The 57671-nt window shown below is 72.4% G+C and carries 41 protein-coding genes (2 of these 41 only partly in view); 35 read left to right on the top strand and 6 right to left on the bottom strand.

Annotation, left to right across the window (positions count from 1 at the left end; genetic code table 11):
• The 3 genes from ACIQPQ_RS25685 to ACIQPQ_RS25675 form a co-directional block, all read left to right on the top strand.
• Nucleotides 1-1149, top strand: the 3' portion of a protein-coding gene (locus ACIQPQ_RS25685) for an ATP-binding protein (protein WP_401307743.1). It extends 873 nt beyond the left edge of the window; 1149 of the gene's 2022 nt are visible here — the last part of the coding sequence; its start codon lies beyond the left edge, outside the window; it ends in the stop codon at nucleotides 1147-1149.
• 132 nt (nucleotides 1150-1281) lie between these two features.
• Entirely contained in the window at nucleotides 1282-2844 is a 1563-nt protein-coding gene (gene miaB, locus ACIQPQ_RS25680) for a tRNA (N6-isopentenyl adenosine(37)-C2)-methylthiotransferase MiaB (protein WP_401307740.1), read from the top strand.
• Between the two features lie 894 nt (nucleotides 2845-3738).
• On the top strand, nucleotides 3739-4455 hold the full coding sequence (locus tag ACIQPQ_RS25675; RefSeq protein ID WP_401307737.1) for a class III extradiol dioxygenase subunit B-like domain-containing protein: 717 nt from the start codon (nucleotides 3739-3741) through the stop codon (nucleotides 4453-4455).
• A 63-nt stretch (nucleotides 4456-4518) separates the two neighbouring features.
• Here the strand turns inward: ACIQPQ_RS25675 and ACIQPQ_RS25670 are convergent, their stop codons facing one another.
• Complete coding sequence (locus ACIQPQ_RS25670; RefSeq protein ID WP_401307734.1) at nucleotides 4519-4788, bottom strand: antitoxin; 270 nt, start codon at nucleotides 4786-4788, stop codon at nucleotides 4519-4521.
• A gap of 325 nt (nucleotides 4789-5113) precedes the next feature.
• Here ACIQPQ_RS25670 and miaA point away from each other — a divergent pair, with 325 nt between their 5' ends.
• From miaA to hflX, 6 genes are all read left to right on the top strand, one after another.
• Nucleotides 5114-6052: a tRNA (adenosine(37)-N6)-dimethylallyltransferase MiaA gene (gene miaA / locus ACIQPQ_RS25665; RefSeq protein ID WP_383771704.1), complete on the top strand. Its 939-nt coding sequence runs from the start codon at nucleotides 5114-5116 to the stop codon at nucleotides 6050-6052.
• A gap of 219 nt (nucleotides 6053-6271) precedes the next feature.
• Nucleotides 6272-6823 (top strand): hypothetical protein, encoded by a 552-nt coding sequence (locus tag ACIQPQ_RS25660; RefSeq protein ID WP_401307936.1) that lies wholly within the window; start codon nucleotides 6272-6274, stop codon nucleotides 6821-6823.
• An 88-nt stretch (nucleotides 6824-6911) separates the two neighbouring features.
• Nucleotides 6912-7781, top strand: coding sequence for a diaminopimelate epimerase (dapF, locus tag ACIQPQ_RS25655; protein ID WP_401307731.1), 870 nt, complete (start codon nucleotides 6912-6914; stop codon nucleotides 7779-7781).
• A 299-nt stretch (nucleotides 7782-8080) separates the two neighbouring features.
• Entirely contained in the window at nucleotides 8081-10240 is a 2160-nt protein-coding gene (locus tag ACIQPQ_RS25650; protein ID WP_401307728.1) for a RelA/SpoT family protein, read from the top strand.
• A gap of 183 nt (nucleotides 10241-10423) precedes the next feature.
• Nucleotides 10424-11986 carry a M1 family metallopeptidase gene (locus tag ACIQPQ_RS25645; RefSeq protein ID WP_401307725.1) on the top strand — a complete coding sequence of 521 codons (1563 nt, stop codon included), beginning with the start codon at nucleotides 10424-10426 and terminating at the stop codon, nucleotides 11984-11986.
• 144 nt (nucleotides 11987-12130) lie between these two features.
• Nucleotides 12131-13633, top strand: a complete 1503-nt coding sequence (gene hflX, locus ACIQPQ_RS25640; RefSeq protein WP_401307722.1) for a GTPase HflX — start codon at nucleotides 12131-12133, stop codon at nucleotides 13631-13633.
• A 188-nt stretch (nucleotides 13634-13821) separates the two neighbouring features.
• Here the strand turns inward: hflX and ACIQPQ_RS25635 are convergent, their stop codons facing one another.
• Nucleotides 13822-15045: a trypsin-like serine peptidase gene (locus ACIQPQ_RS25635; protein WP_401307719.1), complete on the bottom strand. Its 1224-nt coding sequence runs from the start codon at nucleotides 15043-15045 to the stop codon at nucleotides 13822-13824.
• 731 nt (nucleotides 15046-15776) lie between these two features.
• Here ACIQPQ_RS25635 and ACIQPQ_RS25630 point away from each other — a divergent pair.
• The 4 genes from ACIQPQ_RS25630 (at nucleotide 15777) to ACIQPQ_RS25615 (ending at nucleotide 22631) form a co-directional block, all read left to right on the top strand.
• Nucleotides 15777-17444: an aminotransferase class III-fold pyridoxal phosphate-dependent enzyme gene (locus ACIQPQ_RS25630; protein WP_401307933.1), complete on the top strand. Its 1668-nt coding sequence runs from the start codon at nucleotides 15777-15779 to the stop codon at nucleotides 17442-17444.
• 304 nt (nucleotides 17445-17748) lie between these two features.
• Nucleotides 17749-19713, top strand: a complete 1965-nt coding sequence (locus tag ACIQPQ_RS25625) for an IucA/IucC family protein (protein WP_401307930.1) — start codon at nucleotides 17749-17751, stop codon at nucleotides 19711-19713.
• Nucleotides 19619-20383, top strand: coding sequence for a GNAT family N-acetyltransferase (locus ACIQPQ_RS25620; RefSeq protein ID WP_401307927.1), 765 nt, complete (start codon nucleotides 19619-19621; stop codon nucleotides 20381-20383). Before ACIQPQ_RS25625 ends, ACIQPQ_RS25620 begins: the two co-directional genes overlap by 95 nt.
• 262 nt (nucleotides 20384-20645) lie before the next feature.
• Complete coding sequence (locus ACIQPQ_RS25615) at nucleotides 20646-22631, top strand: ATP-dependent DNA helicase (RefSeq protein WP_401307716.1); 1986 nt, start codon at nucleotides 20646-20648, stop codon at nucleotides 22629-22631.
• 152 nt (nucleotides 22632-22783) lie between these two features.
• On the opposite strand, the gene lexA is transcribed toward ACIQPQ_RS25615, so the two are convergent.
• Nucleotides 22784-23563, bottom strand: a complete 780-nt coding sequence (gene lexA, locus ACIQPQ_RS25610) for a transcriptional repressor LexA (RefSeq protein ID WP_383771720.1) — start codon at nucleotides 23561-23563, stop codon at nucleotides 22784-22786.
• Between the two features lie 609 nt (nucleotides 23564-24172).
• On the opposite strand from lexA, the gene nrdR reads away from it, so the two are divergent.
• Both nrdR and ACIQPQ_RS25600 read left to right on the top strand, forming a co-directional pair.
• On the top strand, nucleotides 24173-24796 hold the full coding sequence (nrdR, locus tag ACIQPQ_RS25605; RefSeq protein WP_401307712.1) for a transcriptional regulator NrdR: 624 nt from the start codon (nucleotides 24173-24175) through the stop codon (nucleotides 24794-24796).
• 162 nt (nucleotides 24797-24958) lie between these two features.
• Nucleotides 24959-27853, top strand: a complete 2895-nt coding sequence (locus tag ACIQPQ_RS25600; protein ID WP_401307709.1) for a vitamin B12-dependent ribonucleotide reductase — start codon at nucleotides 24959-24961, stop codon at nucleotides 27851-27853.
• A 180-nt stretch (nucleotides 27854-28033) separates the two neighbouring features.
• Here ACIQPQ_RS25600 and ACIQPQ_RS25595 read toward each other — a convergent pair whose 3' ends face one another.
• Entirely contained in the window at nucleotides 28034-28567 is a 534-nt protein-coding gene (locus tag ACIQPQ_RS25595; protein WP_383771726.1) for a TerD family protein, read from the bottom strand.
• A 154-nt stretch (nucleotides 28568-28721) separates the two neighbouring features.
• Here ACIQPQ_RS25595 and ACIQPQ_RS25590 point away from each other — a divergent pair, with 154 nt between their 5' ends.
• The 8 genes from ACIQPQ_RS25590 to ACIQPQ_RS25555 all read left to right on the top strand — a co-directional run bounded on the left by ACIQPQ_RS25590 (nucleotide 28722) and on the right by ACIQPQ_RS25555 (nucleotide 36640).
• A complete protein-coding gene (locus ACIQPQ_RS25590) occupies nucleotides 28722-29327 on the top strand; it encodes a YdbC family protein (RefSeq protein WP_401307705.1) in 606 nt (201 codons plus the stop codon).
• 119 nt (nucleotides 29328-29446) lie between these two features.
• Complete coding sequence (locus tag ACIQPQ_RS25585) at nucleotides 29447-30106, top strand: histidine phosphatase family protein (protein WP_383771730.1); 660 nt, start codon at nucleotides 29447-29449, stop codon at nucleotides 30104-30106.
• 14 nt (nucleotides 30107-30120) lie between these two features.
• The gene (locus ACIQPQ_RS25580; protein ID WP_401307701.1) at nucleotides 30121-31035 is read left to right on the top strand and encodes an ADP-ribosylglycohydrolase family protein; all 915 of its coding nucleotides are present in this window, start codon (nucleotides 30121-30123) and stop codon (nucleotides 31033-31035) included.
• Nucleotides 31036-31681: 646 nt separating this feature from the next.
• A complete protein-coding gene (locus tag ACIQPQ_RS25575; protein WP_401307698.1) occupies nucleotides 31682-33118 on the top strand; it encodes an FAD-binding oxidoreductase in 1437 nt (478 codons plus the stop codon).
• A gap of 129 nt (nucleotides 33119-33247) precedes the next feature.
• Nucleotides 33248-34159: an anti-sigma factor family protein gene (locus ACIQPQ_RS25570; RefSeq protein ID WP_401307695.1), complete on the top strand. Its 912-nt coding sequence runs from the start codon at nucleotides 33248-33250 to the stop codon at nucleotides 34157-34159.
• A gap of 258 nt (nucleotides 34160-34417) precedes the next feature.
• Nucleotides 34418-35014, top strand: coding sequence for a sigma-70 family RNA polymerase sigma factor (locus tag ACIQPQ_RS25565; RefSeq protein ID WP_401307692.1), 597 nt, complete (start codon nucleotides 34418-34420; stop codon nucleotides 35012-35014).
• Between the two features lie 106 nt (nucleotides 35015-35120).
• Nucleotides 35121-35822 carry a ribonuclease HII gene (locus ACIQPQ_RS25560; protein ID WP_401307689.1) on the top strand — a complete coding sequence of 234 codons (702 nt, stop codon included), beginning with the start codon at nucleotides 35121-35123 and terminating at the stop codon, nucleotides 35820-35822.
• Between the two features lie 182 nt (nucleotides 35823-36004).
• Nucleotides 36005-36640, top strand: coding sequence for a hypothetical protein (locus tag ACIQPQ_RS25555; RefSeq protein WP_401307686.1), 636 nt, complete (start codon nucleotides 36005-36007; stop codon nucleotides 36638-36640).
• A 297-nt stretch (nucleotides 36641-36937) separates the two neighbouring features.
• On the opposite strand, the gene ACIQPQ_RS25550 is transcribed toward ACIQPQ_RS25555, so the two are convergent.
• Complete coding sequence (locus tag ACIQPQ_RS25550) at nucleotides 36938-37564, bottom strand: hypothetical protein (RefSeq protein ID WP_401307683.1); 627 nt, start codon at nucleotides 37562-37564, stop codon at nucleotides 36938-36940.
• Between the two features lie 718 nt (nucleotides 37565-38282).
• Here ACIQPQ_RS25550 and ACIQPQ_RS25545 point away from each other — a divergent pair.
• The 8 genes from ACIQPQ_RS25545 (at nucleotide 38283) to ACIQPQ_RS25510 (ending at nucleotide 52454) form a co-directional block, all read left to right on the top strand.
• Nucleotides 38283-40442, top strand: a complete 2160-nt coding sequence (locus tag ACIQPQ_RS25545) for a RecQ family ATP-dependent DNA helicase (protein WP_401307680.1) — start codon at nucleotides 38283-38285, stop codon at nucleotides 40440-40442.
• A 276-nt stretch (nucleotides 40443-40718) separates the two neighbouring features.
• Nucleotides 40719-42452 carry a DUF4192 domain-containing protein gene (locus ACIQPQ_RS25540; protein WP_401307677.1) on the top strand — a complete coding sequence of 578 codons (1734 nt, stop codon included), beginning with the start codon at nucleotides 40719-40721 and terminating at the stop codon, nucleotides 42450-42452.
• A gap of 419 nt (nucleotides 42453-42871) precedes the next feature.
• On the top strand, nucleotides 42872-44878 hold the full coding sequence (locus tag ACIQPQ_RS25535) for a glycogen debranching N-terminal domain-containing protein (RefSeq protein ID WP_401307674.1): 2007 nt from the start codon (nucleotides 42872-42874) through the stop codon (nucleotides 44876-44878).
• A 161-nt stretch (nucleotides 44879-45039) separates the two neighbouring features.
• Nucleotides 45040-45798 (top strand): NUDIX domain-containing protein, encoded by a 759-nt coding sequence (locus ACIQPQ_RS25530; protein ID WP_383771758.1) that lies wholly within the window; start codon nucleotides 45040-45042, stop codon nucleotides 45796-45798.
• A 279-nt stretch (nucleotides 45799-46077) separates the two neighbouring features.
• Nucleotides 46078-48171 (top strand): ATP-binding cassette domain-containing protein, encoded by a 2094-nt coding sequence (locus tag ACIQPQ_RS25525; RefSeq protein WP_401307670.1) that lies wholly within the window; start codon nucleotides 46078-46080, stop codon nucleotides 48169-48171.
• 162 nt (nucleotides 48172-48333) lie between these two features.
• Nucleotides 48334-49221: a FadR/GntR family transcriptional regulator gene (locus ACIQPQ_RS25520; RefSeq protein ID WP_383771762.1), complete on the top strand. Its 888-nt coding sequence runs from the start codon at nucleotides 48334-48336 to the stop codon at nucleotides 49219-49221.
• 625 nt (nucleotides 49222-49846) lie between these two features.
• Nucleotides 49847-51394, top strand: a complete 1548-nt coding sequence (locus tag ACIQPQ_RS25515) for an RNA polymerase sigma factor (RefSeq protein WP_401307667.1) — start codon at nucleotides 49847-49849, stop codon at nucleotides 51392-51394.
• Between the two features lie 166 nt (nucleotides 51395-51560).
• Nucleotides 51561-52454 (top strand): S1 family peptidase, encoded by an 894-nt coding sequence (locus ACIQPQ_RS25510; protein ID WP_401307664.1) that lies wholly within the window; start codon nucleotides 51561-51563, stop codon nucleotides 52452-52454.
• A 145-nt stretch (nucleotides 52455-52599) separates the two neighbouring features.
• Here ACIQPQ_RS25510 and ACIQPQ_RS25505 read toward each other — a convergent pair whose 3' ends face one another.
• Nucleotides 52600-52830 carry a hypothetical protein gene (locus ACIQPQ_RS25505; RefSeq protein WP_053848812.1) on the bottom strand — a complete coding sequence of 77 codons (231 nt, stop codon included), beginning with the start codon at nucleotides 52828-52830 and terminating at the stop codon, nucleotides 52600-52602.
• Nucleotides 52831-53272: 442 nt separating this feature from the next.
• On the opposite strand from ACIQPQ_RS25505, the gene ACIQPQ_RS25500 reads away from it, so the two are divergent.
• The 4 genes from ACIQPQ_RS25500 to ACIQPQ_RS25485 all read left to right on the top strand — a co-directional run.
• The gene (locus tag ACIQPQ_RS25500; protein ID WP_401307661.1) at nucleotides 53273-55396 is read left to right on the top strand and encodes a type IIA DNA topoisomerase subunit B; all 2124 of its coding nucleotides are present in this window, start codon (nucleotides 53273-53275) and stop codon (nucleotides 55394-55396) included.
• Nucleotides 55397-55654: 258 nt separating this feature from the next.
• The gene (locus ACIQPQ_RS25495) at nucleotides 55655-56188 is read left to right on the top strand and encodes a DUF1453 domain-containing protein (RefSeq protein ID WP_401307925.1); all 534 of its coding nucleotides are present in this window, start codon (nucleotides 55655-55657) and stop codon (nucleotides 56186-56188) included.
• The gene (locus tag ACIQPQ_RS25490; protein ID WP_401307658.1) at nucleotides 56185-57336 is read left to right on the top strand and encodes a sensor histidine kinase; all 1152 of its coding nucleotides are present in this window, start codon (nucleotides 56185-56187) and stop codon (nucleotides 57334-57336) included. Before ACIQPQ_RS25495 ends, ACIQPQ_RS25490 begins: the two co-directional genes overlap by 4 nt.
• On the top strand, nucleotides 57333-57671 hold the start of the coding sequence (locus ACIQPQ_RS25485; protein WP_383771773.1) for a response regulator. The gene runs 345 nt beyond the window's last position; only the first 339 of its 684 coding nucleotides appear in the window; it begins with the start codon at nucleotides 57333-57335; its stop codon lies beyond the right edge, outside the window. Before ACIQPQ_RS25490 ends, ACIQPQ_RS25485 begins: the two co-directional genes overlap by 4 nt.

The raw sequence follows: 57671 nt of genomic DNA, 5'->3' as shown, positions 1-57671 counted from the left end.
GCCCTCGCCGGACTGGTCGCCAAATCCGTCCTCACCCACGGCTCCGACGGCTACCGGATGCTCGACACCGTCCGCGAGTACGGCGCCATGTGGCTCGCCGAGATCGGTGAGGCCGCCGACCTGGCCGACCGGCACGCAGCGCACTTCCTCGACCTCGCCCGCGAGGCGGACGGCGCCTGGTTCGGCCCCCACCAGGCCGCCTGGTACCGCAGGATCGACGATGCCCACCCCGACCTGTGCGCCGCCCTCGACCACTTCCTCGCCACCCGCCCCGAGGCGGCCGTCGAGATGAGCGGCCTGATCGGCTTCTTCTGGAACTGCTGCGGACACCTCCGCGAGGCCACCGAGTACACCGAGGCCGCCCTCACCCTGTGCGGGGAACGCGGACCCACCCGCACGCGGGCCGAGTGGTCCCTCGGAATGGCCCGCGTACTGCGCGGTGAGCACGAGGCCGCGAGCGCGCTGGCCGCCTCCTGCCAGCAGGAGGCGCTGAGCCAGGCGGACACGGAAGGCATCCTGCGCGCCACCTACCTCAAGGGTGTGATCCACCTCCTGTACGGCCGCCCGATGACCGCCCGCTGGCTGGTCGACGGCGAACTCCGCCTGGCGGGCGACGAAGCCCGGCTCACCGCGGGCCGGGTCATGTGCCGCCTGGTCCGCGTCTTCGCCCTCACCGCCGAGGGCCGCCTCGACCGGGCCCGCCACGAGGCCGAGGAACTCCACGCCGACTGCGCGGCCCGCGGCGAGTGGTGGACCCGCTCCTACGCCGCCTACCAGCTGGCGCTGATCGCCCTCTTCGAGGACCGCACCCGCGACGCCGCCGAACACGCGGTGCGCAGTCTGCGCGGCAAGCACCGCCTCGGCGACAGCTACGGCATCGCCCTCGGCCTCGACCTGCTCGCCTCCGTCCTCGCCGCCCAGGGCGTGGGCGAGCGCGCCGTCACCGCGTACGGCGCGGGCGAGACCTACTGGGGCGCCGTCGGCCACCCCCTGCGCGGCACCCCCGAACTGGCCCACGTCCGCGAACAGTTCCAGCGGTCCGCCCGCGGCCTCCTCGGCGACGACCGCTACGACGAGGTCCTGCACCGCTCCACCCGCGAACACCCCGAGTCCCTCCTCCGCGACCTGATCGCCCGCGTGGGCTCCTGACCGTCCGCATCGGCTCCTGACCCGTCCTCGTGGGTCCTGACCGTCCTCGTGCGGGCCGGGCGCGGGCACCCCGTCGTGGCCCCTTCCGGAAGCCCCCGGCGGGGCGCTCCCGCGACCGCCTACCCTTGACCCATGACCAGCAGCAGCGACCGGAGCCCGGCAGTGGACGTTCACCCGTCGGGGACAGACGCCTCGTCGACGCCCGACATTTCGTCGAAGACCTACGAGGTCCGCACCTACGGGTGCCAGATGAACGTCCACGACTCCGAGCGATTGTCCGGCCTGCTGGAGGGCGCCGGATACGTCCGCGCCCCCGAGGGCTCCGACGGCGACGCCGACGTCGTCGTCTTCAACACCTGCGCGGTCCGCGAGAACGCCGACAACCGCCTCTACGGCAACCTCGGCCGCCTCGCCCCGATGAAGACGAAACGCCCCGGCATGCAGATCGCGGTCGGCGGCTGCCTCGCCCAGAAGGACCGCGACACCATCGTGAAGCGGGCGCCCTGGGTGGACGTCGTCTTCGGCACCCACAACATCGGCAAGCTCCCGGTCCTCCTCGAACGCGCCCGCGTGCAGGAGGAGGCCCAGGTCGAGATCGCCGAATCGCTGGAGGCGTTCCCCTCCACGCTGCCCACCCGCCGCGAGAGCGCCTACGCGGCCTGGGTGTCGATCTCCGTCGGCTGCAACAACACCTGCACCTTCTGCATCGTCCCCGCCCTGCGCGGCAAGGAGAAGGACCGCCGCACCGGCGACATCCTCGCCGAGATCGAGGCCCTGGTCGGCGAGGGCGTCTCCGAGATCACCCTGCTCGGCCAGAACGTCAACGCCTACGGCTCCGACATCGGCGACCGCGAGGCCTTCGGCAAGCTGCTGCGGGCCTGCGGCACCATCGAGGGCCTGGAACGGGTCCGCTTCACCTCCCCGCACCCGCGCGACTTCACCGACGACGTCATCGCCGCCATGGCCGAGACGCCGAACGTGATGCCGCAGCTCCACATGCCGCTCCAGTCCGGCTCGGACACCGTCCTGAAGGCGATGCGCCGCTCCTACCGGCAGGAGCGCTACCTCGGCATCATCGAGAAGGTCCGCGCCGCCATCCCGCACGCCGCGATCACCACCGACATCATCGTGGGCTTCCCCGGCGAGACCGAGGAGGACTTCGAGCAGACCCTGCACGTCGTCCGCGAGGCCCGCTTCGCCCAGGCCTTCACCTTCCAGTACTCCAAGCGGCCCGGCACCCCCGCCGCCACCATGGACGGCCAGATCCCCAAGGAGACCGTCCAGGCCCGGTACGAGCGTCTCGTCGCGCTCCAGGAGGACATCTCCTGGTCGGAGAACAAGGCACAGGTCGGCCGCACCCTGGACCTGATGGTCGCCGAGGGCGAGGGCCGCAAGGACGGCACCACACAGCGCCTCTCCGGCCGCGCCCCCGACAACCGCCTCGTCCACTTCACCAAGCCGGACGAGGAGGTCCGCCCCGGCGACGTGGTCACCGTCGAGGTCACCTACGCCGCCCCGCACCACCTCCTCGCCGAGGGCCCCGTCCGCGCCGTCCGCCGCACCCGCGCGGGCGACGCCTGGCAGAAGCGCACCGCCCAGCCCCCCAAGCCCACCGGAGTCCTCCTCGGCCTCCCCCAGATCGGCGCCCCCGCCCCCCTCCCCCCGTCCGAAACCCCGTCCTGCGCCATCAACTGACCCGCGACGAGCGGGAGGGGCGGGACGGCCTGGATGGGCGGGACTGGCGCGAGGGGCGGACGGGCGGGTCGGACGCAACGGGCGGGATGGTCGGCACGGGCGCAGCGGACGCCAACCAACGGGCCGGACGGGACGGGCGCGGCAGACGGGACGGGCGGTTCGGAGGAGACGGGCGGGTCGGAGGGGACGGGCGGGTCGGACGGAACGGGCGCGACGGATCTGACGGCCGAGGCTGACCGCCCCACGCCCCCGCACGACACCCGCCCGCGCCGCCCCGGCAACCACCTCCGGCCGCCCTGTCGTCGTCCGGCGCCCTGGGGACGGCACACCCCCGGCCGCCCTGTCGACCTCAACCGTCCCCGGGCTGCCGCCCCCGGGCCACGAATCCCAGCCAACGGTTACCAGTGCACGCTCAGCGGCCTGCCCGGCCTGCCCGGCCTGCCCGGCCTGCCCGGCCTGCCCGGCCTGCCCGGCCTGCCCGGCCTGCCCGGCCTGCCCGGCCTGCGGCCTGCCCGGCCTGCGCGCAAGCGCCGCTCCTTGATCACGATCACCCGAACCGGGCACAGCGGCTCGCCCCGGCCCGCTCTCAGAGCCCGTCTCGTCCGACAGCCACCCCGAGCAACTCGCCCCCCGCATCGGAGCCCGCCGCGGCCCGCTCCCAAGCGTCGGTCCCCGCCGACGGCCACCCCGACCCGCGTCGGGCCCCGCCTCGGCCCGTTCCCTGGGGCCGGTCCCGACCGACGGCCACCCCGACTCCGCACCCGGACCCGTATCAGGGCTCGTCCCGGCCCGCTCCGAAGCGCCGGTCCCCGCCGACGGACCCCCCGACCCGCGTGACCTCTCGCCCCGCCCCGCCCCCGACACCACCACCCACCGGGGACTACCCTGCCGATCATGCTTGTCGCCGCCGCTGTGTGCCCCTGCCCGCCGCTGCTGGTCCCCGAGGTCGCCGCGGGGGCCGCGGCCGAGCTGGACGCGGCCCGTGCCGCCTGCTCGGACGCCCTGTCGGTCCTTGCCGCCGCTCGGCCGGACCGGCTGATGGTCATCGGGCCCGCCGACGAGTCCGGCCGGGGCGCGCACCCCGAGGGCACCCCGGGCTCCTTCCGGGGCTACGGCGTCGACCGCGACGTACGGCTCGGCCGTGGCGGTGGCGAACCGGGTGCGGGGCGCGAACTGCCGTCCTCGCTCGCCGTGGGGGCCTGGCTGCTGGAGCGGGTGGGCTGGTCCGCCGCGCCCGTGGATGGGCTGGGGGTAGGCGAACCCCTCGCGCCGGAGCGCTGCGCCGAGGTCGGCCGCGAGATCGGCGCGCTCCCCGGCCGGACGGCACTGCTCGTATTGGGCGACGGCAGTGCCTGCCGCACCGTCAAGGCACCCGGATACCTCGACGAACGGGCCGCCCCCTTCGACGCCGAGGCCACCCGAGCGCTCGGCACAGCCGACGTCGCCGCCCTCCAGCGCCTGGACCCCGCCCTGGCCCGTGAGCTGAAGGCCGCCGGACGAGCACCGTGGCAGGTCCTCGCAGGAGCCGCCGAGGACGTAGGCCTCACCGGCTCCCTGCTGTACGAGGACGCGCCCTACGGCGTCGGCTACACCGTCGCCACCTGGTCCTAGGACAGCCCCAGCCGGTCCGGGGTACGTCGGCGAGGCAGCCGCCCGGCCCCGCCCGCCGGTTTGTCAGGAAGCCGGCGGGGGAGTCTTCGGCGGCGTGAAGGTGTCCCCTCCCGCGCCCGGCTCGTCCTTGTGTGCCAGCTTGTCCACGGCGCCCTTGGCCTTGCCGGTGCCCGACTGGATCTTGTCGCTGTACTTGCCCTTGGTCCGCTCGTCGACGGCATGGGCGGCCTTGTCGATGCCTTGCTGGATCTTGCCCCCGTGCTGCTGGGCGAGGTCGGAGACCTTGTCCTTGGCGGGCGAGAGCTTGGCCTTCAGGTTGTTCAAGAGACCCATGGGTCACCTTCCGTGGCAGCTGAATCGTGCGTATGTCGTCCGTGGTGTGCGCGGTCCGTCAAGCGTCGTCCCCGGGCGCCGACCCGGCTGCCCGTCCCGGACAACCGTGCAAAACGCCCATAATCTGTTCATACCGTACTCGTGCGCCGGTGATCCCGCCCCGCCCGGCGCATCCGTCCCGCCCGCGGCACCTCACCGGCCGCCGAGCCGTCCGGACGCGGAGCGAAAACCCGCCGTCACCCCGCACAACGGGCGGCCCCCACCGAAAGATCCCCGATCCCGTCACTCGTACGAGGGACACCCCGGTGTTTGGGACACTGGTGCCGTGAGCAGCGCACCCTCCGCCCCCCGCGTCATCGCCGTCGTCGGACCGACCGCGGCCGGAAAGTCCGATCTCGGCGTCTTCCTGGCCCAGCGCCTCGGCGGCGAGGTCGTCAACGCCGACTCCATGCAGCTCTACCGGGGCATGGACATCGGCACCGCCAAGCTCACCCCCGAAGAACGCGGCGGCGTCCCCCACCACCTCCTCGACGTCTGGGACGTCACCGTCACCGCCTCCGTCGCCGAGTACCAGCGGCTGGCCCGCGCCCACATCGACGCCCTGCTCGCCGAGGGACGCTGGCCCGTCCTCGTCGGCGGCTCCGGGCTCTACGTCCGCGGCGCCGTGGACAACCTGGAGTTCCCCGGCACCGACCCGGAGATCCGTGCCCGCCTGGAGGAGGAGCTGGCCCTGCGCGGCCCCGGCGCCCTGCACGCCCGGCTGGCCGCCGCCGACCCGGAGGCGGCGCAGGCGATCCTGCCCGGCAACGGACGCCGTATCGTCCGCGCCCTCGAAGTGATCGAGATCACCGGCAAGCCGTTCACGGCCAACCTCCCCGGCCACGACTCCGTGTACGACACCGTCCAGATCGGCGTCGACGTCGCCCGCCCCGAACTGGACGAGCGCATCGCCCGCCGCGTCGACCGGATGTGGGACGCGGGACTCGTGGACGAAGTGCGCGCGCTGGAGGCGCAAGGCCTGCGCGAGGGGCGCACGGCCTCGCGTGCGCTCGGCTACCAGCAGCTCCTCGCCGCCCTGGCGGGGGAGTGCACCGACGACGAGGCGCGCGCGGAGACCGTCCGTGCCACCAAGCGCTTCGCGCGCCGTCAGGACTCGTGGTTCAGGCGCGATCCACGGGTGCACTGGTTGAGTGGGGCCGCCGCCGATCTCCGGGAACTTCCGGAACGCGCGCTGGCCTTGGTCGAACGACCGGTCACAGCCTGATCACGTCATGGCATCGGGACGCTCAGGCCGCCATCCGGGCCTTCGGCACCATGCCATCATCGAGCTTCGATCGACCAAGTGGAGTCCGAGTTGGGAGGGCGCGTGGCGATGGAGGCCGGCCCTCGCGACACCGCACAAGGCACCGAGCACCTCACCACCGGGCGGGGTGAAGCGGAGCCGCACGACGGCCGTCCCGCGGGCGACGGACCGGACGACACGATGAGCGCTCCGGGCGCCGTGGACGTGATGGACGACGTGCGCCACGACCCCGCCGACGAGGCCGACCCCGTACCCGCCGACGGGATCGGCGCCCCGGACGACGGCATCGACGTCGAGGACGCGGACGACGCCGTGGAAGCCGACGACGCCGACGACTCCCTGGGCGGTGTGACCGCCGACGGCCCCGAGCCCGAGGAGATGTTCGCGAGCGGCCCCGAGGTCGAGGTCGAACTGCGCCCCCAGCGCCGCCTGCGGATCTGGCAGCTCGCCCCGATCGTCGCGCTCGCCGCGACCGGCTCCCTGATGTTCGCGTTCCCGCTCGCCTTCGACTTCGGTGACAGCGGGGCCGTGATCGCCATGCTCGGCCTGCTCATCTGCTCCTGCGCGGCCGGCTGGGGCATGATGGCCGCCCGCCGCGTCGGCACCACCTGGCCCGGCCTCCCCGCGCGCGGCTCGGGCCGCCGCCCCGACTGGCGGGTCGTCCTCGCCTACGTCGTCCTCGTCGCCGCCGTGGTCAGCCTGGCCGTCTGGCGCGTCGCCCGCCTCCGCTGAGCCCCGTACGGGGCCGCCGACCGCGCGCGTGGCGGCGCCCGTCCACAGGGCGGCGGGCGGTGTCACGGTCACCCCGTACGATCGAGGAATGAGCACGCGGACCGCCTTCCTCAAGGGCCACGGCACCGAGAACGACTTCGTGATCGTCCCGGACCCGGACAACACCGTCGACCTGCCCCCGGCCGTCGTCGCCGCCCTGTGCGACCGCCGCGCGGGCATCGGCGGCGACGGGCTCCTCCACGTCGTCCGGTCCGCCGCGCACCCCGAGGCGCGCGCGATGGCCCCCGAGGCCGAATGGTTCATGGACTACCGCAACGGCGACGGTTCGATCGCCGAGATGTGCGGCAACGGCGTCCGCGTCTTCGCCCGCTACCTCCAGCACGCGGGCCTGGTCGCGGAGGGCGACCTCGCCGTCGCCACCCGCGGCGGCGTCAAGCGGGTCCACCTCGCCAAGGACGGGGACGTCACGGTCGGCATGGGCCGCGCGCGGCTGCCCGAGGGTGACGTCACCGTGCGCGTGGGGGAGCGCGAGTGGCCCGCCCGCAACGTCAACATGGGGAACCCGCACGCGGTCGCCTTCGTCGACGACCTCGCCCACGCGGGCACCCTGGCCAGCGCCCCCGCCCACGCCCCGGCGGCGGCCTACCCCGACGGGGTCAACGTCGAGTTCGTCGTCGACCGCGGCCCCCGGCACGTCGCCCTGCGCGTGCACGAACGCGGCTCCGGCGAGACCCGCTCCTGCGGCACCGGCGCCTGCGCCGTCGCCGTGGCCGCCGCCCGCCGCGACGGCACCGATCCGGCCGTCGTCGGCACCCCGGTGACGTACACCGTCGACGTCCCCGGCGGACGCCTCGTCATCACCGAACACCCCGACGGCGAGATCGAGATGACCGGCCCCGCGGTCATCGTCGCCGAAGGCGAGATCGACCCGGCATGGCTGGAAAACGCCCAGGGGTGAACGATTCTTCGGCTTGGCTTCGCAGGCCCGACGGCCTGTCGGCAAGCCGGTCCGTCACCCGTCCGGGGGTCAAGGGTTCGAAATCACAACCGACCCCGGACCAGGCGGCTCGAAATCGTAAACCTCGTACGCATCGCTCGAATGGGTGATCCGTTTCACGCTGGACGAGAGGCGGTCGGTCGGGCGTGATGGGCTCGGTAGCATCAAGCACCGGCCCGGACGGGGGATCGTTGCCAGCCCCCTGCGCCGTGTCCGCCCTGGGGCACCCCGTCCGCCGGTCGACGCAGCCGGAGGTGCCCATGAGTGCGGAGGCCACGAACCCCGCGACCGCAGGCCCGGTACTGCCTGCCGCAGTGCCTGCCGCGCCCCGCAGGCGCGGCCGCCCCCGGATCGACCTGCGCCGCCTGGGCCGGGCCGCGCTGCTCGGCCCCACCGCGCGCGGCCGCGTCCCGGACGCCATCGGCCACGTCGTCGAGGTGCACCGCGCCCACCATCCCGACGCCGACCTCGAACCCCTGCACCGCGCCTACGTCCTCGCCGAGTCCTCCCACCGCGGCCAGATGCGCAAGAGCGGCGAGCCGTACATCACGCATCCGCTCGCCGTCACCCTCATCCTGGCCGAACTCGGCGCCGAGACCACCACGTTGACCGCCTCACTGCTCCACGACACCGTCGAGGACACCGACGTGACGCTGGATCAGGTGGGCGCCGAGTTCGGCGCCGAGGTCCGCTATCTCGTCGACGGCGTCACCAAGTTGGAGAAGGTCGACTACGGCGCCGCCGCCGAACCCGAGACCTTCCGCAAGATGCTCGTCTCCACCGGCAACGACGTCCGCGTCATGTCGATCAAACTCGCCGACCGGCTGCACAACATGCGCACCCTCGGCGTGATGCGCCCCGAGAAGCAGGCCCGCATCGCCAAGGTGACCCGCGACGTCCTCATCCCGCTCGCCGAACGCCTCGGCGTCCAGGCGCTGAAGACCGAACTGGAGGACCTGGTCTTCGCGATCCTGCACCCCGAGGAGTACGACCACACGCGCGAGCTGATCGTAGGCAACGCCTCCCGCGCCGACGACCCGCTCGCCGAGTTCGCCGACGCCATGCGCGCGGTGCTGCGCGACGCCGACATCCAGGCCGAAGTCCACATCCGGCCACGGCACTTCGTCTCCCTGCACCGCGTCGCCCGCAAACGCGGCCGCCTGCGCGGCTCCGACTTCGGCCGCCTCCTCGTCCTCGTCAACGACGACGCCGACTGTTACGCGGTCCTCGGCGAACTCCACACCTGTATGACGCCCGTCGTCTCGGAGTTCAAGGACTTCATCGCCGTACCGAAGTTCAACCTCTACCAGTCGCTCCACACGGCCGTCGCGCGCGACGACGGCCAGGTCGCCGAAGTCCTCATCCGCACCCACCAGATGCACAAGGTCGCCGAGGCCGGGGTCATCGCCCTCGGCAACCCCTACGCGCAGCCCGCCGAGGAGCAGACCGCCGCCGACGGGGAGCGCGTCGACCCCACCCGGCCCGGCTGGCTCTCCCGCCTCCTCGACTGGCAGGAGGCCGCGCCCGACCCCGACACGTTCTGGTCCACCCTCCGCGAGGACCTCGCCCAGGACCGCGAGATCACCGTCTACCGCCCCGACGGCGGCACCCTCGGCCTGCCCGACGGCGCCACGTGTGTCGACGCCGCGTACGCGCAGTACGGCGACGACGCCCACGCCTGCATCGGCGCCCGCGTCAACGGCCGCCTGGCGACCCTCAGCACCGTCCTGCGGGACGGCGACACCGTCCAGCTCCTCATGGGCCAGGACCCCGCCTCCGAGCCCTCCAGGGAGTGGCTGGACCACGCCCACACCCCCGCCGCCCGCATCGCCATCCAGCGCTGGCTCACCGCCCACCCGGCCGCCCCGGCGGACGCCGCGCCGCAGGAGGCGGCGACCGCGTCCCAGGCGGCCGCCCCCACCCCGGCCGCCGCTCCCGACGCGGACGCCCCCGCCTCCCGCCCCCGGGCCGCCCTCACCGTCGTGGACCGCCCCGGGGCCGCCGTACGCCTCGCCGGATGCTGCACGCCCGTACCGTCCGACGACGTCACCGGGTTCGCCGTACGCGGCGGCATGGTGACCGTGCACCGCGTGGAGTGCGCCGCCGTCGTCCGCATGGCCGACGCCGGACGGCCCGAGGTCGACGTGCGCTGGGGCGACATCGCCGAGTGCCGCGTCACCCTCTTCGCCGAGTCCTTCGGCCGCCCGCACCTCCTCGCCGACCTCACCGAGGCGATGGCCGCCGAGGGCGCCGAGATCGTCTCCGCCACCGTCGAACCCCCCGCACAGCAGCGCGTGCGTCACACGTACACCGTGCAACTGCCCGACGCGGCCCAGCTCCCCGCCCTGATCCGTGCCATGCGCAACGTCCCCGGCGTCTACGACGTGGGCCGCAGCCGCGACCAGGGGCCTGGCTTCTGAGACCGCACGCCACGCGCGCGAGGCTGCACGCACACGGGAAGCGCCTCACGCGCGCGTACCCGGCTCGCACCCGCGCACGGTGACGGCGCCCGGGGCGCGTTCCGCGCGCTGTGGGCAACCCGTTCGGGTGGGCCGGTCGCGCGTCGGCGCCGCGCGCGCGGGCCACGCTGGTAGCCGTGGTCCATGTCGCTCTCCGCCCGCCCCCGCCGCCTTCCCGGCCGCTCCCGCCGTCTCTCCGCCGCCCTCCTCGCCTCGGCCGTCTCCGTCTGCCTCCTCGCCGCGAGCGCCCCGCCCGCCCCGCTCGGCGTCGGCGACCGCCTCTTCCCCCACCTCGGCAACCCCGGCTACGACGTCGCCTCGTACGACCTGTCCTTCACCTACTCCGGCAGCAACGACAAGCCCCTCCAGGCGGTCACCACCATCGACGGCTGGACCACCGAGGCGCTCGACAGCCTCAACCTCGACTTCACACACGGCGAGGTGCGGTCCGTCGAGGTCGACGGCGAACCCGCCGCCTTCACCACCGCGGGCGAGGACCTGGTGATCACCCCGCGGAAGCCGCTGCCGCGCGGCGACTGGATGCGCGTCACCGTCCGCCACACCAGCGACCCGGTGAGCGACGAGGACCGCGACGGCGGCTGGCTGCGCACCGCCGACGGCCTCGCCATGGCCAACCAGGCCGATGCCGCCCACCTGGTGTTCCCGAGCAACGACCACCCCTCCGACAAGGCCATGTTCACCATCCGCGTCACCGCGCCCGAGGGCTACACGGCCGTCGCCAACGGCCTCGCCACCGATGTGAAGCGCACGACGCGCGCGACGACCTGGACGTACCGCACCCAGCACCCGATGGCCACCGAACTCGCCCAGATCTCCATCGGCCGCTCCACCGTCACGCGCCGCGAGGGCCCGCACGGACTGCCCGTCCGCGACGTCGTCCCCACCAAGGACCGCGAGACCCTCGAACCCTGGCTGAAGAAGACCCCCGACCAGATCGGCTGGATGGAGAGCAAGGTCGGCCCCTACCCCTTCGAGACCTACGGCGTCCTGATCGCCGACGCCGCCACCGGCTTCGAACTGGAGACACAGACCCTCTCCCTCTTCGAGAAGGGCCTCTTCACCGAGCCCGCCTACCCGCAGTGGTACGTCGAGTCGATCATGGTGCACGAGCTGGCCCACCAGTGGTTCGGCGACAGCGTCACCCCACGCACCTGGTCCGACCTCTGGCTCAACGAGGGCCACGCCACCTGGTACGAGGCCCTCTACGCCGAGGAGAAGGCCGACCGCACCCTGGAGGCCCGTATGAAGGCCGCCTACGGCGCCTCCGACCGCTGGCGCACCGCCGGGGGCCCGCCCGGCGCCCCCAAGCCGCCCGCGCCCGGCCAGAAGATCGGCATCTTCCGCTCCAACGTGTACGACGGCGCCGCGCTCGTCCTCTTCGCCCTCCGCGAGACGATCGGCGTCCAGGCCTTCGACCGGCTCGAACGCGCCTGGGTCCGCGACCACCGCGACGCCAACGCCTCCACCGCCGACTTCCGCCACCTCGCCGAGGAGGTCTCCGGACGCGACCTCGGGACCTTCTTCCAGGAGTGGCTGTACGCCGAGAAGACCCCGACGATGCCCGGCCACCCGGAGTGGAAGGCGGCGACGGCAACCGCCCGCACCCCGGCGGTGAAGGCCGCCGAGGACACCCCCGCACACGGCCCCGACCAGGCCCGGGAGCCGGGACACGGGGCCGGGCGATAAGCCGGTGACGAGACGGGCCGTACCGTGCGACCATCGTCGGGTCGTCGTGACACGGCCCGCGGGAATCCCACGGTGGGCTCGCGCGTTGTGCACTACGACGGCCGATCCGGTGACCGACCGGCATCCCAACGACGTAAGGACCCAATGACCTCCCCTTCTTCTGCTTCTTCCGCTTCCCAGGACACCACGCGCCTCGCGCCTGCCTACGCCGAGGGCCTTCGGGCCGACGCCCTGATGGAAGAGGACGTCGCCTGGAGCCACGAGGTCGACGGAGAGCGGGACGGCGACCAGTTCGACCGCTCCGAGCGCGCGGCCCTGCGCCGCGTCGCCGGTCTCTCCACCGAACTCGAGGACGTCACCGAGGTCGAGTACCGCCAGCTCCGCCTGGAGCGGGTCGTGCTCGTCGGCGTCTGGACCACCGGGACCTCGCAGGACGCCGAGAACTCCCTCGCGGAGCTGGCCGCCCTCGCGGAGACCGCGGGCGCCCTGGTGCTCGACGGGGTGATCCAGCGGCGCGACAAGCCCGACGCAGCCACCTACATCGGCTCCGGCAAGGCCCACGAGCTGCGGGACATCGTCCTGGAGTCGGGCGCGGACACCGTCATCTGCGACGGTGAGCTGAGCCCCGGCCAGCTGATCCACCTCGAAGACGTCGTCAAGGTCAAGGTCATCGACCGTACGGCCCTGATCCTCGACATCTTCGCCCAGCACGCCAAGTCCCGGGAGGGCAAGGCGCAGGTCGCGCTCGCGCAGATGCAGTACATGCTGCCGAGGCTGCGCGGCTGGGGTCAGTCGCTGTCCCGGCAGATGGGCGGCGGCAAGGGCGGCGGCCTCGCCACCCGCGGTCCCGGTGAGACCAAGATCGAGACGGACCGGCGGCGGATCCGCGAGAAGATGGCGAAGATGCGCCGGGAGATCGCGGAGATGAAGACCGGCCGCGAGATCAAGCGCCAGGAGCGCAAGCGCCACAAGGTGCCGTCCGTCGCCATCGCGGGCTACACCAACGCGGGCAAGTCCTCCCTGCTCAACCGGCTCACGGGCGCGGGCGTGCTGGTGGAGAACGCGCTGTTCGCGACCCTCGACCCGACCGTGCGCCGCGCCGAGACGCCGAGCGGGCGCCTCTACACCCTGGCCGACACCGTCGGCTTCGTCCGGCACCTGCCCCACCACCTGGTCGAGGCGTTCCGCTCCACCATGGAGGAGGTCGGCGAGTCCGACCTGATCCTGCACGTCGTGGACGGTTCGCACCCGGACCCGGAGGAGCAGCTCGCCGCGGTGCGCGAGGTGATCAGGGACGTCGGCGCGACCGGCGTACCGGAGATCGTCGTGATCAACAAGGCGGACGCGGCCGACCCGCTGACCCTCCAGCGGCTCCTGCGGATCGAGTCCCGCTCGATCGCCGTCTCGGCCCGCACCGGCCGGGGCATCGACGAACTCCTCGCCCTGATCGACAACGAGCTGCCGCGACCGTCGGTCGAGATCGAGGCCCTCGTGCCGTACACCCACGGCAAGCTCGTCGCGCGCGCCCACACCGAGGGCGAGGTGATCTCCGAGGAGCACACCGCGGAGGGCACCCTGCTCAAGGCCCGGGTGCACGAGGAACTCGCGGCGGACCTCGCGCCGTACGTGCCGACCTCGGCTGTCTGAGCCACAACGGCGAAGCCCCGCCCCCCGATCATCGGGGGGCGGGGCTTCGCCGTACGCGGCTTCCCTCAGCCGTACGCAGCCGTACTCGTACCCGTGCGTCCGGACGCGGTCTCCGTGCCTGCCGACCGGGTGGGGCGCTTGCCCGGCGCCCCTGCCTCGGCCCGCGCACCGGTCCCCGGCACGCGCCGCTACTGTCCGGCGAACTTGCCGCTCACCGAGTCGTACACGTCCTTCGCGACCTCGCCCAGGCGCGGGCCCGCCAACCAGCCCGCGTCCACCGGGCCGATCGACGTGTTCGACACCAGGGCCGGCTTCCCGTCCGACCCCTCGGCCACCCAGCCGCCGCCGGACGAGCCACCGGTCATGGTGCAGCCGATCCGGTACATCGTCGGGTCTTCCGCGGTGAGCGACAGCCGCCCCGGCCGGTCCTCGCACTGGTACAGCTTCTGCCCGTCGAACGGCGCCGCCGCCGGATACCCCGTCGCGGTGATGCTCTCCACCTTCGGCACGGCGGGCGCCGCGAAGTCCACCGGCAGCGCCGAACCGACCGTCTCCTCCAGCGACTTCCCGGAACCGCCCTCCTCCGGCGTCACATGGATCACGGCGAAGTCGTACGACGCCCCGTCACCGCCGGTCTGGCCCCCCTGCGCGATCCACTGGTCCGAGGTCTGCGCCCAGTCACCCCACCACACCCCGTACGGCGCGACCTGCTCCTTCGTGGCCGTCTGGAGCTCCCGGTCCGACATGCCCGCGTCGTTGTACGACGGCACGAACGCGATGTTCCGGTACCAGCCGCCCTTCTTGCCCGCGTGCACGCAGTGCCCGGCGGTCCACACCATGTTGGACTTCCCGGGGTGGGCGGGGTCCGCGACCACGGTCGCCGAGCAGACCATCGTGCCCTCGGGGGAGTCGAAGAACACCTTGCCCGCCTCGGGGGCGTTGGCGTGGTACGTCGTCGGCACGGCCGCCGCCTTCACCGGCTCCGGCGTCGGGTCGGTCACGCCCTGGTCGTCGGCGAGGTCGCTGTCGTCGACCGCCCGGTCGGGGTCGTCGGCCTCCCGCATCCGGTCCGGGTCCCACAGGCCCTCGATGATCGGGTTGACGTAGTCCTGCGCCTCCCGCAGCCAGTCGTCCCGGTCCCAGTTCTTCCAGGCGCCGTCACGCCACTTGTCGAGATCGATCCCGTGTTCCTTGAGCCGGTCCTTGATGTCGTCCGGGATCGTGATCTTCCCGTCGCCCGCCGGGGCGGACGCGGACGCCTGCCCCGAGGCGTCGGTGTCGTCGCCCGAACCGCAGGCGGTCGCGGTGAGCGCGAGCACCGAGGCGAGAGCGACCGCGCCGAACGCGGGGGAGAGGCGGCGTGAGACGGTCCTCCCCCGCCGGGCGCTGAACGACGGACGTATGGATCGCATGGTGTGACTCCCCCTGATGTCGACGTACTTGGAGCGGCGGCCGGACGCGTCACCTGAACTCACGGCACTCTCATGCCGGGTTCACACGCGTCTCACGACCGGGTGGGACGGCATCACGATATGCGCTCCCCGCGCGGCCCCGCCGACGGAACAGCAACGGTTTCGCTACGGGCATCGCCACAGCACACCTCCGGGACCTGCTGGTTCACAACGGGAGAGGCAGGACGGAGCGAGGGATCGGGAGTCGGACAGCGACGTCGGCCGCGGCTGGCGCGTGTGCCTGGCCCGGCCGACGGGCGGAACAGGGGATCACGCGGCGAACACCCGTAACCCGAGACGCCGTCCGGGGTTGGTAGCCCCGGAGGTCCGCTGCCCGCGGGCGGACCTCCGCGGAATCCGGCCCCGCACAGGCACCGGTAGACGCCCCGACCGGCGCCGCCGATCCCGCCACCGAGGCCACCCGACTCCGCGGCGTGCCGACTCGCCTCCGTACCGCGGGAGCACGCGGGAGAGCGGGGAGAACGACAGCCGTGACCGAGCTTGTACCGGGAGAGACCAGAGCCAGTACGAACGAGACGGCGGTGGACGCCGACGAATGCGCCGCCGGGTCCGACACCGTGTCCGCCGAAGGGTCGGAGACGGCCTGCGGTACTGGAGTTGGGGCCAGTGCCAGTGCCAGTGCCAGTGCCAAGGCCAGCGCGGGCGCGGGTGCGGGTGCCGGGGCCGAGGACATGGTCGCTGTCGGTGCCACGGCGATCGCTACGTCCGGTGCCACGGCCGCGCCCGCGTCTTCGCCCGCTGGGAGGTCGGACAGAGGCGAGGCCGCTGTCACGGTTCGCCCTGCCGAAGGTTCCGCCCCCGCCGCCTCTTTTCCCCGCGAACACGCGCCGCGGGGAGCCGCGTCGCGTCGGCAGCCCGTACGGGAACCCGCGGCCCGCACTTACGCGCGCTCCCTGCCGGTCGTCCCCGTTCGGGCCAGGGGAATGACCGTCGAGGCCGCAGACGGCCGCCGCTACCTCGACTGCCTCTCCGGCGCCGGAACGCTTGCGCTCGGCCACAATCATCCCGTCGTCCTGGAGGCCGTCCGACGGGCCGTCGACTCCGGCGCCCCCTTGCACGCCCTCGACCTGGCCACCCCTCTCCGGGACACCTTTGTCACCGAACTGCTCCAGACGCTGCCCGCCGCACTGGCCGACCGTGCCCGCGTACGGTTCTGCGGGCCGTCCGGGAACGATGCCGTGGCGGCGGCCGTGGATCTGGTCAGGGCGGCCACGGGCCGCACCGACGTCCTGTCGCTCACCGGCCGCTCCGCCGCCGACACCGACTCCGCCGAACTCGCTGCCCGCTGGGCCCAGTCCGCCGTCGACGACGCCGAGCCGGGCGACGACGCGCTCGCCGGGGCGCTCCTGGAACCGGTCCTCGGCGACGGACTGGCGCTCGCGCCCGACACCTGGCTGCGCCGCATGCGCCGGGTCACCTCCGCGCGGTCCGTCCCGCTGATCGTCGACGAGACCCAGACCGGTGTGGGCCGCACCGGGACCTACTGGGCCGTGGAACACAGTGGCGTCACGCCCGACGTGCTGATCGTCTCCGGTGCTCTCGGCGGCAGTCTCCCCCTGGCCGCTGTCGTCCACCGGGAGGAGTTGGACGCCGGACGGCCGGGGACCAGACCTGGTCTTGTCCAGGCCAACCAACTCGCCCTCGCCGCAGGCGCCGCCACCCTCGCCCACGTCCGCGTCAACCGCCTCGCCGACCGGGCCGCGACCGTCGGCGCCGCCATGATCAGCCAACTCCGCCACACGACAGCCGAACTGCACTCCGTCGCTGAGATCCGGGGACGGGGGCTGATGATCGGCGTCGAACTCGTCAGCCCGGAGGACGAGGCGACTCGGGGCCACGGTTCCGACGCGCGGCGGGGCGAGGAGAGCCCGCGAACGGGCCAGGACGCACGGAGGGGCAACGCCGGCGCTCGGCACGACGAGTCGTCCGGGCGGGCGCGCCGTTCCGACGGGGCGCGAGGCGACAGACCGCAGCGGAACGGAAGCGTCGGCCTGGGCGACGGAGGGAGCAACAGCGATGCCGCCAGACAGAGCGGCCGGACCGGACGGGCCGACGACCTGGGGGCGCGGCGCGAGGCCGAAAGCCGCCTCGCTGCAACCGCCGCCGAGGAAACGGCCGTTCAGCACTCGCCGACCGCCTCGACTCGCCTCGCTGCCGCGGTCCGACGTGAGTGTCTGCACCGGGGCCTCATCGTCGGACTCGGCGGCTCGGGCATGAACGTCATCCGCCTGCTGCCGCCCCTGACGATCACCGACGAGCAGATGACCGCCGTTCTCGACCGCCTCACCGACGCCCTCGACGCGGCGTCCCACCCCCGATCGCACTCCGTTTCCCCGTAGCACCGCTGCGGAGTCCTGCGCCCCATGCCGCTCCGCTTCCCGCCCGTCCGCCTCCAGGCGCCCCGCCCAGCGCATCCCGACCAGGTCCGCCACCCCACGCAGCACCACCCAAGCCCACCGCAGCACGAGCAGCCCCACCCCACGAGGAACGACCTTGCACACCTCACCACGGCCCGCCGGACTCCCCGCGCTGCCCCGCCAACAGAACGCTTCGCCGCCTTCCGCCCCACCCCACCGGTGGACCGCGGACCCCCTCGACCAACCCGACCCGCACACCGCGGCCGGGGCGGCCACCGTGGAGAACCTGCTGCGCTGCTGGGTCCGCGAAGTCCGGCTCCCCGCCCCGGACGACGGCGTCCTGCGCATTTCGCTGCCTGCCTCCGGTACCACTCTGATCACCCCCGTCCTCTACTGGTCTCCGACCGGATGGCACCGCTTCGGTCCCACCCGCCTAGCCGACTCCACCGCACTCGCCCCACCCGCTGACGCCCCCTTGATCGCCGCCCTCCTGGCCCGGGAGAGCCCGCACGAGACCGGCAGCGCACACGGCTCAACCACGCAGGGCACTGCCTGGGACGGCACCACCGCGACCAGCTCCACCTCACCCGTCACCGATCCGCGCAGCTTCGCGCCACCCGCCAGCGATCCAGGCAAGCTCGCCTCGCACGGCATTGGTCCGGACAGTGCCTCCGGTATCGCCGCCGCCGCGCCCGCCGCCACCGCGTCGGCTTCCGCTCCCGCCGCCGACACTCGCGGTCGCGGCGAGACCCCGGAGTCCGAGCCCAGCCGCCCCGGCACACGCGGTGATGCCGCAGGCGCCGACCCCGACGCCGCCCTACGCCTGGACCTCGTCGCCCAGGTCGCCGACTCCGTCCGTCGCACCACCGCCTTCCTCACGGCCCGCAGAGAACAGGTTGCAGACGCCTCCGACCTGTTCCTCTCCGCCGAGCAGTCCCTGACGCTCGGCCACCCCTTCCACCCCACTCCCAAGAGCCGGGACGGCCTCACCGACACCGAGACCCTCCGCTACTCACCCGAGACCCACGCCTCCTTCCCCCTGCACTGGCTCGCGGTCTCCCCCTCTCTCCTCGCCTCCGACTCCGCCTGGACCGAGCGCGGCCGAACCGTCCCGGCCGCCGAACTGACCGCCCGACTCGCCGGTCCCGTCCCCCCGCCGCACCCCGACGGCCACGCCCTCCTGCCCCTGCACCCCTGGCAGTTCCGCGAGGTCCGGCACCGCGCCGGGACGGCCGAGTTGTTCGACGCCGGGCTGCTCCGCGACCTCGGCACCCACGGTTCTCCGTGGCATCCCACCTCCTCCCTGCGGACCGTCCACCGCACCGGTTCCCCGGCGTCGCTCAAGCTCTCGCTGGCCCTGCGCATCACCAACTCCCGTCGGGAGCACCTTCGGAAGGAACTCCACCGGGGCGTCGAAGCGCACCGCCTCCTGCGGACCGGGCTCGGCGAGCGCTGGCGGGCGGCACACCCCGGTTTCGACATCGTCCGGGACCCTGCCTGGCTCGCTGTCGACGGGCCGGACGGCCTACCGGTGAGCGGACTGGACGTGGTGATCCGGCACCATCCCTTCACGGCCGGGGACGACGTCGCCTGTGTGGCCGGACTGGTTGCGCCCCGTCCGGGCCGCAGCCCGCGTTCCCGGCTCGCCCTGCTCGTCACCCGCCTCGCCGAGCGGACCGGCCGGCCGCTCCGTGCCGTGGCGGCCGAGTGGTTCCTGCGCTACCTGGAGCAGGTCGTCCGGCCCGTGCTCTGGCTCGACGACGAGGTCGGCGTCGCCCTGGAGGCACACCAGCAGAACACCCTGCTCCTGCTGGACCCCGACGGCTGGCCTCGCGGCGGCCGCTACCGTGACAACCAGGGCTTCTACTTCCGGGAGTCCCGCCGAGCGGAGCTGGAAGCCCTCCTGCCCGGTATCGGGAGCCACAGCGACACCTTCGTCCCCGACGAGGTCACCGACGAGCGCTTCGCCTACTACCTCGGTGTGAACAACATCCTCGGTCTGGTCGGCGCCTTCGGCTCCCAGCGTCTCGCCGACGAGCGGGTGCTGCTCGCCGCGCTCCGCCGCTTTCTGTACTCCGCGACCACGGGACCCGCCGGCACCCGCAGTTCGCTGCCCGCCCGTCTCCTCGACTCACCCGTCCTGCGGTGCAAGGCCAATCTGTTCACCCGGCTGCACGGCCTCGACGAACTCGTCGGCCCGGTCGCGACACAGTCCGTGTACGTCACCATCGACAACCCCCTCCACTCGTGAACTACCCACCGCACCGACCTCCCCGCCTGCGCTGCCTCGCGAGGGTGGAGCCGAGCGCATGACCTGGCCCGCGGACGAGAGTCCGACCGCTTCCGTCCCCGTCCTCGCCGACGCTGTCGGCACCTGGAAGCCGGTGCCCACGCCGGTCGGCTCCTTCCACCTGCTTCCCGTACGGCCCAACCGGGATCTGTCCCGTCTCGCACGCTGGATGAACGACCCGGCGATCGCCGCCTTCTGGGACCTCGCGGGACCCGAGTCGGTGACCGCCGAGCACCTGCGCCGCCAGCTCGACGGCGACGGCAACAGCGTCCCCTGTCTCGGAGTACTGGACGGCGCACCGATGAGCTACTGGGAGGTCTACCGTGCCGACCTCGACCCGCTGGCCGAGTACTACCCGGCTGAACCCCAGGACCTCGGCGTCCATCTTCTGCTCGGTGAGACCACCGATCGGGGACGCGGAATCGGCCGCGCGCTCATCCGCGCCATGGCCGACCTCTTGCTGGACCGGTGCCCCTCCAGCGACCGCGTCGTGGCCGAACCGGACATCCGCAACACCCCTTCCCTCGCCGCGTTCCTCCACGCGGGGTTCCGGTACTCCGCCGAGATCACGTTGCCTGACAAGCGAGCGGCGCTCATGATCCGGGACCGTGCCCCGCGTCATCGAATGTGATGTTCCGTGATTGTTCCGTCACAAGCAGAAACGGGGCTGCGCGGAAAGGAGTTCCCGATCCTTCGAAAAATCGTCCACCGCCACACCTGCCATCCTCACCAGGGCGTCTGGTCCGTGAGAAGCCTCCGCAACAGCCCGCCTCCGCCTCCGCGGCGACCCGCCCGCCGACCACATAGCACTGGACCTCGCAAGCCCGCCGCCGCCGCCTCGGGGTCCGCGGCGGCCACGTGATGTCAGTGCCGCCCCTTAGGGTGGACGGGCTATGACGAAGCCCTCACTCCCCGAACTCCTGCATGCCGCCGTCGACGCCGTCGGCGGCACGGAGCGCCCCGGCCAGGTGACCATGGCCGAAGCCGTCGCGGAGGCGATCGACGACGGCTCCCACCTGCTGGTCCAGGCCGGCACCGGCACCGGAAAGTCCCTCGGCTACCTGGTGCCCGCGCTCGCCCACGGCGAGCGGGTGGTCGTGGCCACCGCCACCCTGGCGCTCCAGCGCCAGCTGGTGGAACGGGACCTCCCGCGCACCGTCGACGCCCTCCACCCGCTGCTGCGGCGCCGACCGGAGTTCGCGATGCTCAAGGGCCGGTCGAACTACCTCTGCCTGCACCGCCTGCACGAAGGGGTGCCCCAGGACGAGGAGGAAGGCCTCTTCGACCAGTTCGAGGCAGCTGCCCCCACCAGCAAGCTCGGCCAGGACCTGCTGCGCCTGCGCGACTGGTCCGACGAGACGGAGAACGGCGACCGGGACGACCTGACCCCCGGCGTCTCCGACCGCGCCTGGAGCCAGGTGTCCGTGTCCTCCCGCGAGTGCCTGGGGGCGACCAAGTGCGCCTACGGCGCCGAGTGCTTCGCGGAGATGGCCCGTGAGCGGGCCAAGCTCGCCGAGGTCGTCGTCACCAACCACGCCCTGCTCGCCATCGACGCCATCGAGGGTGCCCCGGTGCTCCCGCAGCACGAGGTGCTGATCGTCGACGAGGCGCACGAACTGGTCTCGCGCGTCACCGGCGTCGCCACCGGCGAACTCACCCCCGGCCAGGTCAACCGGGCGGTCCGCCGCGCCGCGAAGCTGGCCAACGAGAAGGCCGCCGACCAGCTCCAGACCGCCGCCGAGGGCTTCGAGCGGCTGATGGAACTGGCCCTGCCCGGACGCCTGGAGGAGATCCCCGAAGACCTCGGCTACGCGCTCATGGCGCTCCGCGACGCCGCGCGCACCGTCATCTCCGCCATCGGAGCGACCCGCGACAAGTCCGTCCAGGACGAGGACGCGGTCCGCAAGCAGGCGCTGGCCTCCGTCGAATCCGTCCACGACGTGGCGGAGCGCATCGTCAACGGCTCGGAGTACGACGTCGTCTGGTACGAGCGACACGACCGCTTCGGCGCCTCCCTGCGCGTCGCGCCGATGTCCGTCTCCGGCCTGCTGCGGGAGAAGCTGTTCGCCGACCGCTCCGTGGTCCTGGCCTCCGCGACCCTCAAACTGGGCGGCGACTTCAACGGCGTGGGCGCCTCCCTCGGACTCGCCCCCGAGGGCACCGAAGGAGACGACGCGCCGCCCTGGAAGGGCCTCGACGTCGGTTCCCCGTTCGACTACCGCAAACAGGGCATTCTCTACGTCGCCAAGCACCTCGCCCGCCCCGCACGCGACGGCGACCGCGGAGACATGCTGGACGAGCTGACGGAGCTGATCCAGGCGGCCGGCGGGCGCACCCTCGGGCTCTTCTCGTCGATGCGGGCCGCACAGCTCGCCGCGGAGGAACTGCGCACCCGCATCCCCGAGTTCCCGATCCTGCTCCAGGGCGAGGAGACACTCGGCGAGCTGATCAAGAACTTCGCCGCTGACCCGCGGACCTGCCTCTTCGGCACCCTGTCCCTCTGGCAGGGAGTGGACGTCCCGGGGCCGAGCTGCCAGCTGGTGGTCATGGACAAGATCCCGTTCCCGCGCCCGGACGACCCGCTGATGAGCGCCCGCCAGAAAGCCGTCGAGGACGCCGGGGGCAACGGCTTCATGGCGGTCGCCGCCACCCACGCCGCGCTCCTCATGGCCCAGGGCGCCGGACGGCTCGTACGCGCGACCGGCGACCGCGGGGTGGTCGCCGTACTGGACCAGCGACTCGCGACGGCCCGCTACGGCAGCTACCTGAGGGCCTCCATGCCCGACTTCTGGCAGACCACGGACCGCAACCAGGTCCGGAGGTCGCTCGCCGCGATCGACGCGACGGCGAGGAAGGCCGAGGCACCGGCGGAGACGTGAGGTCGTCCGGGGCGTCGCGGGTGGCTCGTGCTGTGCCCCTGTGCTGCGCCCCGGACACTGCCGCACGGGCACAGCACAGGGCCCCGGAATCGGCGCAGGGATTCCGGGGCCCAGTCAGGGAGGCGGTTCGGAAGGTCGGCCCGCCTGCGTCCTCAGACGCGGCGCAGTACGGCCACCACTTTGCCGAGGATGGTCGCGTCGTCGCCCGGGATGGGCTCGTAGGCCGCGTTGTGCGGGAGGAGCCAGACATGGCCGTCCTCACGCTTGAACCGCTTCACGGTCGCTTCGCCGTCCAGCATGGCGGCCACGATGTCGCCGTTCTCCGCGACCGGCTGGCGGCGGACGGTGACCCAGTCGCCGTCGCAGATCGCGGCCTCGATCATCGAGTCACCCACGACCTTCAGCACGAACAGCTCTCCGTCACCCACCAGTTGCCGGGGCAGCGGGAACACGTCCTCCACCGACTCCTCGGCGAGGATCGGACCACCGGCCGCGATCCGGCCGACCAGCGGGACGTACGAAGCGGCGGGCTTGCCCGCGGTGTCCGTGGGCTGCACGGCGGCGGCCTGGTCCGAGCCCCGCACCTCGTAGGCGCGGGGGCGGTGCGGGTCGCGGCGCAGGAAGCCCTTGCGCTCCAGGGCCATCAGCTGGTGCGCCACGGACGAGGTGCTGGACAGGCCGACCGCTTGGCCGATCTCCCGCATGGACGGCGGGTATCCGCGCCGCTGGACCGAGTCCCTGATCACCTCGATCACCCGGCGCTGCCGGTCGGTGAGTCCCGAACTGTCGGCCCGGATGCCTGGAGGTCGGCCGGGGAGGGAGCGCTTGTGCCCCTCCGGATTCGCGGTCTCGTTCATGGCGTGCACCGGCTCGAGTCGGCCCTGGGAGCGGTCCTGGGCAGTGATGGCGGCACTGTCTGCGGTGGTGGTCACGTCGGCCCCTCTCGGTTGTCTCCCTGCTGCACAACGGTAGTTGCTTTCGAAAGGTTGCGCCAAACACACGTTCGAGTGAAAAAGCGCGAAGGCCCTGTCGTGATCGCATGTCTAGGTGTATGGCTCGTGCGTTCTCCGGCCGGACGAACGTGCTGACTGCTGTAGCCTTCAGCGCCGGGGTCGACAGGTCGTGCACCGCGGGCCCCAGTCTGCCACCCGACCTTCCGCCCGCTGGGAACCGGGCCTCACTCGGCGCGAGAGTTTCCCCGCTCCTCCTTGAGGCGTTCACCGTATCCGTGCGCACAGCGTGGTGGAACGCTCGCGCGCGTGCGGGGTGACCAAGGGTTTCCGTACACGCGCGTGGGCCGCTTCGCGGCTGCTTGCGGTGACGTTGGGGGAGCGCTCTGTGAGGCTGCTGCGCGCGACACGCGACACGGCCTGGCTGAATGGGTCAAGCACCACATCTAGTGGTTGGATAGCGGCAGCGACCCACAAGTTGTGGTCCCCCGGGGTTTCATCGGCTCCGGTATCGCCTATGCTGGGGGTTGCTTCGAGGGGCCCGTGTGGCCCGGCGAGGCCATCGAGTCTGCTGTGAGGAGGGTTGGGACCATGCACTGCCCCTTCTGCAGGCACCCCGACAGCCGTGTTGTCGACAGCCGTACGACCGACGACGGAACGTCGATCCGCAGGCGCCGCCAGTGCCCTGACTGCTCCCGGCGCTTCACGACCGTGGAGACGTGTTCGCTCATGGTGGTGAAGCGCTCCGGGGTCACCGAGCCGTTCAGCCGCACCAAGGTCATCAACGGCGTGCGCAAGGCGTGCCAGGGGCGGCCGGTCACCGAGGACGCGCTCGCCCAGCTCGGCCAGCGTGTCGAAGAGGCGGTGCGGGCCACCGGAAGCGCCGAACTGACCACCCACGACGTGGGACTGGCCATACTCGGCCCTTTGCAGGAGCTGGACCTCGTCGCCTATCTGCGCTTCGCCTCCGTCTACCGGGCGTTCGAATCGCTCGAGGACTTCGAGGCCGCTGTCGCGGAACTCAGGGAGACGGGAAGCCCCGCCGCGGACGACGACGACCGCGGGACCCCCGGCGGCGACTCCGTGTCCGGTGCCACCGGTGCCGGATGCGGTGCGGGCGCCGCCACGGGTGCCGGGAGCCGGAAGGGCCAGGGAGGCGACGGCGGGCGCGGGGGAACCACACAGGTTCCCGAGCCTGTCCGCGCCGCCGACTGACCCGAAGCCGGAACCGGAGGTACCACTTCCAGGGGCTGGGCGGCGGCGTACCAAGACCTGTTGCGGGCTTTGGCGAGTGGGTGCCCGCAGCGCACCACAGAACATCGTGTCACGGGAACAACGTGGCATTTCAGGGCGTTTATGCCCGTACAGGGAGGCGGCATGACAGAGACGGCGAGCGGTCCGGCACGAGGTTCCCGCGCGAAGGGCACCAAGGCCACCAAGGGCCTGCGTATCGAACGCATCCACACCACTCCCGGCGTGCATCCGTACGACGAGGTGGCCTGGGAGCGCCGCGATGTCGTCATGACCAACTGGCGCGACGGCTCGGTCAACTTCGAGCAGCGTGGCGTCGAGTTCCCCGACTTCTGGTCGGTGAACGCGGTCAACATCGTCACCAGCAAGTACTTCCGGGGCGCCGTCGGCACCCCGCAGCGCGAGACCGGCCTCAAGCAGCTGATCGACCGCATCGTGAAGACGTACCGCAAGGCCGGTGAGGACTACAAGTACTTCGCCTCGCCCGCGGACGCCGAGATCTTCGAGCACGAGCTGGCCTACGCCCTCCTGCACCAGATCTTCAGCTTCAACAGCCCGGTCTGGTTCAACGTCGGCACGCCCCAGCCGCAGCAGGTCTCCGCCTGCTTCATCCTGGCCGTCGACGACTCCATGGAGTCGATCCTCGGCTGGTACAAGGAAGAGGGCATGATCTTCAAGGGCGGCTCCGGCGCCGGCCTGAACCTCTCCCGTATCCGTTCCTCCAAGGAACTCCTCTCCTCCGGCGGCAACGCCTCCGGTCCGGTCTCCTTCATGCGGGGCGCCGACGCCTCCGCCGGCACCATCAAGTCCGGTGGCGCCACCCGCCGCGCGGCCAAGATGGTCGTCCTCGACGTGGACCACCCGGACATCGAGGACTTCATCGAGACCAAGGTGAAGGAGGAGGAGAAGATCCGCGTCCTGCGTGACGCGGGCTTCGACATGGACCTGGGCGGCGACGACATCACGTCCGTCCAGTACCAGAACGCCAACAACTCCGTCCGCGTCAACGACGAGTTCATGCACGCCGTCGAGCAGGGCGGCCAGTTCGGCCTGCGCGCGCGCATGACCGGCGACGTGATCGAGAAGGTCGACGCCAAGGCGCTCTTCCGCAAGATCGCCGAGGCCGCCTGGGCCTGTGCCGACCCGGGCATCCAGTACGACGGTGTCATCAACAACTGGCACACCTGCCCCGAGTCCGGCCGGATCACCGCGTCGAACCCGTGCAGCGAGTACATGCACCTGGACAACACGTCCTGCAACCTCGCCTCGCTGAACCTGATGAAGTTCCTCAAGGACGACGGCAAGGGCACCCAGTCCTTCGACACCGAGCGCTTCCAGCAGGTCGTCGAGCTCGTCATCACCGCGATGGACATCTCCATCTGCTTCGCCGACTTCCCCACCGAGAAGATCGGCGAGAACACGCGCGCGTTCCGCCAGCTCGGTATCGGCTACGCCAACCTCGGCGCCCTGCTGATGGCGACGGGCCACGCATACGACTCCGACGGCGGACGCGCCCTCGCCGGCGCGATCACCTCCCTCATGACCGGCACCGCCTACCGGCGCTCCGCCGAACTCGCCGCAGTCGTCGGCCCGTACGACGGCTACGCCCGCAACGCCGACGCCCACAAGCGCGTCATGAAGCAGCACTCCGACGCCAACGGCACCGCCGTCCAGGGCGACGACCTGGACTCCCCGGTCTGGGCCGCCGCCACGGAGGCCTGGCAGGACGTCCTGCGCATCGGCGAGAAGAACGGTTTCCGTAACGCGCAGGCGTCCGTCCTCGCCCCGACCGGCACCATCGGTCTGGCCATGTCCTGCGACACCACCGGTGTCGAGCCCGACCTCGCCCTGGTCAAGTTCAAGAAGCTGGTCGGCGGCGGCTCGATGCAGATCGTCAACGGCACCGTCCCGCAGGCCCTGCGCCGCCTGGGCTACCAGGAGGAGCAGATCGAGGCGATCGTCGCCCACATCGCCGACAACGGCAACGTGATCGACGCCCCCGGCCTGAAGCACGAGCACTACGAGGTGTTCGACTGCGCCATGGGCGAGCGCGCCATCTCCCCGATGGGCCACGTCCGCATGATGGCCGCGATCCAGCCGTGGATCTCCGGCGCCATCTCCAAGACGGTCAACATGCCGGAGACGGCGACCGTCGAGGAGGTCGAGGAGATCTACTTCGAGGCCTGGAAGCTCGGCGTCAAGGCCCTCGCGATCTACCGCGACAACTGCAAGGTCGGCCAGCCCCTCTCCGCGAAGACCAAGGAGAAGGAGAAGACCGAGGTCACCGAGAAGGCCGAGGAGACCATCCGCGCGGCGGTCGAGAAGGTCGTCGAGTACCGCCCGGTCCGCAAGCGCCTCCCGAAGGGCCGCCCCGGCATCACCACGTCCTTCACGGTCGGCGGCGCCGAGGGCTACATGACCGCCAACTCCTACCCGGACGACGGTCTCGGCGAGGTCTTCCTGAAGATGTCCAAGCAGGGCTCGACGCTCGCGGGCATGATGGACGCCTTCTCCATCGCGGTCTCCGTCGGCCTCCAGTACGGCGTGCCGCTGGAGACGTACGTCTCGAAGTTCACCAACATGCGCTTCGAGCCGGCCGGTATGACGGACGACCCGGACGTGCGGATGGCGCAGTCGATCGTCGACTACATCTTCCGCCGCCTGGCCCTCGACTTCCTGCCCTTCGAGACGCGCTCCGCGCTCGGCATCCACTCCGCCGAGGAGCGCCAGCGGCACCTGGAGACCGGTTCGTACGAGTCGTCCGAGGAGGACGTCGACGTCGAGGGGCTCGCCCAGTCCGCCCCGCGCCCGACCGACCTCAAGGCCGTGGCCACCCCCAAGGCCGAGGCGCCAACGGCCAAGCCCGCCCCGCAGCAGGCCCACACCAGCGCCGAACTGGTCGAGATGCAGCTCGGCATCCAGGCCGACGCCCCGCTGTGCTTCTCCTGCGGCACGAAGATGCAGCGCGCGGGTTCGTGCTACATCTGCGAGGGCTGCGGGTCGACCAGCGGGTGCAGCTGACGCCGACGAGCGGAAGCGTGACCGACGGCCTCTTGAGAGGCTGTCGCCGGGAACGCTGACGCGCATGTGAGAAGAGGGAGCCGACTCCGGTCGGCTCCCTCTTCTCGTGTCGGCCTCGGACTGCCGGGTCGACGGTCGGCCGACCTGGGACCGCTGGCCGTCCCCGCCGGTGAGGCCAGTTCAGGCGTGGCGCAGGCCGCCCATGTCGCGGGTGAAGGTCGCCGGGTCCTCCTCGTAGCCCTGAACGCCCGTGTGGAGGGTCCAGCCGTCGGCCGGATCGCGCCGGAACTCGGCGACGGTCGCCGCCGTCGAACCCAGTACGCCCCCGAAGTCGTCCTCGGCCAGCACGGTGTAGCCCTCGCGGATGCGCAGCGCCGGGTTGGTCACGCTCACGAACGTCCGCTCCGCCGGGCGCTGCTGGATCACGACGCCGACGATCACCCGGCCGTAGCGGGCATCCAGCCGGTCGAGTTCCAGCGTCATGACCTCGTCCCAGCCGAAGCCCTTGCCGTCCGTGCTGTCGCGGTTGAGCGTGATCGTGCCGTCGGGTGAACGGCTGTCGAAATGCACCACATACGCGGGCGCGCCCTGCGGATCGTCCGCCAGATAGGTGGCGGCGACGATGTCCAGATCGGTCGGCGGCTGACCTGCCGCGCTCGGGTCCCACTTCAGCGCCATCTCGACCTTGCGGATACCCTTGTTGAGACCGTTCACCGGTCCCTCCCTCCCCGTCTGCGACTGCCGAATCCCCGAACTGGCCGCTCACCAGGGCGGGTTGTCCATCCTGCCACGCGTGCACGGACCCGTGCACGATCACAGCACACGCGACCGTGACCGACGCCACGCCCGCGGGCCGTACGATGGCGCGGTGCTGGTCAAGTGGATTCGCTGCACCGTGGTGGACCGCCGCGGTTTCGAGCGGGGGCAGCGGAAGTGGGCGGGGCTGCCGGGGGAGCCGGGATTCCGGGGGCAGGGCGGGGGCTGGAGCAGGAGCCGGCCCTCCGTCGCGCATGTCTTCGCCTTCTGGGAGAGCCGCGCCTTCTACGACTCCTTCATGGCCCGCTCCCACGACCGGCTCGCCGCCAGCCAGGTCGGCACCTTCAAGGACGCCCAGGTGCGGCTCTTCGACTACCGCTTCGACGTGAAGACCGGCTTCGAGCCCCGCTTCACCGACTCCGACCTGGTCCGCGTCGCCCTGTGCCGGGTCCACGAGGAGCGCGCCGAGCACTTCACGCTCATGCAGGAGAAGGTCTGGAACCCGGCCATGGCCGGCTCGCCAGGCATGATCCGCGGCCTGTTCGCCGAGGCGCCCGGCCACGAGTTCATGGTCCTGTCCATGTGGCACTCGCAGGCCGAGCACGGCAAGTACCGCACCGAACGCGTCGAACGGCTCGCCCTCCGCGCGCAGATCGAGGCGGACGTCGCCGCCCTCACCGGGGACATAGTGGAGCTGGAGCCCACCTGGACCGTGTGACGCGCGCGTGCTCCGATAGCGCGCGCACGGTCGCGCGGGCGTGCGGGAATCGTGTGACCTACGCCGTAAGAGGCGCGTACGAGTGCTCGTTCGGGCGCCGCCCGATCTAGTGTCTTGGCATGGCACGACCACGGCGCATCGTCCTTGTCCGGCACGGGGAGTCAACGGGCAATGTTGATGACACCGTGTACGAGCGTGAACCGGACCACGCACTGGCCCTGACCGACCTGGGCAGACGGCAGGCGGAGGAGACGGGGGAGGGGCTGCGCGCGCTGTTCGGCGACGAGCAGGTCAGCGTCTACGTCTCGCCCTACCGGCGTACCCACGAGACCCTCCGCGCCTTTCACCTAGACCCCGACCTCATACGCGTCCGGGAGGAACCCCGGCTGCGGGAGCAGGACTGGGGGAACTGGCAGGACCGCGACGACGTGCGCCTCCAGAAGGCCTACCGCGACGCCTACGGCCACTTCTTCTACCGCTTCGCCCAGGGGGAGAGCGGAGCGGACGTCTACGACCGCGTCGGCGGCTTCCTGGAGAGCCTGTTCCGCAGCTTCGAGGACCCCGACCACCCGCCGAACGTCCTGATCGTGACCCACGGACTCGCCATGCGCCTGTTCTGCATGCGCTGGTTCCACTGGACCGTCGCCGAGTTCGAGTCGCTGGCCAATCCCGGGAACGCGGAGCGGCGCATGCTCGTTCTCGGGGAGGACGACCGCTACACCCTCGACATCCCCTTCGCGCGCTGGCGTGACCCGGAGCCGTACGGGGTCACCGGATAGGCTGGCCGGCACCTATGACCACTGACCTCTCCGCCGATTCCGAAGCGCGCCTGGAACGCGCCCTGACCGCCCTGCGCGGCCTCGCCGTGGGTGACGCGCTCGGCTCACAGTTCTTCGTGCCGACGCACTACCCCCGCCTCAAGCGCCGCGAGCTGCCGCCCGGCCCCTGGCAGTGGACGGACGACACCGAGATGGCGTGCTCCGTCGTCGCCGTGCTCGCCGCCCACCACCGCGTCGACCAGGACGCCCTCGCCCATTCCTTCGCCCACCACCACGACTTCGACCGCGGCTACGGCCCCGCCGTGAACCGGCTGCTCCGGCTGGTCCGCGAGGGTGGGGACTGGCGCGAGCTGGCCGCGGGACTCTTCGACGGCCGCGGCTCCTGGGGCAACGGCGCCGCGATGCGGATCGCCCCGCTCGGCGCCTGGTACGCCGACGACCCCGAGCGGGCCGTCCACCAGGCGGAGATCTCCGCCTACCCCACGCACCAGCACCGGGAGGCCGTGGTCGGAGCCATGGCCGTCGCCGCGGCCGCCGCCCTCGCCGGCTCACCCGGCGGGCCGCCCGGACCCGAGGCGCTCCTCGACGGGGTGATCGCCCTCGTCCCCCGCAGCGCCGTCGCGGCCGGACTCCGCAGGGCTCGCGACATGCTCGACTACGGCGACGCCGCCACCGTCGCCGCGGTGCTCGGCTGCGGCCGTCGTACGACCGCCCACGACACCGTCCCCTTCGCCCTCTGGTCAGCCGCCCGCTCCCTGGGCGACTACGAGCAGGCGTTCTGGACCACCGCGCAGGTCGGCGGCGACGTCGACACCACCTGCGCGATCGTGGGAGGCGTGATCGCCTCCGGCGGTCCGGCCGGAGCACCGCCCGCCGCGTGGACGGAGCAGGTCGAAGCACTGCCGGAGTGGCTCGGCCGTACGGCCTGACAAGCTCGCTGAAACTCTCCGTGCCCGATGGGAACTCTCCGTGACTGGCCGGGCGTTCTTCTGTCATCCGCTGTGCTCCTCTGATGTACGAGGTGTGAGTGCGCAGGGGGTGGCAGAAGGTGGCCGGGGCTGCCGGTCGTGGTGAGGGCTTCGGGGGTGGAGATGAGCTGCGGTAGGTGGGCGACCGTCTTGGGGGATCGGGGGTGCCGGAGGGCTCTTCTGGTCTGGACGGGGCTCCTGGTGGGGTGCTTCGGGTGGATGCCGGGTGCTTGGGCTGACGCGGGTACCGGTGCGGATACCGGCTTTGGTGGCCCTTCCGGTGGCGGTGCCGTGATGCTCGCTGTTGTCCTCCTGTCCGCTCAGGTGGGGGTGTTGGCTGCCCGAGCGGTCCTGTCGGCCTCTGCCGTGTCCGGCGGGGCCCCGGCTGGCAGCCTCGCGCACGCTCTTCGCCACTCGGAGCACCGCCTCGGATCGAGACGCGCCGTCCTCCGCGCCCGTGAACCTGTCCGGAACGCGCGCCGTAGCAGCAGCCGACGGCACTTCGTCGCAGCCGCCGAATGTCTGCGGTGCCCCGGATCGCTCCCGACCGGTGGGCCGTCGCGCGCCGCCGGGCTCGGCGGCCCATCGTCCGGAGAGGACCCCTTCCATGACCGAGCAGCACAGCGCGCCCCGCCTCCCGGCGGCCGACCTCGACCATCGCGCCGGACTGGCCGACCTCGCGCGCGCGGTCACCGGCTCCGTGTACACCCCAGGCGATCCGGGGTACGCGCGGGGAGTCGTCGGCTTCAACCTGCGCTCCGCGCACGCGCCCCTCGCCGTCGTCGCGGCGGCCGACGCCTCCGACGTGCGGCTCGCGGTCGAGTTCGCGGCGGCGCGTGACATACCGGTCGGCGTCGTCTCCACGGGACACCAGCCCTTCCCCCGGCAGGAGGACTTCCTACTCATCACCACCGGCTCCCTGCGGTCGGTCGAGATCGACGCCGGGCGCGCGGTCGCCCGCGTGGGCGCCGGTGCACGGTGGTCGGACGTCTTGGCGCCCGCCCAGCAGGTCGGCCTCGCCCCGCTCAACGGCTCCGCCCCGCACGTCGGCGTCGTCGGCTACACCCTGGGCGGTGGCCTGAGTCCCGTGCTGGGCCGGTCCCACGGCTGGGCCGCCGACCATCTGCTCTCCGTCGAGCTGGTCACCCCGGACGGGGTCCTGCGCCGGGTCTCCGCCGACGCGGAACCCGAACTGTTCGCGGGCCTGCGCGGCGGCCGCAGCAACTTCGGCGTCGTGACCGAGCTGGAGTTCCGGCTCTTTCCCGTCACCTCGTTCTACGGCGGCGCCCTGTACTACCCCGCCGAGGACGTCGCGGCGGTCCTGGACGCCTACACCGAGGTGGCGAGGGACGTCCCCGACGAGTTCACCTGCTCTGTGGCGCTGCTCAACCTGCCACCGCTGCCCGAGATCCCCGAGGTGTTCCGCGGACGCTTCCTCGCTCACGTCCGGATCGCCCACACGGGCACCGACGAGTCGGCCGAGAAGCTCATCGCCCCGTTCCGCGCCCTCGGCACCCCCCTTGTGGACACCGTCGGCCGTCACCCCTTCAGCGCGTACCCCGGCGTGCACGCCGACCCGACCGAGGCCGCGCCGTACGAGGAGCGGAGCGCCCTGCTCACCGCGCTGCCCCGCGAGGCCATCGTCCGCGTCCTCGACCGGGTCGGCCCCGAGTCGGGCAGTCCGGTCAGCGTGCTGGAGATCCGCCACCTCGGGGGTGCCCTGACCGGACGGCGGGCGTCCGAAGCTACGCCCGCCCTCACCAGGGCTGCCGAGTTCATCGTCTGGGGTGCGACTGTGGGCCCGCCGGAGGTGGTCGAGGCGGGCGAGGGCGATCTGCGCGGCCTGCTCACGGACCTGGAGCAGTGGACCACCGGCGGCAAGTACCAGAACTTCACGGGCCGTGACGACGTCGCCGCTGACCTGTTCACCGCTGCCGAACTGGACCGGCTGAGTGATCTGAAGCGCCGGTACGACCCCCGCAACCTCTTCCGGGTCAACAACCACACCATCGCCCCGGAACCGGGCCTCGGCACCGCCGACTGAGCCATGGGCGCGGGCCCACCACAGGGCCTCGTACACCGGCAGTTCGTGCCTCACCGAGAGTTCGCGCCCCCAGCCGTCCGCTCAGTCGAGCAGTACCGGAACATCGGCATCACTTCAGGAGACCGCACCGTGACATGCGAGCAGGACAGAGAAGAACTGACCGTCTACGCCCTGGCCGCCCTCACCCCGCAGGAGACGGACCGCGTGGACCGCCACCTGCGGGAGTGCTCCGAGTGCGCCGCGGCGCTGGAAGACCTGCGGGGCTTCCTCACCATGGTCGAGCAAGTCCCCGCACGGGAGGTGACCGGGGACTGGGAGGACCGCCTCCCCGCGGCACGGGAGGCCGCCGTACGCGCCGTCCTCGCCGAAGCCGCGCCCGAACCCCCGGCACTTCCTCCTGCGGATCAGACCGTCACCGTCGCGGAGGGCATCCCTGCCACGCCAGAGGCCGTCACCGCGACGGACGACGCCGCTATTGCCGAAGCTGACACCGTCACGGCCGTGACGGGGGCGCCGCCACTGCCGGGGCCACGGTCCGCGGTATCCGTCCCGTCGGTCCAGATGTCCCCGCCCCGTCGGGGCGGACGGGCGAGCTGGGCCCTGGCGGCAGCCGTAGCGGGCCTTGTGCTCGGCTTCGGCGGCGGCGCCCTGCTGCCCGACGACGGGCCGTCCGGCACCACCACGGCGGCCTCGGCCCGTCCGACCGGACCCACCGTCGTCCGGGCCCAGAGCGCGGCCGGACTCGCCGGCGCCGTCGAACCCCGTGCCACCGGCTGGGGCACCGAACTTGTGCTGGAACTCAGCGGCGTCGACGGCCCCCAGCGCTGTGCCCTGGTGGCCGTGTCCCGCAACGGCGACCGTGAGACCGCGGTGACCTGGCAGGTCCCCGACGGCGGGTACGGCCTGCCCGGCTCCCGCAAGGAACGCCTCCTGGCCGTAGGCGGAGTCGGCATGTCGCCGGACGAGATCACCGGCTACGAGATCCGCACCACCGACGGACAGCAGTTGCTGACCATCCCCACGTCGCACGCGTCCGGCTGACCCCGACCACGCGCGGCACGCACAGCACAGGGCTCACGGCGGAGGGCACCCCGCCGCCCACACGCCCGCATCCGTACACGTCAGAGCCGTCACCTGTCCGCGTCGGCCTGTCCTTCCGCGCTCTCCTTTCCTGGCGCTGTCCGCGCAGGAAAGCCCCAGCTAAGCGTCCGGCAAGCGGTCTCTTCGAGGGTGGTTCCGATCGTGAGTCGACAGCCCGTGCCCTCGGCACGTGGCGCTCTGTACGGGGGTAGGACAGGCATGACGAACACAGGGGACGAGCATGCTCGCGAGACCGGCGTCACCGGTGCTGCCGACACCGGCGGCCGCACCGCCCGGACGCGGGACAGGGAGCAGGACGAGGCCTTCGTCCGCGCCATCTACGACAAGCACGGCGTCGTGCTGCTGAGAATCACCACCGGGATGCTGTCGGGGGACAGCCACCGCGCCCAGGACCTCGTCCAGGAAGCCGTGCTGCGCGCCTGGCGTCACGCCGACATCCTCGACCCGGACGCCGAGGGGGTGCGCCCCTGGCTCGTCACCGTGATCCGCAACCTGGTGATCGACAACCACCGCGCCCGCCAGGCCCGTCCACCGGAGACCGTCGACACCGAACTGAGCGAGCTGCCCGGCCCCGAGCACATGGACCGCGTACTGAACAGGAAAGTCGTCCGCGAGGCTCTCGGCGATCTGACGGTCCAGCACCGCGAGGTCCTCCTGCACGTCCAGTTCCTCGACCACTCCGTCGAGCAGACGGCCGAGGCGCTGGGCATTCCCCAGGGCACGGTCAAGTCCCGGACGCACAACGCCCTCAACGCCCTCCGCAACGCCCTGGCGGCTCGGGGATTCACCCCCTGAACCCACCGCGGTGGGCCGGCGGTGACGAGGCGGTGCGCGAGGTGTGCGGAACCGGTGCAGCCCGGGGTGTCGCTCTGCCCTGGCGACGGCGTAGGCTGTGCACGCCATGCCGTACGAACCACCGACTCACACCGTCGAGCGCTCACTTCGCGCCACGACCGGAGCCAAGGTCATCGCCGGTGTCGACGAGGTGGGCCGCGGAGCCTGGGCCGGACCCGTCACCGTCTGCGCGGCGGTCACCGGACTGCGCCGACCGCCCCCCGGCCTCACCGACTCCAAACTCCTCAGCGTCAAGCGCCGCAACGAGCTTGTCGTGGAACTGGAGAAGTGGGTCACGTCGTACGCCCTCGGGCACGCCTCCCACGAGGAGATCGACGCCCTGGGGATGACGGCAGCACTGCGGCTCGCGGCGGTCCGTGCTCTGGACGCCCTCCCGGTCCGGCCCGACGCGGTCATCCTCGACGGGAAGCACGACTATCTCGGCGACCCCTGGCGGGTACGGACCGTGATCAAGGGCGACCAGTCGTGCGTGGCGGTCGCGGCGGCCTCGGTGATCGCCAAGGTTCGGCGCGACAAAATGATGGCCGAACTGGGTGTCGACCATGCAGACTTCGGTTTTGCGGCCAACGCCGGGTATCCGTCACCCGTGCACAAGGCCGCGCTGGAGGAGCGGGGCCCCACCCCGTACCACCGGTTGTCGTGGGCGTATCTTGATGCGCTGCCCCAGTGGCGGCACCTCAAGAAGGCCCGCACCTGGGGGGACGGACGCGTCCCGGAGATCGAGGGTCAGCTCGGCTTCGACTTCTGACGATTCCGTTCGCACGGGCGGCCCGTCCACGCCGGTCGGGTCTGTCCGCACTGATCGATCGGTTCGGTCGCGCTGATCGGCCTGCTCGGTTCACTCGCTCCGTCCGGTCCGTCAGCGCGACGCCCAGCGATGGGTGCCACCCGCTGACGCGAGCCGCACCACCGTTTGATAGACAACAGCCCATGCCTCTCCTTCCCGAGGAGCCTCAGATTCACGAGAGTGCCCAGGGTCCCCGCGCCACTCCGGCCAGCGGCCGCACCGCGCCGACCCCTCGTCCTGTTCCCGGTCCCCGGCCCGCGGCTCCGTCGCGTCCCGGTCGGCCCGGCCCTCTCCGGCCCACACCGCCCGTGCAGCGCACCCCGCGCGACGTGGCCGTGAAGCCCGGTCCCGCGGCCCCGGCCGCCCCCGCCCCGGCGTCCGCCGCGGCGACCCCGCAGATCCAGCTGATCCCCGCCTCGGCAGAGGGCGCCCTGGACGCCGCCGAGGAGGCCGTGGACCTGCTCCTCGACTCCGGCCGCGCCCCCGGCGACATTCTGCTGCTCACCGTCGGCGAGCAGCACCCATGGGCCACCCACGAACTGTCCTTCGGTGAGGCGTCGTACTGGGCGCAGCACGACGCGGGGGACGACGTGTTCTACGCCGACGCCGGCGCGGCGGCCCGCGCGTCTGTCCGGCCCGTGGTCGTCGTCGCCGTCAATGGTGGTTCCGTAGCCGCTGCGGCCACCGCGCTGCCCCAGGCCCTCGGCCGGGCCGGTGCCCTGCTGATCGTCTGCGGCGACCCGCAGACGATCACCTCGGTGCTCGGCACGGGAGTCTGACACCCTCCCGCCCTTCGGGCGCGTGCGTACGTGAGAGCGGCGTGCGCGTAATGACACGGGAGCGCGGGGAGGTGCCGCCGTCGCGAGGCTGCGGTACCTCCGCGTACGGGCTTCCGTATGCCCTGCGCGGGTGTTCCCGGGGACGCCGCCGCACGCACCCGGGCGTCTGGGCGATACTTCTGCGGGCGTGTGGCCCTTAGTTCTGTCTCGTCCAGGTGTACGGCACCTGGTCCACGCGCCTGCCGAATCGTTTCCGCCGAGCCGTCGTACGTGGCGTCGGCGGAAACGGCACCCGTCTCAGCGGGCCGCGGCCCGCCGCAGGACCTCCGAGGCGACTCCGCCGGTCCGTGGCAACGGCGGCGGCGCCTCGGACAGGGCGAACGGCTCCGGGGCGGAGTCCGCGTGGGGCCGACGGCCGCCGCGCCCCTCACCGAGCACCTGCCAGCCGTCCCGGGTCAGCGTGATGTACGCCCCGCAGCGCAGCCCGTGCAGGGTGCAGGCGTCCCGCAGCCCCCACATCCAGGCGCCGTCCTCCTCCGTCCAGCGCCCGTCGCCGTCGCGGCAGTAGAGCAGCACGGCGGTGCGGACCGGCGTACGCCGCCGCAGGTCGTGCGGGATCACCCGGCGCAACTGGGCCAGTAGGGCGTTCCGCAGCAGCCAGCCGTCGGCCTGCGCCTGGGGCTGGCGCCGGGTGAACGACGCGCTGGCCAGCAGTCGCTCGTCCGGGTCGAGCACCCCCACGACGGCGGTACCGGGCCGGGGCGAGTGCCGGGTGTGCAGCCCGCTCACCACCTCGCGCGGATTGCGCAGCAGCGGGATGCCCGCGGCGGTCCACTCCGCCGGTTCGAGCAAGCGGTTGGCGGTAGCGGCGGACGTGGCGGCCGACAACGACACGGCCGAGGACGGAGCGAATCCGAGGGTCACGAGCCTCCCTTCGGCTACGGCCCACACTGCGGGCGATCCGGATTCAGGGGGAGCGCACGCCGCAGCAGAGCCCTACCGGACCACGGGCGAGCCGTGCGGGGAGCGGAACTCAATTCTTCCTGCCGAACCGGTATGCGGCAACGAGCAATTGGGGCCACCGACCCGTATGTGGCGGTGTGTGTCTTATATCCGTACCCCGTGCGGGCCACGTGACGCCTGCGTCGACCGTACATCCGGTGTTCACCTCCTGTGGAGGTGACGTTCCACGGGGCGCGACCCGCCCGCAACCGGGACGGGTGCCGCCGAGTGGGTGACGAGCCGGTCGCGGGGAGCCACCGGACGGCCCGCTCCGCCGCCTTCGGGAGGGCTCCGCCACCGCCTCCGACGGGATGCCGCCCACCGGCTCTGGACCTGTGCCGCCCGCCGTCTACGGGCGCGTGCCGCTCTCTCCTCGTCGCGTCTCTCCTCGTCGCGCGGCGGGCGGTCTTCGCCGCGCGCATGCGACGCGTGCCACGCGCGTGTGGCACGTACGGGGTGGGTCGCCGGATTGGGTGCCGGGGTACGAACCGGGCCGTGTTGCCAGGCGTCCCACGCGCGTGTGGGACGTACCCGCGGCTACGGGACCCGCGCTCGGCGGACCGGCCTTCAGCGGACGTCCCGTCGGCGGACGCCCCCGGTGGATTGGCCCATTGTCCGTGGCATCGGGTTGCATGGGTGCATGGACCTTCTCCAGCTCCGCACCGAAGCCGACACCGTCCTCGCCGAACTGGTCGGCGACCCGGGAGGCACGGCCCGGCTGCGGGAGGACCAGTGGCAGGCGGTGGCCGCCCTGGTGGCGGAGCGGCGGCGGGCCCTGGTGGTCCAGCGCACCGGCTGGGGCAAGTCGGCGGTGTACTTTGTGGCAACGGTCCTGCTGCGGCGGCGCGGCGCCGGTCCCACGGTCATCGTCTCGCCCCTGCTCGCCCTCATGCGCAACCAGGTCGAGGCCGCCGCCCGCGCTGGTATCCGGGCCCGCACGATCAACTCCGCCAACCCGGAGGAGTGGGACGCGATCCATGCCGAGATCGAGAGCGGAGAGATCGACGTCCTCCTCGTCAGCCCGGAACGCCTCAACTCGGTCGACTTCCGCGACCAGGTGCTGCCCAAGCTGGCCGTGACGACAGGGCTCCTGGTCGTCGACGAGGCGCACTGCATCTCCGACTGGGGCCACGACTTCCGCCCCGACTACCGCAGGCTGCGCACGATGCTCGCGGAGCTGCCCGCGGGCGTGCCCGTCCTGGCCACGACGGCTACGGCCAACGCGCGCGTGACCGCCGACGTCGCCGAACAGCTCGGCACCGGCGGCGGTGACGCCCTGGTGCTGCGCGGCCCGCTGAACCGGGAGAGCCTGCGCCTGGGCGTGCTGCGGCTGCCGGACGCGGCTCACCGGCTGGCCTGGCTGGGGGAGCGGCTGGACGACTTGCCGGGCTCGGGGATCGTGTACACGCTCACCGTGGCGGCGGCCGAGGAGGTCGCGGCCTACCTGCGGCAGCGCGGGTACCCCGTGGCGTCGTACACCGGCAAGACGGAGAACGCCGACCGGCTCCAGGCGGAGGAGGACCTCCTCGCGAACCGGGTGAAGGCCCTGGTGGCGACCTCCGCGCTCGGCATGGGCTTCGACAAGCCCGACCTCGGGTTCGTGGTCCACCTGGGCTCGCCCTCATCCCCGATCGCCTACTACCAGCAGGTGGGCCGCGCCGGACGCGGTGTGGAGCACGCGGACGTCCTGCTGCTCCCCGGCCGTGAGGACGAGGCGATCTGGGCCTACTTCGCTTCGGTGGGCTTCCCGCCCGAGGAGCAGGTGCGGCGCACCCTCGACGTCCTCGCGCGCGCCGACCGGCCCCTGTCCCTGCCCGCGCTGGAGCCACTGGTCGACCTCCGCCGCTCCCGCCTGGAGACGATGCTGAAGGTCCTCGACGTGGACGGCGCCGTCCACCGCGTCAAGGGCGGCTGGACCGCCACCGGCCGCCCCTGGACGTACGACGCGGAACGGTACGCGTGGGTCGCCCGTCAGCGGGAGGCCGAACAGCAGGCGATGCGGGACTACGTCACGGGCACCGGCTGCCGGATGGAATTCCTGCAACGCCAGCTCGACGACGAGGGCGCCGTGCCCTGCGGACGCTGCGACAACTGCGCCGGTCCCTGGCTGGCCCCCGAGGTCTCTTCCGGAGCGCTCACGGAGGCGACCGGCGAACTGGACCGGCCCGGTGTCGAGATCGAGCCGCGCCGCATGTGGCCCTCGGGCATGGCCGCGGTCGGCGTCGACCTCAAGGGCCGCATTCCTGCCGACCGGCAGGCGGCGGGCGGGCGGGCGCTGGGTCGGCTGTCGGACATCGGCTGGGGCAACCGCCTGCGCCCGCTGCTCACGCCCCAGGCGAAGGACGGGCCGGTCCCGGACGACGTCCTGGCCGCCGTCGTCACCGTGGTGGCCGACTGGGCGCGCTCGCCCGGCGGCTGGGCCCCCGGCGCCGCCGACGCGGCGCCCCGCCCGGTTGGCGTGGTCGCCCTGCCGTCGCGCAGCCGCCCCCACCTGGTGGCCTCCCTCGCCGAAGGGCTTGCCAAGGTCGGCAGGCTTCCGCTCCTGGGCAGCCTCGCGTACACCCCGGAAGCGGAGGAGTTCGCGGCCCACCGCAGCAACTCCGCCCAGCGGCTCCGCGCCCTGGCCGCGTCCTTCACCGTGCCCGAGACGCTCGCCGCAGCCCTGGCCGCCACCCCGGGGCCCGTCCTGCTCGTCGACGACTACACCGAGACCGGCTGGACCCTCGCCGTCGGCGCCCGCCTCCTGCGCGCCGCCGGAGCCGACCGGGTCCTCCCGCTCACCCTCGCCCTGGCGGGGTGAACGAGGGCCCGCCAGGGCCGTAGGACCTCGTCGCGCGCGGGCCAGGCACACGGACCTGGCCCTCCCAACGGCCAGCGCGGCCTGCGAACGGCTGGGCGACCTGGACGCCACCGTGCGGGGCGAGCGATGTGAACGGGGCGGGACAGCCGCGCCCGCCGATAGTGAGCCGACGCCGCCCGACGCTTCGGTGGCCCTCTCGGGTCGGTTCTGGCATGCACCTGGCCGGACTTATCCACAGGTCAACCGGAATGCGGAGATTCGCGAGATCGTCTGGGCATGACGAACCACAACGAAGCGACCGAATCATCCGAGAGCAACGACAACAGCAGCGGCAACAACGACTGCGGAGAGAACGGTGAGTACGGCGACATCGCCGCGAGCGGCAACATCGGCGAGCGCGGCGAGGGCGGCGAGGGCGGTGATGCCGACGGTGATGAGGCAGGACGCGTGGCTCCGCGCGGCGGACCGGTCGGCCGGGCCCAGCGACCGCCGTACGACGCGGCGGCGCTGACCGCCTACGAAGGACACGTCCCGTACGCACCTCGGCCCACGTACGACGACGGTGGCCCCACCGCTCACCGGGTCACCCTGCGCACCCCGGCCGAACTGGCCGACGCCCTCCCGTACCTCCTCGGCTACCGCCCGGAGGACAGCATTGTCCTGGTCGCTCTCAATGACCTCGGCGGTCGGGGCAGGTTCGGTGGACGTGCTCGGTTGGGCATCCCCGCGGCGCCGGACGACTGGCCCGCCGTCGCCCGCCAGTTGGCCCAGGGACTCGTCACGGGCAGCGAGCGCCGGGGCGTCCGTCCAGCGCAGATGGTCGCCTACCTGTGCCAGGAGCCCCGCGACGGCGAGACGGGCCGTCAGGTGATGCAGCGGCTGAAGCCGTTGGCCCAGCTTCTGCGCGTAGCTTGCGGAGACCTCGACGTGCCGGTGATCGAGGCACTGTGCATCGCTGACGGCCGCTTCTGGTCGTACTGCTGCTCGCTCCCCGGCTGCTGTCCCGCCGAGGGCGTTCCGATGGGCCTGCCGGGCACGTCGGTCCTGGCTGCGGCCGCCACCTACGCCGGTATCCAGGTCCGGGGCACTCTGCGCGAACTGCGGTCCCGGCTGCTGCCGTTGGAGATCTCGACCGTGCCGGATCAGGAGGCGGCCCTCGACCGTGCGGGCGCGGCCATGGTCCCCCGGATCATCCGGGACGGAAGCCGGGACGTGGTGGCGGAGGAGACCCTGAGCCTGGTCACCCGACTCATCCGACGCTTCACCGACGTCCCAGCCGTGACCGCCGCTCACCTCGCGGACCGTGCCGATGACGGACTCCTCACGTCCGACGAGGCGGCCTCCCTGATCCTGGGCCTCCAGGACCGGGAGACCCGCGACCGCGCCGCCGCCTGGATGGAGGGCGCCGACGCCCCGCCCGCACTCCGCCTCTGGCGTGCTCTGGCCCGGCGCTGTGTCGGTTCCTACGGCGAACACGCGGCGGCTCCGCTGACCCTCGCCGGCTGGGTCGCCTGGTCCAGCGGCGACGAACTGGAGGCGCGGGAGGCCCTTGCCATGGCCCTGGGCGCCGACCCCGACTACCTGTTCGCCCGCCTACTGCACCAGGCCTGCAACGAGGGCCTGGACCCCGAGTCGGTTCGCCGCTGTCTCCGCGCGGGGCGGGGACGAGATGCCTCCTCGACCTCAGTCGCGGGCGAGGAGGCGGACACGGGGGTCACGAGGGAGGCGGACGTGGAGGCGGGGCATCCCGCGACCGACACCCCGCCCACACTCATCCCCGCTCCCTTTCCCGCCTCCGACGTGGCCCCCGAACCGGTCGCCGGACCGGCTTCCACTCGTGCCTCAGCGTCGGCCTCCGCCTCTGTGTCCGTCACTGGCCGCACCTCCGACCGCCGACGCCGCCGCTCCACGCGGCGGGACGCGCCCCCGGGATATCCCGCTACCACCCGACCCCCCGTGCGTGCCCGCAAGGACCGTGTCGGCCACGACGACGTCGAGGAGCCCAGGTGATCCAGCGACTCGCGCCGCCATTCGGTGGCGCCGCTGATCACGGGCGTGACCTGGTGGAGCGTGGGTCAGTTCACCTGAGTGGCGCAGCGCCCGAGAGCAGCGCCGCGGTGCCCGGCCGGTCCTCTCCCGCCCGGCACCGCCCCCGCCCGGCGCACAGAGAGCAGACGACGCAGCGCATGCACCAGCCCATCTCGCCGGCCGCCCCCGACGGACCGGGACCAGTCGCGCCGTCGGGCCCCCGCGCCTCCACCGGGCGCTTCGCCTCACAAGGCCTCTTCACCTCACCCAGCCGACCCAGTTCGTCCGCCTCCTTGCCCACCGCCGGACGCCCATCCCGCCCGACAGCGGACCCTCACCGCCCGGAACCGCCCCCGCCGAGGACCACGGTGACGAGAAGCGCGGCGACGAGAAGCGCGACGATGAGCAAGACGGAGGCGAGGACCCCTGCGGGCACCGAGGGCGGCGGACCGCGTCGGACGGGCGAACTGCCCCCGGCCCACACGGCGCTGATCTGCGTCGCCCTTCCGGGCCTGGCCATCTCCACCCAGGACGCGCAGCTCACCGGAGAAGGTCTCCAGGGCTTCTACCGGGCGGGCCGCCGCGTCCTGTCCCGCTGCCAGGTGCGGATCGCCGGACGTGAACCCCTCGCCGTGCAGGCGCGGATGACGGGAGCCGACCGGGCCCGCTTCGTCGGCGCCCTGCGGACCAGCCCGTCGGGTGGCCCGGACCCGGACGTCGTCGTAGAGCGCATCCGCTCCGCCGAGGGCATCGAGCGCATCACTCTGCGCAGCGCCGCCGCCCGTCTGCTGCGGCTGCCGGTCGAGGTGGCCCTCGGCACCGACCTCGCCGACCTGGCGGCCATCGCGGCGGGCACCGAGGGCCCGGAACTGGCGGCCACCGTACACGGCTCCGGCCTGCGCTGGGCGGGCTCCGCCGGACGCGCGCAGGTCACCGCGGACCCGCCGCCCACCGACGCGCTGGCCTCGGCCGGGCTGCTGCGCTGGGAGGTCGAGATGGCGCCCCGCGGCAGCGTGACGCTGGAACTCAGGGTCCGGTTGGACTCCACGGGACCCGTGCGGGCCGCGGGCCGCACTGCGTCCGACCCGCTGGCGAGCGCGCGGGCCACCGGGGACGACCCCCGGATCGGTCCCCTCCTCACCACCGGCGTCGCCGACCTGCGGGCCCTGCTGGTCCACGACCCTGCACATCCCGTCGACACCCACCTCGTGGCGGGGGTGCCCTGGCGCTGCGGCCTCGCCCCCGCCGAGGCGCTCGCCGCAGCACGGATGACGCTCCCGCTGGGCACTCGGCTGGCCGTCGGCACGCTCCGCAACCTGGCTCGCACCCAGGTCACTGGCTCGGGGCCACGCGCGGGCATGATCCCCGGCCCGCGCCGGGACGCAGGCGGTCACCTGCCACCGGGATGCACGGGCACGGAGGCGACCCTGCTGTTCCCGGTGGTACTCGCCGAGGCATACCGCTGGGGGCTCCCGGAGCGGGAGACAGCGCAACTCCTCCCGACGGCCGAACGCTGTCTGACCTGGCTGCGGGACACCGTGGGCGAGGGAACCTACCTGCCCAACCCCCAGCCGGGCGGCCCCGTGCGCTGTGAGACACAGGCCCACGCCCACCGCGCGGCCCTCCTCGGCGCCGACCTTCTCGACGCCCTGGGCCGACCGGGCGGCCGTGGCCTGCGGGAGTGGGCGCGGGCCCTGCGCGCGATGTTCCGGCGGGACTTCTGGATCGACGACCTCGGCGGAGGCCGCCCCGCCGCCGCCCGCACGCCCGACGGACGGCCCATGCACCACCTGGGTGCGGCCTGCGTCCACCTGCTCGACACCGGGCTGCTCGGCGGTGGCGAGTTCGCCCCCGGACTCCTCGACCGGGTGCAGACCGAACATCTGGCCCACCTGCTCGGCACCCCCGACATGGACTCCGGCTGGGGACTGCGCGGGCTGAGCGCGAAGGAAGCCGCGTACAACCCCTTCGGTCACCGCGGGGGTGCCGTCCGGGTGCACGAGACGGCCGTCGCCGTGGCCGGACTGGCCGCCGCGGGCCACGACAAGCACGCCGGAGCCCTGCTGGGCGGACTCCTGGCCGCGGCGGAGGCCTTCCAGTACCGGTTGCCGGACATGTACGCGGGGGAGGTGCGCGTCGAGGGGAGCATCCCCCTGCCGCACCCGGCCGCGTGCAGACCCGCGGCCACCTCGGCCGCCGCCGCAGTCCTCCTGCTGACGGCCCTGGCAGGCATCCGCCCCGACGTCCCGGCGGGCACCGTCACGCTCCGCCCGATGCGCAGCGCCCCGCTCGGCGAGGTGGGTCTGACCGGACTGCGGGTGGCGGGCTCCCCGTTCTCCGTCCGCGTCAGCCGACTCGGGCTCGCCCTGGTCGAGGAGGCCGCCGACGACCTGCAACTCGGCCTCTGACCGACCCGCAAGCCCGTCTCCCTCCCGCACCTACCGCGCGCCGCCGACGGCCGCGCCGTAGGTCTGCCCGAGCCAGACCCCGAGCCGTAGGTCCGCCCGAGCCGATGCCCGCGACAACCGAAAGGACTGTTTATCGTCAGGGAGACGACTATGATCGCCGTATGCCCTACGACCCGTCAGCCTTTCCCCCTTTCGCCGTCACTGTGGACCTGGTCGTGCTGACCGTACGCCGCCACGCCCTGTGCGCGCTGGCGGTACGCCGGGGGGAGTCGCCGTTCCAGGGGAAGTGGGCCCTGCCGGGCGGCTTCGTGCGGGAGGACGAGAACCTCTCCCAGGCGGCGGCACGCGAACTGGCCGAGGAGACCGGGCTGACCGCCCACGACCCCACCGCACCGGCCCAGGACAACGGCGCGCACCTGGAACAGCTCGCCACCTACGGAGACCCCGACCGGGACCCGAGGATGCGGGTCGTCAGCGTGGCGCACCTCGCCCTCGCCCCCGACCTTCCCGCTCCCCGCGCGGGCGGCGACGCCAGCAACGCCCGCTGGGCCCCGGTCGAGGAACTGCTCCAGCACCAGGGGTACGGCCGGGACGGCGAACCGGGCCCGCCGCTGGCCTTCGACCACGCGCTGATCCTCGCGGACGGGGTGGAGCGCGCCCGCTCCAAGATCGAGTACTCCTCGCTCGCGACTGCCTTCTGCCCCAGCGAGTTCACCGTCGGCGAGCTGCGCCGGGTCTACGAGGCCGTGTGGGGTGTGACCCTCGACCCCCGCAACTTCCACCGCAAGGTCACCGGCACCCCCGGTTTCCTGGTCCCCACCGGCGGCACCACGACCCGGCAGGGCGGTCGCCCCGCCCAGCTCTTCCGCGCGGGCGGCGCCACCCTGCTCAACCCGCCCATGCTCCGCCCCGAGGTGTGATCACCCTCTGACCCGGGCCCTACGCCTGCTGCCTGTTGCCCGCGGTCCGCTCCCGCCCGCTCCAACCCCCGGCGTCCACAGGCCCGCGCCGGTCCGGTCACTCCCCATTCCCGCTCACCCACGCTCAGGTCGCCGCCCCGCTGCTCACACCCCTGCCCAACTGCCCCGTCCCCCCGGCCGACTTCGGTCCGGACGCGTCCGCACATGCCTCCCAGCGCACCTGCGCGCCCTACGGCACTTTGGCCGCAAAACTGGACATAGCGCGCTATCTTGCTGCGGGTGATCCAGGCCTTCGGACTGACCAGCAATCCTCGCAAGGGCCTTCCGCCCGCCCTCGACGACGTCTCCTTCGAGGCACGGGCCGGCCATGTGACCGTCCTCCTCGGCGCCCCCGGTGCGGGCAAGACCCTCGCGCTGAGACTCATGCTCGAACTCCAACAGGGCCGTGGCCTCACCTACTTCAGAGGCCGCCCCCTGCACCGCATCGCCCACCCGTCCCGCGAGGTCGGCACGCTCCTCGGTGACGTGCCCGGCCACCCCGCCCGGACCGTCCGCGGTCACCTGCGGATGCTGTGCGCCGCCGCGGGCGTTCCCGTCCGCCGGGCCGACGAGGTCCTGGAAACGGTCGGCCTGGTCGGTCTGCGCGACGAACGCCTCGGCACCCTCTCCCGCGGCATGGACCGCAGGCTGGGGCTCGCCTGCGCGCTCCTCGCCGACCCGCACACCCTCGTCCTCGACCACCCGGCCGACGGCCTCTCCGTACGCGAAGCCCGTTGGCTGCACGGCATGCTGCGCGCCCACGCCACCCAGGGCGGCACCGTCCTGTCGACCACGTCCGACCCCAAGGAGGCCGCCCGCACCGCCGACCGGGTCGTCACCCTGGACGGCGGCAGCGTCGTCGCCGACCAGGAGGCGGGCGAGTTCGCGCGCACCCGGTTGCGCCCCCGCGTCGCAGTCCGCAGCCCGCACGCCGTTCGCCTCGGCGCACTCCTCGCCAAGGAGGCCCGCGCGGACCGGCGCTCGGTCGAGGTCGTGCAGGAGGACGGCAACCGTCTCTCCGTGTACGGCGGCGACTGCGCCGAGATCGGTGAGGCGGCCTTCCGGCACGGCATCCTGATCCACCGACTCGCCGACGAGACCGGCGACATGGGTCCGCGGCCGACCCCCGATCCGAGCGCGCTCCCCAAATCCGACGAGACGACCGGCGTGAACGACCTGATCGGCGTCAACGACCTGACCGGCGTGACCGAGTCTCCGCGCACCGCCCGGGAATCCGTCCCCGCCACCGCCCGCACCACCGAACCCGCCCCCGTGGTGAAGCAGTCCCGCCCCGCCGCCGAGACCCGCTCGCACGGAGAACGCCCGGCGCCCGGCACAGGCACCACCACCGGCACAGGTACCTCCACCAGCACGCAGACGGTCACTGAACAGCAACCACTCCCCACGACCCCCCTCACCTCGATCGCACCCCCCATCACCGAACTCCCCACGACCGCACCGGCACGCATCATCAACCCCACCCGCACCACTGGCTCCCCGCACCCCACCCACCCCTTCGACACCGCCCTCCCCGCCCTCCCGCCCCCCATCGCCGTTCGCTCCGCACCCAGTCCGCTGCGGCCCCTGCGCTACGAACTCCGCCGTGCCGCCGGGATCGGCGCGACCTTCGTCACCGCAGCGGTCGTCCTGGTCGTCTCCGCCCTCACCACGCTCGTCCTCGCCCGCGTCGGACACACCCCGCAGGCACGGCTCCTGGTGACGTGGCCCGCACAACTGCCCCTGCCCCCCGCGGCTCTCGGCGCCGGGCTGCTCGGCGCGCTCGCCTTCGGGGACGAGTTCCGCCACCCCGCGCTGGCCGCCGACCGGGGTACCGTCCCCCGCCGACTCGGCCTGCTCACCGCGAAACTCCTCGTCTCCGGCCTGACTGCGCTGACGCTCGCCGTCCTCACCCTGGGCTGCAACGCCGAACTGCTGTACCTGTTCCACGGACGGGAACTGGCCCGAGTTCCCGCGGACTGGCTGAGCCTCGGCGCGAGTTGGCTCGCCCTCATGGTCGGCTGCGCCTGGGCGGGCGTCCTGGCCGCCGGTGTCTTCCGGTCCACGACGGCCGGGCTCGCCGCGGTCGTCGCCGTACCGGTCGTCGTCGTACCCCTCGTACAGAAGGCCGTCGAGGGCACGTCCGTACGCACCGCCGCCGGACTGTCGGTACGCCTGCGGGAGGTGCTGCTCGTGCAGTGGCCCTTCGGCGGAGACCGGTATCTGGGCGCTGCACTGCGCGTGGTCGCACAACCGGTCGGCGGGGCGCTGGCGTTGTCACTCACCGCACTGCTCTGCGCGTATCTGTTCACGACCCTGCGCAGCCGGGTGCGATGACGATCGCGGCCGTCCGTACCGTGTCCGCTTGTGCGCAACTCCCCGGAGAACGCCCATTTCTTTCCGATAAGGCGTCAATTGCGACGGGGTGAGCGATCACCCTTTCGTGTGCTTTTCACCAAAGACCTCAAGGGAGTTGGGGGCGACGCCGACAAAACATCCGTGAGTACCCTTGCGCACACCATGATGACCGCCGCCCGCTCCACCGACTCAGGTCTGGCCGGACCGGGCGAACTCGACCGCTACCCCTACGCCGAGACCCCCGCCGTCGATCGCGTCGGCGCCTCCGTCTGGGACGGCCCGGAACCGGAGTTGGGCCGCGTGGGCCGACGGACCGCGGGCAGCCGCGGCCGCGGGCTGCACGGCCAACTCGTCCAGCAGCTCGGGCAGATGATCGTTTCCGGCGACCTCGGTGCCGACCGACCGCTCGTGCCCGAGGAGATCGGACAGCGTTTCGAGGTCTCCCGTACCGTCGTCCGCGAATCGCTCCGGGTGCTGGAGGCGAAGGGGCTGGTCAGCGCCCGGCCGAACGTCGGTACGCGCGTGCGGCCGGTGAGCGACTGGAACCTGCTCGACCCCGACATCATCGAGTGGCGGGCCTTCGGTCCCCAGCGCGACGACCAGCGCCGCGAGCTGAGCGAGCTGCGCTGGACGATCGAGCCCCTCGCCGCCCGGCTCGCCGCCGGACACAGCCGCGAGGACATCCAGCAGCGCCTCTCCGACATGGTCGAGATCATGGGGCACGCCATGGGGCAGGGCGACGCCCTCACCTACTCCAGGGCGGACGCGGAGTTCCACTCGCTCCTCATCCAGATCGCGGGCAACCGCATGCTGGAGCACCTTTCGGGCATCGTCTCCTCCGCCCTCCAGGTCTCGGGCGGCCCGGTCACGGGCTGCGACCGGCCGAACGACGCCTCGCTCGCCCATCACGCCCGGATCGTCGACGCCGTCTCCGCGGGCGACCCCTCCGGCGCCGAGGCGGCCATGCGCCAGCTCCTCACCGTCCACCCCGAGGTGGAGCGCGTCGTCCCGGCGCCCCGCGAGCACTGACCGTCCGACGAGAGCGGCTGACCGGGGACGCCCCCTCCTCGTCCCCCCGCCCCACTCCCGTCCTTCCCCTCGCGCTGCCCCCGCGCCACTGACCGCCCCGGCCCCCCATCTTCCGGAGCCGGAGCGGAGCCGCAGCCGCAGCCCGAACCGTCCTCCCCCCCCGTCCCCTGGCGTCGCCCCCGCCGCACGCCCGCCCCGCAGCACCCCGCCTCACCGTCGCACCGTCGGACCCCGCGCGCCCGTCACGGGTCGCGCGGGGTCCGACGGCGCGACGGGGCCCGCCGCATCGAACGGAATCGAACGGATCGGCGGGCCTCGCGGTCCTGGCCGATTGGACCGCGATGGCTGGGGTAGGCACTGTGAGTGACCTTATGTGCCCGCGTCTGACCGTTTTTGAGCGCTTACGGGGTGTGACTCGGGCCACGAAGATTGGGCGTAACGCTCGTGGAAGCAATGCGATGACCTAAGAGGTGACAGCCGCGGAGGGAATACGGACGCCGTTCAGGGCGCTGTGCAACTCCCCGGCCCCCGCCCGCACCGTCGGCCCATCCCCAGGCCGGTGGTCGGCTCCTGTCCGAGGTGGACGGGGCCGGAAGCCGTTTTCCAACGTTCCGAGAGGTTGTTCGTGTCGGCCAGCACATCCCGTACGCTCCCGCCGGAGATCGCCGAGTCCGTCTCTGTCATGGCGCTCATTGAGCGGGGAAAGGCTGAGGGGCAGATCGCCGGCGACGATGTGCGTCGGGCCTTCGAAGCTGACCAGATTCCGGCCACTCAGTGGAAGAACGTACTGCGCAGCCTCAACCAGATCCTCGAGGAAGAGGGTGTGACGCTGATGGTCAGTGCCGCGGAGCCCAAGCGCACCCGAAAGAGCGTCGCAGCGAAGAGTCCGGCCAAGCGCACCGCCACCAAGACGGTCGCGGCGAAGACGGTGACCACCAGGAAGGCCACCGCCACCACGCCGGCCGCTCCCGCCGCGCCCGCTGTGGACGACCCCGCAGACGAAGCCGCGCCCGCGAAGAAGGCGGCGGCTGCGAAGAAGACCACCACCGCCAAGAAGGCGGTGGCGAAGAAGGCCGCGCCCGCGAAGAAGACGGCCGCCAAGAAGACCGCGGGCAAGAAGGACGACGCCGAGCTGGCCGAGGAAGAGGTCCTCGAGGACGCCCCCAAGGCCGGTGACGAGCCCGAGGGCACCGAGAGCGCCGGGTTCGTGCTGTCCGACGAGGACGAGGACGACGCGCCCGCGCAGCAGGTCGCCGCCGCCGGTGCCACCGCCGACCCCGTCAAGGACTACCTCAAGCAGATCGGCAAGGTCCCGCTGCTCAACGCCGAGCAGGAGGTCGAGCTCGCCAAGCGCATCGAGGCCGGTCTGTTCGCCGAGGACAAGCTGGCCAACGCCGACAAGCTCGCCCCCAAGCTCAAGCGCGAGCTGGAGATCATCGCCGAGGACGGGCGCCGCGCGAAGAACCACCTCCTGGAGGCCAACCTCCGCCTGGTGGTCTCCCTCGCCAAGCGCTACACCGGCCGCGGCATGCTCTTCCTGGACCTCATCCAGGAGGGCAACCTCGGTCTGATCCGCGCGGTCGAGAAGTTCGACTACACCAAGGGCTACAAGTTCTCCACGTACGCCACCTGGTGGATCCGTCAGGCGATCACCCGCGCCATGGCCGACCAGGCCCGCACCATCCGTATTCCGGTGCACATGGTCGAGGTCATCAACAAGCTCGCCCGCGTGCAGCGCCAGATGCTTCAGGACCTGGGCCGCGAGCCCACCCCGGAGGAGCTGGCCAAGGAACTCGACATGACCCCCGAGAAGGTCATCGAGGTCCAGAAGTACGGCCGCGAGCCGATCTCCCTGCACACCCCGCTGGGCGAGGACGGCGACAGCGAGTTCGGTGACCTCATCGAGGACTCCGAGGCCGTCGTCCCGGCCGACGCCGTCAGCTTCACGCTCCTCCAGGAGCAGCTGCACTCGGTGCTCGACACCCTCTCCGAGCGCGAGGCGGGCGTCGTCTCCATGCGGTTCGGTCTCACCGACGGTCAGCCGAAGACCCTCGACGAGATCGGCAAGGTCTACGGCGTCACGCGCGAGCGCATCCGCCAGATCGAGTCCAAGACGATGTCGAAGCTCCGCCACCCGTCCCGCTCCCAGGTCCTGCGCGACTACCTGGACTGAGTCCGGCCGGACCCGTCCGGGTCCGACCCGGTCGCCGCCGCACCTCACCGAAGGCCCGGTTCCCCTCCGCGGGAGCCGGGCCTTCGGGCGTGAGCGCGCGGGTGCGCGCGGGCGTGAGCTGCATCACTCTGGGTGTCCACTGATCACTTCAGAGTGAGGAGCGCGCATGCGACGTCCCCTGGTCCGGGTGCTGGCCCGGCCGCTGGTCCTGGCGACCGCGGTGATGGCCATACCGCTGATGTCCGCGGCCCCGGCGACGGCCGACGGGGTCGTCGTCGGAGGATTCCCGGTCGACGTGTCCGACAGCCCCTGGGCGGTCGCCCTGTCCAGCCGTGACCGGTTCGGGGGAAGCCGTGCCGGTCAGTTCTGCGGGGGAGTGGCGGTCGGACGCACCACTGTGCTCACCGCGGCCCACTGCATGGGCGAGGAGGTCCTGGGGGCGCCCCCGGACCGTGCCCGCGACCTGAAGGTCATCGCGGGCCGTACGGACCTCACCGCGGACGAGGGCCAGGAGATCCCCGTGTCCGAGGTCTGGGTGAACCCGCGCTACGACCGCTACAGCAACTCGGGCGACTTCGCCGTGCTCCAGCTCGCCGAACCCCTGCCGCAGGGCTCGGTCCTGGGGATGGCGGGCGCCGGCGACCCCGCCTACGCGGCCGGGACCGAGGCCCTCGTCTACGGCTGGGGGGACACCACCGGCATCGGCTCGTACGCCCAGAGCCTGCGGGCTGCCCGTGTGCACGTGCTGAGCGACGGTGTCTGCGCGCGCGCCTATCCGGGGCCCGCGGACGGCTCCTACGTGGCCAGGACGATGCTGTGCGCCGGAGAGGCGCGGGGTGGCCGCGACTCCTGCCAGGGGGACAGCGGTGGCCCGCTGGTCGCCCGCGGCCGACTGGTCGGGCTGGTGTCCTGGGGCAGCGGGTGCGGCCGGGCGGGCAGCCCCGGCGTGTATACGCGCATCTCCGACGTCATCACCACTCTGGGCTGGGAGGCGGCCGTCGCGGCCCCCTCGGAGGCTTCGGCGGCTCCCGAGGCCCCAGAGGTGCAGGAGGGGGCGTAGGGCGCCACGGGCAAGGCCGGAGGGGTCCGGTGCCTCGTGGGGATGACCTGAGAACACGAGCGGGCCGCTCCCGGAAACTGAATCCGGGGGCGGCCCGCCCGTCAGCGGCCTGTGCCTACTGTGGCTCGTCGGGGAACGCGAACGGTCAGCGCTCTTCTTCGGAGGCGGATGCGGGAACAGCGGTCAGCCGCTCCGTCTCGTCCTGTATTTCAGCGGCGATCTTCTTGAGTTCCGGCTCGAACTTGCGACCGTGGTGGGCGCAGAAGAGCAGTTCTCCGCCGCTGAGCAGGACGACGCGCACGTACGCCTGGGCGCCGCAGCGGTCGCAGCGGTCAGCGGCCGTCAGCGGGCTCGCGGGGGTCAGAACAGTAGTCACGTCGCCTCTTCTCTAGCTCGACGAGCTGTCGTACCAGGGTCAACATCCAACCAGCCCCAAAACGTTCCCGCTCGTGGCTTGTCCTCGAAAAAAATCTTCGAGAGGCCGTCTGCTGCCGGTTTGGCGGCGAATGTGCCGTCTTACAGGTCTGTCGTGTCGTACGGTTTCGCGCTGTCAGTCATGGTGCCGTCCTCCCGGCTGGATTGCCGGTTTGTTCATGAGGACGTGCCCGGAGCCTAAATGGTTCATGCCTCGAAGGGAACGTGATATGTACTTCACTCCATCGAGGGATCGAACACGTATGCGAGCCTGGACTAGTGTGACTTTGGACGAGGGTGGCGTGACAACGGCTCTACCAGGCCTCGGTACCCTCTTGGCGGCGACCGAAGCCGCGCCCTTACCCCGTGAGGGCTCATCTGAAATTCAGCGAGGAGCGAACCGCGTGACCGCCGATACGTCCGTGCCGTCCACAGCGCTGCTGGCAGGAGCAGACCGGGACGGTTCCAACTACACCGCGCGGCACCTGCTCGTCCTCGAAGGCCTCGAGGCCGTACGCAAGCGCCCGGGTATGTACATCGGCTCGACCGACAGCCGTGGCCTCATGCACTGCCTGTGGGAGATCATCGACAACGCCGTGGACGAGGCCCTCGGCGGCTACTGCGACCACATCGACGTGATCCTCCATGACGACGGCTCGGTCGAGGTCCGTGACAACGGCCGGGGCATCCCCGTCGACGTCGAGCCGAAGACCGGTCTCTCCGGTGTCGAGGTCGTCATGACCAAGCTCCATGCGGGCGGCAAGTTCGGCGGCGGCTCCTACGCGGCCTCCGGCGGTCTGCACGGCGTCGGCGCCTCCGTCGTCAACGCCCTCTCCGCCCGCCTCGACGTCGAGGTCGACCGGAGCGGGCACACGCACGCGATCAGCTTCCGCCGGGGCGTCCCCGGCGCCTTCGCGGGCACCGGCCCCGACGCCGGGTTCGACTCCGGCAGCGGGCTGCGCAAGGCCAAGAAGATCGCCCGCGCCCGCACCGGCACGCGCGTGCGCTACTGGGCCGACCGGCAGATCTTCCTCAAGGACGCGCGGCTCTCCCTGGAGAACCTCCACCAGCGCGCCCGCCAGACCGCCTTCCTGGTGCCGGGCCTGACCATCGTCGTCCGCGACGAGTTCGGCCTGGGCGAGGGCGGCAGCAAGGGCGAGGAGTCCTTCCGCTTCGACGGCGGCATCAGCGAGTTCTGTGAGTACCTGGCGGCCGACCGGCCCGTCTGCGACGTCCTCCGCTTCTCCGGTCAGGGCACCTTCAAGGAGACCGTCCCGGTCCTCGACGAGCACGGCCAGATGACGCCCACCGAGGTCACCCGCGAGCTGGGCGTGGACGTGGCGATGCGCTGGGGCACCGGCTACGACACGAACCTCAAGTCGTTCGTCAACATCATCGCCACGCCCAAGGGCGGCACTCACGTGGCGGGCTTCGAGCAGGCCGTCGCCAAGACGATGAACGAGGTGCTGCGCGCCAAGAAGCTCCTGCGCGTCGCCGAGGACGACATCGTCAAGGACGACGCGCTGGAGGGCCTGACCGCCGTGGTCACGGTCCGCCTCGCCGAGCCGCAGTTCGAGGGCCAGACCAAGGAGGTCCTCGGCACCTCGGCGGCCCGCCGGATCGTGAACACCGTGATCTCCAAGGAGCTCAAGGCGTTCCTCACCTCCACCAAGCGGGACGCGGCGGCGCAGGCCCGCGTCGTCATGGAGAAGGCGGTCGCCGCCGCGCGCACGCGCATCGCGGCCCGCCAGCACAAGGACGCCCAGCGCCGCAAGACGGCCCTGGAGTCCTCGTCCCTGCCCGCCAAGCTGGCCGACTGCCGCAGCGACGACGTCGACCGCAGCGAGCTGTTCATCGTCGAGGGCGACTCCGCGCTCGGTACGGCGAAACTGGCCCGGAACTCCGAGTTCCAGGCGCTGCTGCCGATCCGGGGCAAGATCCTCAACGTCCAGAAGTCGTCCGTGACCGACATGCTCAAGAACGCCGAGTGCGGCGCGATCATCCAGGTCATAGGGGCCGGCTCCGGGCGGACCTTCGACATCGACGCGGCCCGCTACGGCAAGATCATCATGATGACCGACGCCGACGTGGACGGCTCCCACATCCGGTGTCTGCTGCTGACCCTGTTCCAGCGCTACATGCGGCCCATGGTGGAGGCGGGGCGGGTCTTCGCCGCCGTGCCGCCGCTGCACCGCATCGAGCTGACCCAGCCCAGGAAGGGGCAGGACAAGTACGTCTACACGTACTCGGACCGTGAGCTGCGGGACAGGCTCATGGAGTTCCAGAGCAAGGGCGTCCGGTACAAGGACAGCATCCAGCGCTACAAGGGCCTCGGCGAGATGGACGCCGACCAGCTGGCCGAGACCACGATGGACCCCCGCCACCGCACGCTGCGCCGGATCAACCTCGCCGACCTCGACGCGGCCGAGCGGGTCTTCGACCTGCTGATGGGCAACGACGTGGCGCCGCGCAAGGAGTTCATCTCCAGCTCGGCGGCGACCCTGGACCGCTCCCGCATCGACGCGTAGCCGCTCACCGCCCGGCGCCGTCCGATGCCTCGTCCCCCGAGGCCCCGGACGGCGCCGGGCCGGACTCTCTCCGGGCTCTCCACCCACGGGTGGAGAGCCCGGACGCGTTCGGGTCCACCTGGGTTCCACCCGTGCTCCGATCCCAGGACCTGCGCCTTTCCGTAGCGTCGTGGGTGTCGGCAGCGCTCGTCGCCGCCGCCCACCGACCGTTCCCTGCGCGTTCCGCGCACCCCTCGCACGGAGGCTGCGATGTCTGACATGTCCGGGCTCGTCAACGCACTGCTGATCCTGGCCGTGGCCGCATGGGTGATCGCGCGGCAACTGCGCGCCGCCCGTGTCGACACGGACCGGCGGTGGTGGCTGCTGCCCGGCATCCTGGCCGTCGTGGCGCTGCGGGAGCCCGACCTGCTCGACCCGCACCACCACACCGCGGCCGCCGCGCTCCTCGGCGCCGAACTCCTGGTCGGCGCGGCCATGGGCCTCGGCTGGGCCCGGACCACCCGCGTCTGGACCGAGCCGGACGGCTCCGTGTGGAGCAAGGGCACGAAGGCGACCGTCGCCGTCTGGGTCCTCGGCATAGGCCTGCGCGTGGCCCTCTTCGCCCTCGGCGCCGCGGCGGGCATCCACCAGGACAGCGCCGCCCTGCTGCTGGCCCTCGCCGCGACGCTGCTGATCCGCTCCGGGATCGTGACCCGGCGCGCGCGGCAGCTCGCCCCGGCCGCCGGTGCCGCCGGACCCGTCGCGGCGTACGGTGACGGCGTGGTCGGGTCCACCCCGAAGGAGCGCGTGTGACCGAGTACGCCCTGACGCGCTGGCCCTCCCGGGAGGCGCTCGGACGGGAGGGGCTCTCCGGGCGCAGGCGCCTGCTGGCCTGGGTCGTACGGCTGCTGGTGATCGGCGTGCTGCTGTGGAGCGCGTTCCGCCAGGCTCACCTCCACGGCTGGTCCGTCCTGGCCGCCGCGGCCGGGGTCCTGGCAGCCGCCGCACTGGTCTGGGCGTACTGGCGCTCCACGCTCCGCCACCGCCTGTGGCCCTCGGTGGCACTGCTCACGGCGCTCCTCGCTCTCGGGGCCGGTGCGCAGGCCCTCGGCTCCCACGGACCGGCCGCCGTCCTGTGGTGCGGCTGCGCCTTCGCCGCGCTGGAGCGCCTGCCACTGGCGGCCGGGCTCCCGCTGGCGGCCACGGGCCTCGCGACCTACGCGGTGGTCGACGGCGGCGACTGGCTGTGGACCTGGATCAGCGTGGGCGGCATGGCCCTGGCCGGGTACACGCTCCGGTTGGACGCGGAGGCCCGGGGCGCGACCCACCGGCTGCTGGCCCAGGAGAGAGCGGCGCGCGCCGCCGAGGCGGAGACCGCCGCGCTCGCCGAGCGCGCCAGGATCGCCCGGGAGATCCACGACGTGCTGGCCCACAGCCTCTCCGCGCAGCTCGTGCACCTGGAGGCCGCCCGCCTGCTGATCGAGCGGGGCGCCGACCGCGGACAGATCCTCGACCGGGTGGTGGCGGCCCGCGGGATGGCCCGTGACGGGCTGGAGGAGACCCGGCAGGCGCTCTCCGCCCTGCGCGGAGAGCTGACCCCCCTGGAGGAGTTCCTCAGAGACCTGGTGCGGTCCGCGGACGGCGCGGAGGTCACCGTCGACGGCCCGCGCACACCTCTGTCGGCGGAGGCGTCGCAGGCCGTGCGACGGGTCGCCCAGGAGGCCCTGACGAACGTCCGCAAGCACGCGCCCGGCGCCCGGGTCAGCCTGCGGCTGGAGTACGGGCCGCACGAAGTGACGCTCGACGTGCGCGACTCGGGCGGTCCGCCGGGTGAACTCGCGGCCGCCGGCGGCGGGTACGGTCTGCTGGGCATGCGGGAGCGTGCCGAGCTGCTCGGCGGGTCGCTGCACGCGGGGCCGGGCGAGAAAGGTTTCGTGGTGACGTTGAAGGTGCCGGTATGACCGAGGAGGCGGTGGACAGGACCGCCCGGGTCGTGGTGGCCGACGACCAGACCGTGGTCCGGGAGGGCATCGTCATGCTGCTCGGGCTGCTGCCGGGCATCGAGGTGGTGGGCGCGGCGGCGGACGGCGAGGAGGCGGTGCGTCTGGTCGGCGAACTCGCCCCGGACGTCGTGCTGATGGACCTGCGGATGCCCCGCTGCGACGGGGTCGAGGCGACCCGGCGGATCAGGGCGGAGCACCCCGGCACGCACGTCGTGGTGCTCACCACGTTCGGTGACGACGAGTCGCTGTTCCCGGCGTTGCAGGCGGGCGCGCGGGGCTATCTCACCAAGGAC

Origin of the sequence: Streptomyces sp. NPDC091281, assembly GCF_044757425.1 — a bacterium.
Taxonomy (GTDB): domain Bacteria; phylum Actinomycetota; class Actinomycetes; order Streptomycetales; family Streptomycetaceae; genus Streptomyces.
This window is presented reverse-complemented; position numbering and strand designations above follow the sequence as displayed.

Excerpts from the sequence above, each read along its gene's own strand:
- miaB (WP_401307740.1), top strand. The coding sequence starts at position 1,282 with ATGACCAGCAGCAGCGACCGGAGCCCGGCAGTGGACGTTCACCCGTCG.
- ACIQPQ_RS25675 (WP_401307737.1), top strand. The coding sequence starts at position 3,739 with ATGCTTGTCGCCGCCGCTGTGTGCCCCTGCCCGCCGCTGCTGGTCCCC.
- ACIQPQ_RS25670 (WP_401307734.1), bottom strand. The coding sequence starts at position 4,788 with ATGGGTCTCTTGAACAACCTGAAGGCCAAGCTCTCGCCCGCCAAGGAC.
- ACIQPQ_RS25660 (WP_401307936.1), top strand. The coding sequence starts at position 6,272 with ATGAGCGCTCCGGGCGCCGTGGACGTGATGGACGACGTGCGCCACGAC.
- dapF (WP_401307731.1), top strand. The coding sequence starts at position 6,912 with ATGAGCACGCGGACCGCCTTCCTCAAGGGCCACGGCACCGAGAACGAC.
- ACIQPQ_RS25650 (WP_401307728.1), top strand. The coding sequence starts at position 8,081 with ATGAGTGCGGAGGCCACGAACCCCGCGACCGCAGGCCCGGTACTGCCT.
- ACIQPQ_RS25645 (WP_401307725.1), top strand. The coding sequence starts at position 10,424 with ATGTCGCTCTCCGCCCGCCCCCGCCGCCTTCCCGGCCGCTCCCGCCGT.
- hflX (WP_401307722.1), top strand. The coding sequence starts at position 12,131 with ATGACCTCCCCTTCTTCTGCTTCTTCCGCTTCCCAGGACACCACGCGC.
- ACIQPQ_RS25635 (WP_401307719.1), bottom strand. The coding sequence starts at position 15,045 with ATGCGATCCATACGTCCGTCGTTCAGCGCCCGGCGGGGGAGGACCGTC.
- ACIQPQ_RS25630 (WP_401307933.1), top strand. The coding sequence starts at position 15,777 with ATGGTCGCTGTCGGTGCCACGGCGATCGCTACGTCCGGTGCCACGGCC.
- ACIQPQ_RS25615 (WP_401307716.1), top strand. The coding sequence starts at position 20,646 with ATGACGAAGCCCTCACTCCCCGAACTCCTGCATGCCGCCGTCGACGCC.
- nrdR (WP_401307712.1), top strand. The coding sequence starts at position 24,173 with ATGCACTGCCCCTTCTGCAGGCACCCCGACAGCCGTGTTGTCGACAGC.
- ACIQPQ_RS25600 (WP_401307709.1), top strand. The coding sequence starts at position 24,959 with ATGACAGAGACGGCGAGCGGTCCGGCACGAGGTTCCCGCGCGAAGGGC.
- ACIQPQ_RS25585 (WP_383771730.1), top strand. The coding sequence starts at position 29,447 with ATGGCACGACCACGGCGCATCGTCCTTGTCCGGCACGGGGAGTCAACG.
- ACIQPQ_RS25580 (WP_401307701.1), top strand. The coding sequence starts at position 30,121 with ATGACCACTGACCTCTCCGCCGATTCCGAAGCGCGCCTGGAACGCGCC.
- ACIQPQ_RS25575 (WP_401307698.1), top strand. The coding sequence starts at position 31,682 with ATGACCGAGCAGCACAGCGCGCCCCGCCTCCCGGCGGCCGACCTCGAC.
- ACIQPQ_RS25565 (WP_401307692.1), top strand. The coding sequence starts at position 34,418 with ATGACGAACACAGGGGACGAGCATGCTCGCGAGACCGGCGTCACCGGT.
- ACIQPQ_RS25560 (WP_401307689.1), top strand. The coding sequence starts at position 35,121 with ATGCCGTACGAACCACCGACTCACACCGTCGAGCGCTCACTTCGCGCC.
- ACIQPQ_RS25555 (WP_401307686.1), top strand. The coding sequence starts at position 36,005 with ATGCCTCTCCTTCCCGAGGAGCCTCAGATTCACGAGAGTGCCCAGGGT.
- ACIQPQ_RS25545 (WP_401307680.1), top strand. The coding sequence starts at position 38,283 with ATGGACCTTCTCCAGCTCCGCACCGAAGCCGACACCGTCCTCGCCGAA.
- ACIQPQ_RS25540 (WP_401307677.1), top strand. The coding sequence starts at position 40,719 with ATGACGAACCACAACGAAGCGACCGAATCATCCGAGAGCAACGACAAC.
- ACIQPQ_RS25535 (WP_401307674.1), top strand. The coding sequence starts at position 42,872 with ATGAGCAAGACGGAGGCGAGGACCCCTGCGGGCACCGAGGGCGGCGGA.
- ACIQPQ_RS25530 (WP_383771758.1), top strand. The coding sequence starts at position 45,040 with ATGCCCTACGACCCGTCAGCCTTTCCCCCTTTCGCCGTCACTGTGGAC.
- ACIQPQ_RS25510 (WP_401307664.1), top strand. The coding sequence starts at position 51,561 with ATGCGACGTCCCCTGGTCCGGGTGCTGGCCCGGCCGCTGGTCCTGGCG.
- ACIQPQ_RS25495 (WP_401307925.1), top strand. The coding sequence starts at position 55,655 with ATGTCCGGGCTCGTCAACGCACTGCTGATCCTGGCCGTGGCCGCATGG.